At 63.7% G+C, this 51,414-nt stretch carries 47 protein-coding genes and 1 pseudogene (1 of these 48 only partly in view); 22 read left to right on the forward strand and 26 right to left on the reverse strand.

Annotated features, from left to right (window positions below; all coding sequences use genetic code 11):
- The 8 genes from AC07Y9_RS09960 to AC07Y9_RS09995 form a co-directional block, all read left to right on the forward strand.
- Positions 1 to 34, forward strand: partial view of a WD40/YVTN/BNR-like repeat-containing protein gene (locus AC07Y9_RS09960; RefSeq protein WP_102679354.1) — the end only. 1,016 nt of this gene lie to the left of the window's left edge; only the last 34 of its 1,050 coding nucleotides appear in the window; its start codon lies beyond the left edge, outside the window; it ends in the stop codon at positions 32 to 34.
- 47 nt (positions 35 to 81) lie between these two features.
- A complete protein-coding gene (locus AC07Y9_RS09965) occupies positions 82 to 2,457 on the forward strand; it encodes an efflux RND transporter permease subunit (protein WP_009043611.1) in 2,376 nt (791 codons plus the stop codon).
- Between the two features lie 271 nt (positions 2,458 to 2,728).
- Positions 2,729 to 3,022, forward strand: coding sequence for a DUF5629 family protein (locus AC07Y9_RS09970; protein ID WP_102679353.1), 294 nt, complete (start codon positions 2,729 to 2,731; stop codon positions 3,020 to 3,022).
- Entirely contained in the window at positions 3,009 to 4,181 is a 1,173-nt protein-coding gene (locus AC07Y9_RS09975; protein ID WP_102679352.1) for a lactonase family protein, read from the forward strand. The genes AC07Y9_RS09970 and AC07Y9_RS09975 overlap by 14 nt, the downstream gene beginning before the upstream one ends.
- A 167-nt stretch (positions 4,182 to 4,348) precedes the next feature.
- Positions 4,349 to 4,528: a hypothetical protein gene (locus AC07Y9_RS09980; RefSeq protein WP_007923220.1), complete on the forward strand. Its 180-nt coding sequence runs from the start codon at positions 4,349 to 4,351 to the stop codon at positions 4,526 to 4,528.
- A 212-nt stretch (positions 4,529 to 4,740) separates the two neighbouring features.
- The gene (locus AC07Y9_RS09985) at positions 4,741 to 4,866 is read left to right on the forward strand and encodes a hypothetical protein (RefSeq protein WP_007923222.1); all 126 of its coding nucleotides are present in this window, start codon (positions 4,741 to 4,743) and stop codon (positions 4,864 to 4,866) included.
- A 115-nt stretch (positions 4,867 to 4,981) separates the two neighbouring features.
- Positions 4,982 to 5,188, forward strand: coding sequence for a hypothetical protein (locus AC07Y9_RS09990; protein WP_007923224.1), 207 nt, complete (start codon positions 4,982 to 4,984; stop codon positions 5,186 to 5,188).
- Entirely contained in the window at positions 5,185 to 5,442 is a 258-nt protein-coding gene (locus tag AC07Y9_RS09995; protein ID WP_009043616.1) for a hypothetical protein, read from the forward strand. The genes AC07Y9_RS09990 and AC07Y9_RS09995 overlap by 4 nt, the downstream gene beginning before the upstream one ends.
- 147 nt (positions 5,443 to 5,589) lie before the next feature.
- Here AC07Y9_RS09995 and AC07Y9_RS10000 read toward each other — a convergent pair whose 3' ends face one another.
- From AC07Y9_RS10000 to AC07Y9_RS10010, 3 genes are read right to left on the reverse strand one after another with little or no spacing between them, the layout of a single operon-like run.
- Entirely contained in the window at positions 5,590 to 6,189 is a 600-nt protein-coding gene (locus tag AC07Y9_RS10000) for a glutathione S-transferase (RefSeq protein WP_102679351.1), read from the reverse strand.
- The gene (locus AC07Y9_RS10005; RefSeq protein WP_102679350.1) at positions 6,186 to 9,827 is read right to left on the reverse strand and encodes an AAA family ATPase; all 3,642 of its coding nucleotides are present in this window, start codon (positions 9,825 to 9,827) and stop codon (positions 6,186 to 6,188) included. The genes AC07Y9_RS10000 and AC07Y9_RS10005 overlap by 4 nt, the downstream gene beginning before the upstream one ends.
- Positions 9,824 to 11,068, reverse strand: a complete 1,245-nt coding sequence (locus tag AC07Y9_RS10010; protein ID WP_102679349.1) for an exonuclease SbcCD subunit D C-terminal domain-containing protein — start codon at positions 11,066 to 11,068, stop codon at positions 9,824 to 9,826. Before AC07Y9_RS10010 ends, AC07Y9_RS10005 begins: the two co-directional genes overlap by 4 nt.
- Before the next feature lie 246 nt (positions 11,069 to 11,314).
- On the opposite strand from AC07Y9_RS10010, the gene AC07Y9_RS10015 reads away from it, so the two are divergent.
- Positions 11,315 to 11,764 (forward strand): MerR family transcriptional regulator, encoded by a 450-nt coding sequence (locus tag AC07Y9_RS10015; RefSeq protein WP_102679421.1) that lies wholly within the window; start codon positions 11,315 to 11,317, stop codon positions 11,762 to 11,764.
- Positions 11,765 to 11,812: 48 nt separating this feature from the next.
- Here AC07Y9_RS10015 and AC07Y9_RS10020 read toward each other — a convergent pair.
- Positions 11,813 to 12,078, reverse strand: a pseudogene (locus AC07Y9_RS10020) (acetoacetate decarboxylase (ADC)); the annotation flags it as partial.
- 51 nt (positions 12,079 to 12,129) lie between these two features.
- The gene (locus AC07Y9_RS10025; RefSeq protein WP_101339426.1) at positions 12,130 to 12,933 is read right to left on the reverse strand and encodes a type 1 glutamine amidotransferase domain-containing protein; all 804 of its coding nucleotides are present in this window, start codon (positions 12,931 to 12,933) and stop codon (positions 12,130 to 12,132) included.
- Positions 12,934 to 13,123: 190 nt separating this feature from the next.
- On the opposite strand from AC07Y9_RS10025, the gene AC07Y9_RS10030 reads away from it, so the two are divergent.
- Together AC07Y9_RS10030 and AC07Y9_RS10035 are read left to right on the forward strand one after the other, a co-directional pair.
- A complete protein-coding gene (locus AC07Y9_RS10030) occupies positions 13,124 to 14,203 on the forward strand; it encodes a saccharopine dehydrogenase family protein (RefSeq protein WP_102679348.1) in 1,080 nt (359 codons plus the stop codon).
- A 101-nt stretch (positions 14,204 to 14,304) separates the two neighbouring features.
- On the forward strand, positions 14,305 to 15,537 hold the full coding sequence (locus AC07Y9_RS10035; protein ID WP_102679347.1) for an NADH:flavin oxidoreductase/NADH oxidase family protein: 1,233 nt from the start codon (positions 14,305 to 14,307) through the stop codon (positions 15,535 to 15,537).
- A gap of 210 nt (positions 15,538 to 15,747) precedes the next feature.
- Here the strand turns inward: AC07Y9_RS10035 and AC07Y9_RS10040 are convergent, their stop codons facing one another.
- From AC07Y9_RS10040 to AC07Y9_RS10105, 14 genes are all read right to left on the reverse strand, one after another.
- Entirely contained in the window at positions 15,748 to 16,230 is a 483-nt protein-coding gene (locus AC07Y9_RS10040; RefSeq protein WP_102679346.1) for a GNAT family N-acetyltransferase, read from the reverse strand.
- Positions 16,231 to 16,344: 114 nt separating this feature from the next.
- On the reverse strand, positions 16,345 to 16,560 hold the full coding sequence (locus tag AC07Y9_RS10045) for a hypothetical protein (RefSeq protein ID WP_102679345.1): 216 nt from the start codon (positions 16,558 to 16,560) through the stop codon (positions 16,345 to 16,347).
- A gap of 368 nt (positions 16,561 to 16,928) precedes the next feature.
- Positions 16,929 to 18,602 (reverse strand): hypothetical protein, encoded by a 1,674-nt coding sequence (locus AC07Y9_RS10050; protein WP_146021755.1) that lies wholly within the window; start codon positions 18,600 to 18,602, stop codon positions 16,929 to 16,931.
- Between the two features lie 437 nt (positions 18,603 to 19,039).
- Positions 19,040 to 19,462: a hypothetical protein gene (locus tag AC07Y9_RS10055; RefSeq protein WP_102679343.1), complete on the reverse strand. Its 423-nt coding sequence runs from the start codon at positions 19,460 to 19,462 to the stop codon at positions 19,040 to 19,042.
- A gap of 122 nt (positions 19,463 to 19,584) precedes the next feature.
- Entirely contained in the window at positions 19,585 to 21,234 is a 1,650-nt protein-coding gene (locus AC07Y9_RS10060; protein ID WP_102679342.1) for a BatD family protein, read from the reverse strand.
- Positions 21,231 to 22,991: a vWA domain-containing protein gene (locus tag AC07Y9_RS10065; protein ID WP_102679341.1), complete on the reverse strand. Its 1,761-nt coding sequence runs from the start codon at positions 22,989 to 22,991 to the stop codon at positions 21,231 to 21,233. Before AC07Y9_RS10065 ends, AC07Y9_RS10060 begins: the two co-directional genes overlap by 4 nt.
- Positions 22,988 to 24,064, reverse strand: coding sequence for a vWA domain-containing protein (locus AC07Y9_RS10070; RefSeq protein WP_053260943.1), 1,077 nt, complete (start codon positions 24,062 to 24,064; stop codon positions 22,988 to 22,990). The genes AC07Y9_RS10065 and AC07Y9_RS10070 overlap by 4 nt, the downstream gene beginning before the upstream one ends.
- The gene (locus AC07Y9_RS10075) at positions 24,057 to 24,551 is read right to left on the reverse strand and encodes a DUF4381 domain-containing protein (RefSeq protein ID WP_007925765.1); all 495 of its coding nucleotides are present in this window, start codon (positions 24,549 to 24,551) and stop codon (positions 24,057 to 24,059) included. The genes AC07Y9_RS10070 and AC07Y9_RS10075 overlap by 8 nt, the downstream gene beginning before the upstream one ends.
- A complete protein-coding gene (locus AC07Y9_RS10080; RefSeq protein WP_007925772.1) occupies positions 24,548 to 25,492 on the reverse strand; it encodes a DUF58 domain-containing protein in 945 nt (314 codons plus the stop codon). The genes AC07Y9_RS10075 and AC07Y9_RS10080 overlap by 4 nt, the downstream gene beginning before the upstream one ends.
- Positions 25,493 to 25,497: 5 nt before the next feature.
- A complete protein-coding gene (locus AC07Y9_RS10085; RefSeq protein WP_007925774.1) occupies positions 25,498 to 26,457 on the reverse strand; it encodes an AAA family ATPase in 960 nt (319 codons plus the stop codon).
- Positions 26,458 to 26,680: 223 nt separating this feature from the next.
- A complete protein-coding gene (locus AC07Y9_RS10090; RefSeq protein ID WP_102679340.1) occupies positions 26,681 to 28,021 on the reverse strand; it encodes an MFS transporter in 1,341 nt (446 codons plus the stop codon).
- A gap of 63 nt (positions 28,022 to 28,084) precedes the next feature.
- The gene (lhgO, locus tag AC07Y9_RS10095) at positions 28,085 to 29,278 is read right to left on the reverse strand and encodes an L-2-hydroxyglutarate oxidase (RefSeq protein WP_102679339.1); all 1,194 of its coding nucleotides are present in this window, start codon (positions 29,276 to 29,278) and stop codon (positions 28,085 to 28,087) included.
- 114 nt (positions 29,279 to 29,392) lie between these two features.
- Positions 29,393 to 30,103 carry a FadR/GntR family transcriptional regulator gene (locus AC07Y9_RS10100; RefSeq protein ID WP_007925785.1) on the reverse strand — a complete coding sequence of 237 codons (711 nt, stop codon included), beginning with the start codon at positions 30,101 to 30,103 and terminating at the stop codon, positions 29,393 to 29,395.
- 133 nt (positions 30,104 to 30,236) lie between these two features.
- Positions 30,237 to 30,590 (reverse strand): hypothetical protein, encoded by a 354-nt coding sequence (locus AC07Y9_RS10105; protein WP_102679338.1) that lies wholly within the window; start codon positions 30,588 to 30,590, stop codon positions 30,237 to 30,239.
- A 496-nt stretch (positions 30,591 to 31,086) separates the two neighbouring features.
- On the opposite strand from AC07Y9_RS10105, the gene AC07Y9_RS10110 reads away from it, so the two are divergent.
- Entirely contained in the window at positions 31,087 to 35,955 is a 4,869-nt protein-coding gene (locus AC07Y9_RS10110) for an NAD-glutamate dehydrogenase (protein ID WP_102679337.1), read from the forward strand.
- Positions 35,956 to 36,162: 207 nt separating this feature from the next.
- Here AC07Y9_RS10110 and AC07Y9_RS10115 read toward each other — a convergent pair whose 3' ends face one another.
- The 3 genes from AC07Y9_RS10115 to pdxR form a co-directional block, all read right to left on the reverse strand.
- Positions 36,163 to 36,582 (reverse strand): cupin domain-containing protein, encoded by a 420-nt coding sequence (locus AC07Y9_RS10115; protein WP_102679336.1) that lies wholly within the window; start codon positions 36,580 to 36,582, stop codon positions 36,163 to 36,165.
- A 97-nt stretch (positions 36,583 to 36,679) separates the two neighbouring features.
- Positions 36,680 to 36,961 (reverse strand): antibiotic biosynthesis monooxygenase family protein, encoded by a 282-nt coding sequence (locus AC07Y9_RS10120; protein ID WP_102679335.1) that lies wholly within the window; start codon positions 36,959 to 36,961, stop codon positions 36,680 to 36,682.
- 183 nt (positions 36,962 to 37,144) lie between these two features.
- Positions 37,145 to 38,578: a MocR-like pyridoxine biosynthesis transcription factor PdxR gene (gene pdxR, locus AC07Y9_RS10125; RefSeq protein ID WP_102679334.1), complete on the reverse strand. Its 1,434-nt coding sequence runs from the start codon at positions 38,576 to 38,578 to the stop codon at positions 37,145 to 37,147.
- Between the two features lie 335 nt (positions 38,579 to 38,913).
- Between pdxR and AC07Y9_RS10130 the strand changes: the two genes are divergently transcribed.
- Positions 38,914 to 39,354, forward strand: coding sequence for a carboxymuconolactone decarboxylase family protein (locus tag AC07Y9_RS10130; RefSeq protein ID WP_102679333.1), 441 nt, complete (start codon positions 38,914 to 38,916; stop codon positions 39,352 to 39,354).
- A gap of 75 nt (positions 39,355 to 39,429) precedes the next feature.
- Here the strand turns inward: AC07Y9_RS10130 and AC07Y9_RS10135 are convergent, their stop codons facing one another.
- Complete coding sequence (locus AC07Y9_RS10135) at positions 39,430 to 39,777, reverse strand: hypothetical protein (protein WP_102679332.1); 348 nt, start codon at positions 39,775 to 39,777, stop codon at positions 39,430 to 39,432.
- Positions 39,778 to 40,057: 280 nt separating this feature from the next.
- Here AC07Y9_RS10135 and AC07Y9_RS10140 point away from each other — a divergent pair, with 280 nt between their 5' ends.
- The 3 genes from AC07Y9_RS10140 to AC07Y9_RS10150 are packed head-to-tail and all read left to right on the forward strand — an operon-like array spanning position 40,058 to position 42,204.
- Entirely contained in the window at positions 40,058 to 40,672 is a 615-nt protein-coding gene (locus AC07Y9_RS10140) for an STN domain-containing protein (protein ID WP_087091180.1), read from the forward strand.
- Positions 40,669 to 41,214 (forward strand): RNA polymerase sigma factor, encoded by a 546-nt coding sequence (locus AC07Y9_RS10145; protein WP_009043644.1) that lies wholly within the window; start codon positions 40,669 to 40,671, stop codon positions 41,212 to 41,214. Before AC07Y9_RS10140 ends, AC07Y9_RS10145 begins: the two co-directional genes overlap by 4 nt.
- Positions 41,215 to 41,253: 39 nt before the next feature.
- On the forward strand, positions 41,254 to 42,204 hold the full coding sequence (locus AC07Y9_RS10150) for a FecR family protein (protein WP_102679331.1): 951 nt from the start codon (positions 41,254 to 41,256) through the stop codon (positions 42,202 to 42,204).
- A gap of 340 nt (positions 42,205 to 42,544) precedes the next feature.
- Here the strand turns inward: AC07Y9_RS10150 and AC07Y9_RS10155 are convergent, their stop codons facing one another.
- A complete protein-coding gene (locus tag AC07Y9_RS10155) occupies positions 42,545 to 43,168 on the reverse strand; it encodes a PulJ/GspJ family protein (protein WP_102679330.1) in 624 nt (207 codons plus the stop codon).
- Complete coding sequence (gspH, locus tag AC07Y9_RS10160) at positions 43,165 to 43,626, reverse strand: type II secretion system minor pseudopilin GspH (protein ID WP_085531027.1); 462 nt, start codon at positions 43,624 to 43,626, stop codon at positions 43,165 to 43,167. The genes AC07Y9_RS10155 and gspH overlap by 4 nt, the downstream gene beginning before the upstream one ends.
- A gap of 107 nt (positions 43,627 to 43,733) precedes the next feature.
- Here gspH and AC07Y9_RS10165 point away from each other — a divergent pair, with 107 nt between their 5' ends.
- Complete coding sequence (locus AC07Y9_RS10165) at positions 43,734 to 44,165, forward strand: type II secretion system protein N (protein ID WP_007930664.1); 432 nt, start codon at positions 43,734 to 43,736, stop codon at positions 44,163 to 44,165.
- Between the two features lie 181 nt (positions 44,166 to 44,346).
- Here the strand turns inward: AC07Y9_RS10165 and gspI are convergent, their stop codons facing one another.
- Positions 44,347 to 44,775 (reverse strand): type II secretion system minor pseudopilin GspI, encoded by a 429-nt coding sequence (gene gspI, locus AC07Y9_RS10170; RefSeq protein WP_102679329.1) that lies wholly within the window; start codon positions 44,773 to 44,775, stop codon positions 44,347 to 44,349.
- A 148-nt stretch (positions 44,776 to 44,923) separates the two neighbouring features.
- On the opposite strand from gspI, the gene gspG reads away from it, so the two are divergent.
- From gspG to gspD, 5 genes are read left to right on the forward strand one after another with little or no spacing between them, the layout of a single operon-like run.
- A complete protein-coding gene (gene gspG, locus AC07Y9_RS10175; RefSeq protein ID WP_016704695.1) occupies positions 44,924 to 45,403 on the forward strand; it encodes a type II secretion system major pseudopilin GspG in 480 nt (159 codons plus the stop codon).
- Between the two features lie 8 nt (positions 45,404 to 45,411).
- On the forward strand, positions 45,412 to 46,395 hold the full coding sequence (gene gspK, locus AC07Y9_RS10180) for a type II secretion system minor pseudopilin GspK (RefSeq protein WP_102679328.1): 984 nt from the start codon (positions 45,412 to 45,414) through the stop codon (positions 46,393 to 46,395).
- Positions 46,392 to 47,585 carry a type II secretion system protein GspL gene (gene gspL, locus AC07Y9_RS10185; protein WP_102679327.1) on the forward strand — a complete coding sequence of 398 codons (1,194 nt, stop codon included), beginning with the start codon at positions 46,392 to 46,394 and terminating at the stop codon, positions 47,583 to 47,585. Before gspK ends, gspL begins: the two co-directional genes overlap by 4 nt.
- A complete protein-coding gene (locus AC07Y9_RS10190; protein ID WP_102679326.1) occupies positions 47,578 to 48,144 on the forward strand; it encodes a type II secretion system protein M in 567 nt (188 codons plus the stop codon). The genes gspL and AC07Y9_RS10190 overlap by 8 nt, the downstream gene beginning before the upstream one ends.
- Positions 48,141 to 50,531 (forward strand): type II secretion system secretin GspD, encoded by a 2,391-nt coding sequence (gene gspD, locus AC07Y9_RS10195; protein ID WP_102679325.1) that lies wholly within the window; start codon positions 48,141 to 48,143, stop codon positions 50,529 to 50,531. The genes AC07Y9_RS10190 and gspD overlap by 4 nt, the downstream gene beginning before the upstream one ends.
- Positions 50,532 to 51,414: the final 883 nt, after the last annotated feature.

A 51,414-nucleotide genomic window follows, 5' to 3' on the forward strand; every position in this document is an offset into this window, starting at 1 on the left:
GACCTCGGCGAATGGCGCCGATCTCGGAAAATAATCAGGGCAAGCAAGCCGGGCCAATAATAAGAAGGCGGGAACACTTCCATGAGCAGTCATCAAACCGACAAGGCGACGTTTCTCGAGCGTCTGATTTTCAACAACCGCCCGGCAGTGATCGTCATCTGCCTGCTGGTCAGCGTTTTCCTGTTCTGGCAGGCCACGCTGATCAAGCCGTCCACCAGCTTCGAAAAAATGATCCCGCTCGAGCATCCTTTCATCGAGAAAATGATGGAGCATCGCAACGACCTGGCGAACCTGGGCAACACCGTGCGTATCTCGGTGGAAGCCAAGGACGGCGACATCTTTACCAAGGAGTACATGGAGACGCTGCGGCAGATCCACGACGAGGTGTTCTACATCTCCGGCGTCGACCGCTCGGGCCTCAAGTCGCTGTGGAGCCCCAGCGTGCGCTGGACCGAAGTGACGGAGGAGGGCTTCGCCGGCGGCGAAGTGATCCCGCAGAGCTACAACGGCTCGGCCGACAGCCTCGACCTGCTGCGCAACAACGTGCTCAAGTCGGGCCAGGTCGGGCGCCTGGTGGCCAACGACTTCAAGTCGAGCATCGTCGACATCCCGCTGCTGGAGTCCTACCCGGACCCAGAGGACCAGGGCAAGTTGCTGGCCCTGGACTACCAGAAGTTCTCCCACGAGCTTGAGGAAAAGATCCGCGACAAGTTCGAGGCGCAGAACCCCAATGTGAAGATTCATATCGTCGGTTTCGCCAAGAAGGTCGGCGACCTGATCGACGGCCTGATCATGGTGGTGATGTTCTTCGGCGTCGCCTTCCTGATCACCCTGGTGCTGCTGTACTGGTTCACCTGGTGCATCCGCAGCACCATCGCCGTGCTCATCACCACCCTGGTGGCGGTGGTCTGGCAGCTGGGCCTGATGCACGCCGTGGGCTTTGGCCTCGACCCTTATTCGATGCTGGTGCCGTTCCTGATCTTCGCCATCGGTATTTCCCACGGCGTGCAGAAAATCAATGGTATCGCCCTGCAATCCAGCGGTGCCGACAACGCCCTGACCGCGGCCCGGCGCACCTTCCGCCAGCTGTTCCTGCCGGGGATGATCGCGATCCTCGCCGACGCCGTGGGCTTCATCACCCTGTTGATCATCGACATCGGGGTGATTCGCGAACTGGCCATCGGCGCGTCCATCGGCGTGGCGGTGATCGTGTTCACCAACCTGATCCTGCTGCCGGTGGCGATTTCCTATGTCGGCATCAGCAAGCGCGCGATCGAGCGCAGCAAGAAGGACGCCACCCGCGAGCATCCGTTCTGGCGCCTGCTGTCGAATTTCGCCAGCCCGAAAGTCGCCCCGGTATCGATCTTCCTGGCCCTGCTGGCCTTCGGTGGTGGCCTCTGGTACAGCCAGAACCTGAAGATCGGCGACCTCGACCAGGGCGCGCCGGAGCTGCGTCCGGACTCGCGCTACAACAAGGACAACAACTTCATTATCAACAACTACTCCACCAGTTCCGACGTGCTGGTGGTGATGGTCAAGACCGCCTCCGAAGGCTGCTCGCGCTACGAAGCCATGGCGCCGATCGACGAGCTGATGTGGAAGATGCAGAACACCGAGGGCGTGCAGTCGGCGATTTCCCTGGTGACCGTGTCCAAGCAAATGATCAAGGGCATGAACGAGGGCAACCTGAAATGGGAAACCCTGTCGCGCAACCCGGATGTGCTGAACAACTCCATCGCCCGGGCCGACGGCCTGTACAACAACAACTGCTCGCTGGCGCCGGTGCTGATATTCCTCAACGACCACAAGGCCGAGACCCTCGACCGCGCGGTGCATGCGGTGCAGGAGTTCGCCAAGGAGCACAACAAGGAGGGCCTGGAGTTCCTGCTGGCGGCGGGTAACGCCGGGATCGAGGCGGCCACCAACGAAGTGATCAAGCGCTCGGAACTGACCATCCTGGTGCTGGTGTACATCTGCGTGGCGGTGATGTGCATGATTACCTTCCGCTCGTGGGCGGCAACCCTGTGCATCGTCTTGCCGCTGGTGCTGACTTCGGTGCTGGGCAACGCGCTGATGGCGTTCATGGGCATCGGCGTGAAGGTCGCGACCTTGCCGGTGGTGGCGCTCGGGGTGGGGATCGGCGTGGACTACGGGATCTACATCTACAGCCGCCTGGAAAGCTTCCTGCGTGCCGGCCTGCCGTTGCAGGAGGCCTACTACCAGACCCTGAAATCCACCGGCAAGGCGGTGCTGTTCACCGGCCTGTGCCTGGCCATCGGCGTGGCTACCTGGATCTTCTCGGCCATCAAGTTCCAGGCCGACATGGGCCTGATGCTGACCTTCATGCTCCTGTGGAACATGTTCGGCGCGCTGTGGCTGCTGCCGGCGCTGGCGCGGTTCCTGATCAAGCCGGAGAAACTGGCGGGGCAGAAGGGTAACTCGCTGTTCGCCCACTAAGCTTCGAGGCATCAACCAAAACCGCGACCCAGGTCGCGGTTTTTTATTGCCCGCCAAGGCTCATCGGTCCCTGTAGCCGCTGCCGAGCCCGCGAGGCTACGATCGACTGGCACGGTCGCGGCGGTCTTCCGGGCCCAGGAGGGCCTTCGGCCCTGGCGCAGCCTGCGGCAGCGGCTACAGGGGGCAGTAGATGGCGAACTTTGCAATGCCACTACAGCCGCGCCGCGCCGGACCCGCTATCATGGCCGCTTTCCATTGCTGACTGACGACCATGACTGCCGCTACAGACACTTTGCTGACTGCCCTCCAAGCCTGCGACATGCTGGAAATCGACGGGCTGCATGCCTTCGACTTCACCCTTGACGACCAACAGCTGCTGATCGAATGCATGGACGGCCGCGCGGCCAAGCGCTGGAGTTTCAGCCTGGTCCAGGTCACCGCCGCGACCTTCGACGATACCCTGCAGAGCTGGACCATCGTCGGCGATTGCGGTGAGCACCGCCTGGTGTGCATGAGTGCTTTCAGTGCCCGTAACGATGAGGAGGATGAACATGAGGATGCGTAACTTCTGGCCACTGCTGATGGCTGGCAGTGTCGGCGCCATGGCCGTGCAGGCCGCGCCGGTCGAGACTCAGGAACTGCTGGTCGGTTCCTACACCCAGGGCCAGAGCGAAGGCATCTACCGCCTCAAGTTCGACGGCCGCACCGGCAAGATCGAGGCCAAGCCGCTGCAGGTGGTCAAGAGCGCCAACCCGTCCTGGCTGACCCTGTCCAAAGACCAGAAACAGCTGTTCGTGGTCAACGAGAACGGGCCAGGACAAGCCGACCCGATCGGCCGGGTCAGCAGCTTCGGCATCGAAGCCAAGGGCCACAAGCTGAGCCCGATCAACCAGGTGCAGAGCCTGGGCAACGAGCCGACGCATTCGAGCCTGAGCGGCGATGGCCGCTACCTGTTCGTCAGCAACTATTCGGTGGTCGAAGATCCGGGCGGCAGCCTCGCGGTAGTGCCGGTCAGCGCCGATGGCAAGCTGTCGCCGGTGGTCCAGCTCAGCAGCCACCCAGGCAGCCGGGTCAACCCCGAGCGCCAGGTGGCGGCCCACGTGCATTCGGTGGTGTCGTCGCCGGACGGCCAGTTCGTGTTCGCCAGCGACCTGGGCGCGGACAAGATCTTCGTCTACCGCTACGACCCCAAGGCCAACGCCGAGCGCCCCCTGACCGCGGCCGAGCCGGCGTTCGTCGAGCTGCCGCCGGGCAGCGGTCCACGGCACCTGCTGTTCAGCGCCGATGGCAAGCACGCCTACCTGACCCTGGAAATGAGCGCCCAGGTGGTGATGTTCGATTACCAGGACGGCAAGCTGAGCCAGAAGCAGATCCTCGACTTGACCAGCGGCGGCAAGGACAAGAAGGCAGCGGGCGCGCTGCATGCCTCGAAAGACGGCAAGTACCTGTACGTGAGCAACCGCGGCACGGCCAATCAGTTGCTGGTGTTCGCCATCGACGAAGCCACCGGCCAGCTCAAGGAGATCCAGCGCCGTTCGGTGGAGGGCGATCACCCTCGTGAGTTCAGCCTCGATCCGAGCAACAAGTACGTGCTGATCGGCAACCAGAAGAGCAACGAAATCGTGGTGATCGAGCGCGACGCCAAGACCGGTTTCCTCGGCAAGACCGTGCAGAAACTGCCGTTCGATTCACCCAGCGATATCAAGTTCCTGGTGCGTCAATAAGCCACAGGCCCCGGTTGACGGGGCCTGAGCCTTTCTATTAATGACGCTGATATCTGCTACTGCTGGAAAAGATTTCAACCCGCCAACCCTCGGGCGTAGTTTTGCTTCACGGCCCGGCGCATCAAGGCTTCCGGGCAAACAAGCCGACTGCATACGAGGGTTACCCAATGAACTTCAATCTCTTCTCCGTGATCGCCGCTTCCGCCATCTCCGCTACCGTGGCCCTGCCAGCCAGCGCCAACGTGGAAATCAGCGAGAAAAAATCCGCGACCAACACCTACACCCAGAAATACCTGCAACAGAGCGCCAACTTCTACGCCGCCCTGGATCACAAGATCCAACACTGAAATTCCCCGCAATGCCCAGGTATGCAGGAGCGAAGTCACTGGCTTCCCTGGATGGACTCGTTCATCCAGCGGACAGGCAGTGATGTCGCTCCTGCATCACCTGTATGCGACGTTTTCCCTCATGCCAGGCAAATTAGCTTGGTAATGTCATATCGCCATATGTTTAAATTTGACGCTAATTAATTGACTCCTCCTTTCCAAGGATCGACAGCATGGCGATGCGTCTGGCAGTGGTTCTTCTGTTCCTCTATTCCACCCCGATTCTCTCGGCTGCCCAGCCCGTCGAAGGCGAGCCGGAAACCTCCCGCGAGCGCATGTTGACCCTGCTTGAGGATTGATTGGCCGCGGACTCACGATCAATCCAACTGATGGTGACTATGCACCGAGGTTGTTTCTGCGACGGGCGCTTTTAACGGATTCTGTGGGCACGCAAACATGCCCACGGAGACCACCATGGCCCACTCGATCCTCACCTCTGCCAAGCGCGGCGCCTATGTCGCCATTGGCCTGTACCTGGCCATGGTCCTCCTGGTCAGCCTCTCGGCCCAGACCCCGTCGGCAGTGCAGCCGCCGATCCAAGTCGCTTACCCGGCCATCCAGTTCGAGCACCGCGCGCAAGCCGCCGAACACCCTGCGGATGCGGGAGTGGCGCTGCTATGAAAGGACGCAGGTTCTGGGTCATTGCCGTCCTGGCGTTCATGACCAATGGCGCGTCCTTGCTGGGGATAGGGCAGGGCTCGGCGGGCTCGCTGGCCCGGGCCATCGAATGCAATCACAACATCGCCCACAACATCGAAACCGCCAAGGCCCTGGGCCTGCTGGCCGGCAACCCGCCAGCCAAACCCAAGGCCGCGTTCTTCGGTCCGTTCAGCGTCGATTGCTCGGCGTTGCAGATGTGCAGTGTGCTGGCCTGAATGCAACTCTCGAAACAACACAATCTTCTGTAGGAGCGAAGCTTGCTCGCGATAGCCGCGCAGCGGCGATGTATCCGTCATATCGCGTTATCGTTGTGGTTTTTTTCGCGAGCAAGCTTCGCTCCTACAAAAGAAGGGAGGGCAAGTTCAGGCCTTGGCCATGACCTCGACAAACAGCTTCGACTCCAGGAACCGCTGCAACCAGCGCTGCAAATGCCGGTAAGGCGTCTGCGCGAACCATTCGCGATCGACATGGGCGAACTGCCGCACGAACGGCGCCAGGGCCATGTCCGCCAGGCTCGGGTGATCCGCCAGCAGGTAATCGTGCTGGCTCAACAGTTCATCCAACTGCCGTAGAAATACTTCTCCCTGGCCGCGGTAATGCTCCATCGGCTGCTCGGGATAACGCTCGGCGTATTTGTAGCGATTGAGGTGCAGCTTGAACACCTGGTCGTTTTCCGCGATCAGCGCGTCGATCCGGTGCTGTGCCGGCCCATCGTCCTTCAGTAACCAATCCTGCGGATCGTGCTGGGCCAGGGCCCAGCGCATGATGTCCAGGCTTTCGTCGATCACCCGCCCGTCAACGCTGAGCACCGGCACCGTGCCCTTGGGCGACAGCGCCAGCATCGCCGCCGGCTTGGCCTTGAGGTTGACCTCGACTATCTCCAGCGGCACCCCGCTGTAGCGCAGCGCGAGGCGCGCCCGCATGGCGTAGGGGCAGCGGCGGAACGAATACAACGTATTCATTTCACCTCCAGGGTACTCAGGCCGTTGCCTTGGCGCCGTACCTGGATCTGCACCGGAATCCGCTCGTGCATTTCCTGCACGTGGGAAATCACCGCCACCTTGCGCCCCTGGGCCTGCAAGCCGTCGAGGGCGTCCATCGCCAGTTGCAGGGATTCCGGATCGAGGCTGCCGAAGCCTTCGTCGATAAACAGCGATTCGATCTTCAGCGTGCTGGAAGCCATGGACGCCAGGCCCAGGGCCAGCGCCAGGGACACCAGGAAGGTCTCGCCGCCGGACAGCGAATGCACCGAGCGCAGTTCATCGCCCATTTCCGTGTCCATCACCAGCAGGCCGAGCATGCTGCCGCCGCGCTTGAGGCGATAGCGCCGCACCAGTTGGCGCAGTTGCGCGTTGGCGTGATGCACCAGCAGATCGAGGTTGTAGGCCTGGGCGATCTTGCGGAAGGTGTCGCCGCTGGCCGAACCGATCAAGGCATTGAGCCGCGCCCAGCGCTGCCATTCGCTGTAGGCCTGGGCGATCTGCTCGCCCAGCGCCTGGTTGGCGTCTTGCCGACGCTGGTCCTCGGTCTGCTGGGCGCGCAGTTCGGCGCTCAGCTGTTCGCTTGCGGCCAGCTGGTTGTGCAGCTCGCCCAGGGCGCCGGCCAGTTGTTCGGCGTCGAGCTGGCCGTCGTGCTGGGCCTGATGGCTGTGCAGGCGCTGCTCGCGTTCGGTGACCAGGACCTTGGCTTGTTCCACCGCCTTTTCGCGCTCTTGCAGCTGCTGGCGCAGCGCGGCGACCTGCTGGTCGTCGAGGCTGAGCAATTGCTCCAGCGCGCCGTCGTCCAGCTCCGGGTGCTGCTGGCGCCAGTCGGCGATCTTGCTGCCCAGTTCCTGCTGCTCGGCCTCCAGGGCCAGTAGGCGTTCCTCCTTGCCTTGCAGTTCCGCGCCCAGCTGCACCAGCAGGCGGTGGACCTCCTGCAACTGCTGGTTGGCCAGCACCTCGGCGGCGCGCGCCTGTTCCACGGCCTGTTCCAGATGCTGCTGCCACTGCTCGGCACTGGCGTGTTCGCCCAGCAGTTGCACGAGCTTGTTGCGGGCCGCCTGCTGCTGTTCGGCCAGGGTATTGAATTGCTCCTGGGCGGCTTGCAGTTGCTGCACGCGGGTCTGCTGGCGGTCCTGTTCCTTGTCCAGGGTCAGCTGGCGCTGTTGCTGCTCTTGCGCTTCTTCCTTCTGCTGGTCGAGCTGTTCCAGGCGCTGCATGACCTGCTGGTCGATCTGCATGAACGTTGCGGCCGGGTCGTTGCGCAGGGCTTCGAGGGTATCGGCCGGCAGCAGGGTGGCGAAGGCCGACAGCTCTTCCTCCAGGCGCTGGCGGTCCGCGCCCAACTGCTGTTGCTGTTGGGTCAGGTGGTGCGTGGCCTCGTGGCTGGCTTCGATCGCTGCCTGCAGTTGCTGTTGCAGGCGCCCGGCGTCCTTTTGCAGTTTCAGCAGGGCGCCTTGGCGCTGTTCGTCCTGCTGGATGCTCTGGTTCAACTGGCTCAGTTGCTGGTTCAGCCAGGCATCGCGCTTGCCGGCATCCTGGTCGAGCAGCGCCGCCGACAACGGATGGGCTTCGATACTTGGCGCCAGGGCCTGCTGCTGGCTTGCCAGGTGCTCCTGTTGCTGGAGGAATTCCTTCTGCTGGGCGATCAGGCCGCCGACCTGGCTGCGCAGCTCGGCGAGTTTTTCCTTGAGTTCATCCACCGCCTTGCGCGCGTTGGCTTCTTCGCTTTCGTCGTGGCGCCCCAGGCTCTGCAGCAGTGCCTCGGGCTGATGGTAGGGATGCTCGTGGCTGCCGCAGACCGGGCAGGGCTGATCGTCCTGCAACTGTTCGCGCAGCTCTTCGACACTGGTACTGCGTGCCAGGCGCTGGCGTTCCAGCAGTTGCTGGGTCACCGTCAGGGTCTGTTCGGCGACTGTCAGTTCGGCCTTGCTCTGCAGGCCGATCCGGTTCAGCTCTTCGCGCTGGCGCGCCGCGGCCTGCTGCTTGTCCGCCAGTTCCGCGCCGCGTTTGTCCAGTTCCTGTTGACTGGCCCACAGCCGCGCCAGTTCTTCGAAGGCGCGCTGTTGCTTGCGGTTGTCCTGCAGCAGGTCGCTGAGGATCTGCAACTGTTCGGCCACCGCGTGGGGCTCGGCGCCGGCTTCGCTGTACAGCACTTGCAGTTCATCGCGTTGCGCGGCCAGTTGCTGCGCGGCGCTGGCGGCCCGTTGTTGCAGGCCGGGCAGTTCTTCCTGGCCCTTGTTCAGCCGGTTGCCGGCCAGCATCAACTGTTGCAGGCGATCGCGGTAGGCGTTCCAGGCATCGCTCAGCGGCGCCAGGTGGGTGCTGTGTTCCAGCTGCTCGGCAATCCGCTGCAAGCGTTCGCCCACCAGGCGCTGCTGTTCGAGCATGGCCTGGATCGCCTGCTGGCCTTGTTCGCTGGCCTGTTGCAGCTTGTCCTTGAGTTCGCCGGCTTCACCGCAGGTCTTGCCCAGGTGGGCGAGGGTGCTTTGCTCGGCAAAGGCCTCGCGCAGCAGCGGCGCGCTGGTGTTTTGCTGTTCCTGGGCGCCGAGCAACGCGGCCTGGACGCTGGCCAGTTGCTGCTCCAGTTCGCTTTGGCGTTGTTGCTCCGCGCCTTGTTGCTGACGCTGTTGCTGGATCTGTTCGCGCAGCGGCATCAGTTGCTGGTTCAGTTCCACCTGCCGGGCGAACTGATGGCGTTGCGGCGCCAACTGCTCCAGGCGGGTCAGCCGGGTCCGCTCGCTGGCCAGGCCTTCCCAGGCCATTTGCGCCTGTTGCAGTTGCTCGGCGGCGCTCTGCTGCTGGTCTTGCAGCTGCTGCAATTCCTTGAGCCAGCCGTGTTGCAGCTCCAGCTGCTTGAGCTGCGCCTGCTGGGCCTTGAGCTGCTGCTGGGCGGCATCGAAGCGCTGGTCCAGTTCGGCGCGGGCCTCGGGCTCCAGCGGGGTGATGCCGCTGGCCTGGGCCTTGAGGGTCTTGTGCTGTTCCTCGGCGTCCTTGCTCTTGCTGTAGGCGCGCCGCCCGAGCTGGCTGTAGATCGAGGTGTTGGTGAGCTTTTCCAGCAGCTCGCTGCGTTCCTTGTCGTCGGCCTTGAGAAAGGCGCTGAACTCGCTCTGGGCCAGCATCACCGCACGGGTGAACTGCTCGAAGTTGAGCCCCAGCTTGGCTTCGATCAGTTGTTCATAGTCGCGCTTCTGGCTGGCCAGCAGTTGATTGCTGTCCAGGTCGTGCAGGCTCTGCTTGCTGGCCTGCAGCTTGCCGTTGGCCTTGTCCCGGGCACGGTTGGTTTCCCAGTGGGCGCGGTAGCGATGGCCGTCGATGCCGACGAAGTCGACCTCGGCGTAGCCGCTGCCGGTGCCACGGCGCAACAGGGTGCGCGGGTCGCTGGTGAGCATTTCGCTGTCGACCTCCGGCACCTTGGTTTCGCGGCCGATATTGTTCAGCCGCGGCACCGCGCCGAACAGCGCCAGGCACAGGGCGTCGAGCAGGGTGCTCTTGCCGGCGCCGGTGGGCCCGGTAATGGCGAACAGCCCGGCGCTGGCCAGGGGCTCGGCGGTGAAGTCGATTTCAAAGGGGCCGGCCAGGGAGGCCAGGTTCTTCAGGCGGATGGCAAGAATCTTCATGGCTGCTCCTCCTCGTGCTGCACTTCCTGGAGCAGTTGCGCGAAGTCCTTGAGGGTCTGTTCGTCCACCTCGCTGCCGTAGCTGTCCAGCCAGGCGCGGCTGAACAGGTCTTGCGGGCTGAGCTGGTCCAGCTCCACCAGTTGCGCGGCGCCGTCGTCGCCCTCGCGGCCGCCATGGCCGGCGTATTCGGCGGCAATCCGCACCAGGCGCACGGCCTTGCCCTGCAGGGCGCTTTCCACTTGCTGGCGCAGGTCCGGCTGCGGCTCGTCCAGGCGCACCCGCACTTCCAGCCAGGGCTGGCGCTGTTCTTCGGCCAGCAGGTCGATGTCCGGCAGTTCCGCCAGTTGCAGCAGGATCTCCGCCAGCGGCGCCGGGCCCAGGCGTTGCAGGTTGACCGCCCGCGGGATCAACCGCGGCTCGACGCTGACCAGGATCTCGCCGTCGAGCTGGATATCGAGGATCTGGTGCTGGTAGCTGATCTCGGAGAACGACAGCGGGATCGGCGAACCGCTGTAGCGGATACGCTCCTCGCCATTGACCTTCTGCGGCTTGTGCAGATGCCCCAGGGCCACGTAGCTGATGCTCGGGCCGAACAGGCTGGCGGGCAGGGCCTCGGCGTTGCCGATGATCAGGCTGCGCTCGGAGTCCTCCGACACCGAGCCACCGGCCATGTGCGCGTGGCTGATGGCGATCAGCGCCTGGCCCGGCTGGCGCTTGGCATTGGCCGCGGCGATCAGCCATTCATGCACCTGGCCGATGCCTCGCAGGTAATCGTCGCCCAGGTGCGGCCCCGTGACTTCCGCCGGCCGCAGGAACGGCAGCGCCAGGCACCAGCCGGCAATCGCACCGCTGGCATCGGGCAACGGCAGCAACAGACGCTCGCTGTCCAACTGCCCATCATCCAGCCACAGCACCCGGCCCAAAGCGTGGGTGCGCAGACGCCGCATCAAAGGCGCCGGCAACTCGATGCGCGAACCCGAGTCATGGTTGCCGGCAATCATCACAATGGTCAGGCCGGGCTGCTGTTCATGGGCGCTGACAATAAAGTCGTACAGCCGCTCCTGGGCTTTGACCGGTGGATTGACCGTGTCGAAAATATCGCCAGCAATCAGCAGCACATCAGGGCTGTGCAGCGCCAGCTGACGCAACAGCCATTCAAGAAAGCAGGCATGCTCGAAATCGCGCTCCTGGCCATGGAGGTTCTGCCCCAGGTGCCAGTCGGAGGTGTGAAACAGACGCAAGGCAAACTCCGCAAACAATCAGGTGAGCCGCAGGGAAGAGGAGAGCGGCGTGAGGGGGGAGAGTTTACTGCAAATCGGCTGGGGGGCCTGGTTGGATGGCGAATAGTGGTGCCGTTTAGCGGCAGCCAAAAGTTGACGCTCGGCAAGATAGCTCTTGAGTCATGGGGCGACGCTTGCGCTGCTTGGCCGCCAATTTACTTTAGGTTTAAAGTCAACTTTAAGGTCAATGGTTTTTCGGGTGGGAATATGAGAATTGGCGAACTGGCGAAAATCAGCGGATTGGCGCCTTCACGCATCCGCTTCTACGAAGCGAGCGGCCTGATCAAATCCGTCGAGCGCAAAGCCAACGGGTATCGGGACTACGCACCTGACACCGAGTGGGTCCTGGAGATCATCACCGGGGCACAGGCGGCAGGTTTTTCGCTGGAGGAGATCCGCCAGTTACTGCCGATGAATGCCAACGGATGGCGGCATGAAGAGTTGCTCAGTGGGCTCAAGCGCAAGGTCGAGGAAATCGAAATCCTCCAGCAACGGCTGGCCCAGAATAAAGCCCAACTACTGCTTGTGATCGAGGGTGTCGAGAGTAAGCCCGAGGGCGTGGGCTGTGTGGAGAACACGCAGTTGTTATTGCATCGTCTGCGCGAAGAGGGGGTGGCGCCCGCTTCAGGCCGCCGTAATGGTGCGTCTTCCAAGTAACACGCAACCTGTCAGGCTGATAAGGGGTAAAAAGCCATGCCCCTTTGATCAGTGCATGCCAACCAGGGTAACCAGTGGTTTTGGCGCGTAGAGCGCGCTTTGGAACGCTGGCACATATTCGTACTTCAGCATTTTCCCAAATTGAGCTTCTTCGCGGTGAAGGACACGTCCACCTGGCCGGTCTGGCTGTCGGTAATGTCATAGACCACCGAGGTAACCTCTTCTTTTCGGTCAATGCCCGTCAGCCATTTCGGCAGGTTATAACCGACAACGCCGCGAACCCTGGCAAGCTCGGCACTGAACTTTAAGGTCAAGTGCCGTGAGCTGGCTTTTTCGTTGGCTTTCAGCGTGCCGTTTGCAATGGCTCAGCGAGTTTTATTGCCCGCCGAGAGCAAGGCCATCACGGCTTCAGCCACGGCCCTGGGCGACTGAGGGTTCTGCCCCGTCACCAGGCGTCCATCGGTGATGGCAAATGGGGTGAATGGCAACCAGGCCTTGCGGTAACGCGCACCCTGGCCGACCAGCCTGTCCTCGAGGAAGAAGGGAACCTGGTTCTTCATGCCCGAAAGCAGCTCTTCGCGATTTGAGAAACCGGTGATGTTTCTGTTCTTGATAAGTGCCTGGCCTTGCTCATCCTTGAGATCCACCAATCCCGCCACGCCATGGCAGACGGCTGAGACGATGCCGCCCTGGTTGTAGATCTTTTCGGCAACACGACGCAGGTCCGGGTTTTCGGGGAAGTCCCACATGACGCCGTGGCCCCCCGTGAAATAGATGACGCTGAACCGGGAGGGATCGATGTCGGCGATCGGTATCGTGTTGTTCAGGCGAGCGCGAAACGCCGGTGACTGCAAATGCTCACGGGCGGCCTTGTCCATATAGAGCCAACCGAGGCTGCGCTCGTCCAGCGGAACCGCTCCGCCCTTGGGGCTGGCAAAAACTGTCGTATAACCGGCGGCCTCGACAACATCCGTGAAATGCGTCAGCTCGGTCAACCACAGCCCCGTGGTGTCGGTGCGTGAGGGATAGCTGGCGTGGTTGGTCATGATCACCAGTATCTGGCGATCCTTCGGCATTGCAGTGGAAGGGTTGGTTTCAGCATTTGCAAAAGTCATGAATACACCGCCTATCAATACCAACGCACAAGAAACAAGGGTCTTCAACATCATCCGGGCTCCGACAGTCATGCAGTGCCAGTCATGCTCACCTTAAACCATGCTTTAAGGTCAACCCCCACATTTGCAAAAAGCTTCCGTTTGCGCTGGCGCGCTTCTGCTTGACTCTAAACCTGACTTCAACGTTAGCGTCTGGCGCCGATTGGGCAAGAACGCACTTAACCATCCAGTCAGGAGCCACAGCATGAGCCAGCAAGACCACCCCGTGACGCAGATGAAATGGATGATCTATGGCGCCTACGGGTATACCGGCGAGCTGATCGTCCGCGAAGCCGTCAAGCGTGGGCTCAGGCCGGTGCTGGCGGGGCGTAGCCGCGGCAGGATCGAACCCTTGGCCCGGGAGCTGGGGCTTGAGGCACGTATTTTCGGGCTGGATGACGAGGTGCGACTGCTGGCCCAGATCAAGGGCCATGGCTTGGTTCTGCATTGCGCGGGGCCGTTTTCGGCGACCGCCGCACCAATGATGGACGCTTGCCTGCGGGCCCATTCGCATTACCTGGACATCACCGGCGAGATCGCCGTGTTCGAGCATGCCCAGTCCCTGCATGAGCGTGCGCAAGCGGCGGGCGTGGTGATTTGCCCCGGCGTCGGCTTCGACGTGATCCCCACCGACTGCGTCGCCGCCGCACTCAAGGCCGCGCTGCCGGATGCAACGCACCTGGCCTTGGGGTTCGATTCGCGCTCCAGCTTGTCGCCGGGCACCGCCAAGACTTCGATCGAAGGCCTGGCCCAGGGCGGCAAGGTACGTCGCGAGGGGAAAATCGTGTCTGTACCCTTGGCCTATCGGGTGCGTCGTATCGACTTTGGCGCTGGAGAGAAGCTTGCCATGACCATTCCCTGGGGGGACGTTTCCACGGCCTATCACACCACCGGCATTGCCAATATCGAGGTGTTCGTGCCGGGCTCCGCCGGCATGATTCGCAGCGCCAGGTTCGCCAACTTCATTCGCCCGCTGCTGGGCTTGTCGTTCGTGCAGAAGCGGCTCAAGGCACACATCGGCAAGACCGTGATCGGCCCGGATGACGAAAAGCGCGCCGATCAGGGCACCTATGTCTGGGGCGAAGCCCGTAACGCTCGCGGCGATTGCAAGGTGGCGCGCGTGCACACCACCAATGTCTATAGTCTGACGGTCTACGGTGCGCTGACCGTGGTCGACTACCTGTTACAGGCGCGCCCGGCTGGCGGTGCCTACACGCCTGCGAGGTTGCTGGGCGCCGATCTGGTGACGCGCTTGCCAGGATCGGGCGCCTTGAACATCGAATAGGCGGTGTCCGATGAAACTGTCGGATGAAGTTGAAAAAGAGGTATTGACCTTCAAGTTCACTTCAAACTTAGGCTGGCCCCACGTCAAATGAGGGACTGCCCATGAATGTGTTCGACACCCTGATGCTCCCCAATGGTTCGACCATCAAGAACCGCGTCGCCAAAGCCGCCATGGAAGAGAACATGGCGGACGCCGACCAGGCGCCCTCCGAAGAACTGATGCGCCTGTATCAGGCGTGGGCCGATGGTGGCGCCGGGCTGATAATCACAGGCAACGTGATGGTCGATGGCCGCGCCATGACCGGGCCGGGCGGCGTGGTGCTGCAGGATGACCAGCAACTGGACAAGTTCAGGCGCTGGGCACGGATCGGTCGATCCGGCGGTGCGCAGTTCTGGCTGCAGATCAATCATCCCGGCCGCCAGATGCGGGCAAGCCTTGGGCAGAAGACCTGGGCACCGTCAGCCATACCGCTGAACCTGGGCAAAATGTCCAAGCACTTCGCCACGCCCCACGCGATGACCCCCAGCGTGATCGAAGAGGTTATCCAGCGCTTCGCACGGGCTGCGCGCCTCGGTGAAGAGGCCGGTTTCACCGGCGTGGAAATCCACGCGGCCCATGGCTATCTGTTGAGCCAGTTCCTGTCGCCGCTGAGCAATCAGAGAACGGACGAGTGGGGCGGCTCCCTGGAAAACCGGGCACGCCTGCTGCTTGAGATTGTCACGGCGGTACGGGCCGTGGTTTCCCCAGGCTTTGCGGTGGCGGTCAAACTCAACTCGGCCGATTTCCAACGTGGCGGATTCACCGCCGATGACGCGAAAAAGGTGGTTGAGCTGCTCAACGACCTGGGTGTGGATCTGGTCGAGTTATCCGGTGGCAGCTACGAAGTGCCGGCCATGCAAGGCGAGGCGCGCGATGGTCGCACCCTGGCGCGTGAGGCCTATTTCGTCGAGTTTGCCCGTGACATCCAGACCGTCTCCAGGATGCCGGTGATGGTCACCGGTGGCGTACGCCGGCGTCCCATTGCCGAAATGGTCGTCAAGAGTGGCGTGGACATGGTCGGTATCGGAACGGCCTTGGCCATCGATCCCTACCTGCCGCGTGATTGGCTTTTGGGTAAAGACAATGCTCCGCAATTGCCACCGATCACCTGGAAAAACAAGACCATCGCGTCCTTGGCCAACATGGCGGTCGTCAAGTTCCAACTGCGCAAACTCAGCCAGGACAAAAAGCCCTATCCAGGCGTGTCACCGTTACGCGCGCTGCTCTTGCAACAGCTCGCCAATGCCTGTCGCACTCGCCAATATCGGCGGTGGATAGAACAGCGTTCGGCGTGATTCGATGCCCATTTCAACCGCAAAGGCTCAAGGGTGAAATCCACTTTGGCGAGTGACTGACAGCGTCTGCTTTGGGATGTGGATTAAACCGGTCCTCAGCATCATCGACAGGATGCTGAGGTTGCCAACAGCAGCCGCTGGCCTCATATCCTTGCTAGGCCTATCAAGAAGGCTCGGGATGTCTACTTTTTTACCATGAGGGCATGCCCTCTAAACGGACATCCCCATCTCCAGCGCCCGGGGCTCGAACCCCAACTCCGTGTACATACGGGTTGCACGTGCATTGAACGTCCACACCGACAGCCTTATATCTTTGGCGTTGTGCTCGATTGCCCAGTCTTGAACAAGTTTTACCAGGGCTCGACCAATACCTTTCCCCCAAAATTGCTCGTCTACGCACACCGATCCAATACGAACGAAATCCAGCGGTTGCATCAGCGGACCGGAGCTTGTCGACAGGCTGGCAGAAATAAAGCCAGCGGCCTGGCGGCCGATATTCGCAATGAAAACAACCTGGGTCGGTTTCTCGAAAAAACTCATCCAGTGCGGGAGGTCACGCGAAAAGTCCTGGGTGGCAGCGGTGTAAATATCGGGACGGGCAGCGTGATGAATCGCGTTGAGTAATTGTCCCAACTCACAGATGGTCAGTGCATCCTCTATGGTCGCCGTTCGGTACGTGATGGCTGTATCCATGATGGGCAATTCTCCTTGAGTGTTAAGCCATTACTGCTAAGGGTTGAAATCAGTACACAACGAATGACTTCGGCGCTGTCACTGCATAGCGCTGACGCGGCACGAACCTTACAGTCAACTGATTCGAAAAAGACGGGATATCGCAACTAAAGCTTTCTCACCGTCGGCCTCATAGAGGCTATATAAGGCTGTTTGATCGGTAAGATGATGCAGGCGGAAATGGTTGTAGAAAGCTTGGCCTAGGCGTTGTTCTTTAAAGATTCCTAGATCCCACAAGTCTAGAAACTCGTCATAGATGGCGCTCTCGATTTCCAGCGATCTGCTATCCATGTGAACCTCGATTGATAATGATCGCTGGCGAGATCCTATAAAGCTCATGATGGTTGTGCAATGCCCCCTCAGTTGAACGTCCGCCTTTGGATAGCCAATTGCGAAGGGCTGTAATCGACCCACAGCGGACTGTCGGCTCGTTAGTAATCGGACCAGAGGAGTGCTTAAAACGAAAAATGCATCGGTAATTTCTCACAAAATTAAGAGCCCCCTTCTTCCGGAGTGCTTTCAGCAAGTTCGATTTAATGTGACGCTAAATTAGAAGCTGTAATGCTGCAAGAGAAAACATGAGCCCTTACAGCATTACAAATTTTCAGGTGAGACTTCCATTATCTTGAGCTAGTATAGCTCCGGAATACTTGCCCAATCTAACTTTGATAGTTACTATCTCTAGACTTCACCCACCCAGCCCCCTCAATCTCATCAGGACTCACACCAAACAAATTGGTAAAGACCTCCTTGACCTTTTCTTTAACCTCCGAAGGCTCATGCTTCTCCGAGAGCCAAGAGAAGTCGTATTTAAATTCACCACTCTGTATTATCCACTGCCTAATTAGGTCGTACTGCATGAGGTTGCCGTAGAACATGTTAAATGTATTATGGATATTTTCTTCCGACTTCCCCTCCTGCCGCCTTGGGTAAATGCCGAAGTCATCTTGCTTGTCACTATAGAGCGAGAGATTCTTTAGCCAAGCATGAATATAGTGCTCGGCATAGCGCCCTACTTTGTGACGACCTGTCCAGCAAAAAAATTCAGGCTGCTCAAGCTTAAAGGTGTTAAATTTTATAAATTCTGAAAATATCACCCTAACAGGCAAGTTCATTTCCGAAAACGAAAATTTACTATGCTCCCTCATCAGCGCTTGTAACGTCGGCTCCTTTTTTACCCATTCGGAAACAGCTCTCGCCACGTCTAACGGATGATGGTATCCACAAGCGTTCGCTAGCAAAGCGCTAGCGCTAGTATATTCCTCTTTAGAGTACTCCTTAATATAGTCCTTAAGCTCTGGATGCTCATTTTTTATGGCTTGACATAGATATGCGAAGCGCACCGCCGGCTGAGCCTGATATGAAAAATTCTCATAGTCTGTAATTTCAAATGGAAACCCTTCTCCAGGATTTAATGCTAAGTCGCAGACTAATAAGAATAAAGCTACTAATGGATCGTCAATACAGTCGGGAAAATTTGAATTAGTACTCTGGATAAAGTATTTGAAGGCTGCACCGTATACACTGTCAAGATAGCCTCGTGCGCCATAATCCGCAAAAGACTTGCTAGGATTAGAAAAATGCAAAAACTGGAGCTGTATAAATCTCGCCTGTCCTTCTAGTACATCTACCCCCGTAATTGGAGGGAGGTATACATCTGACCGCCAATGGTAGTTACCGGATTTTGACAGCTTTAAGTGCTCTATAGGCTCCCTCCAGAGATCCGTATCTGGCAAGCATTTAACCTCATTGAAGGTTGTGGTCAAAACATCCAAGCAGCATGAATAGGCTATATAAAACGTATGCCCTACAGACTCAAAATGATTTTCCTTTACTATTTCTAAAAGGATTCTTGGATTCATGATAATCGCACGATAGTAATCCAAATCTAACGTATTATTTACTGTAATGTTTGCCCTGGCGATAACCTCTTCTTCAGCAGTGCGACCTTGCAACATCTGATCATCGCTCCACTCTTTGAGTGACTTACCAAACTCCCCACACTTGACTATATCTCGAAGATGCCCGACGTTAACGTGCGTCTGTGCGGGGAAGCACATGCTAGAAATCAAACCAGAAGTCGACCCTATATGCTGCCACCAATGAACCGTTTCATGAATATATGTTGAATAAGCCTGAATCTCATCCCAAGTGATATCCTCAGCTTTTTTTGTCGTAGCATTATCAACTAGCGCATGATTTATTGGACTAAGTCTTAACACGAATTGACCAATATTATACAAACCATGCGCGTTTAGGCACGCAGCGAGAGAGTCTGGAGTTTTGATTTCCGATTTGTATGAGTAGAGAAGAGCGCTTTTGATTTCGTCCATGTGATGCTCATATATTTAGCACGTAAGGTTAGCCGTTGAGTAATAATGGCCACAGGTTGATAGGTGAATCATCCTAAATCTATTAACTTTAGCCCAATAGAGGCTTTTTGCAATCACTGAAAGAGGTTCGCGCTCGGTTTGTAGGGTGACGACTGCCAGTCACGCCTTGTATCGACGCGTGCGGTTTGAACCGACTGGGCTCGGAAGGGAGGGTTATCTCCCGCGTGCTCAGTATCTACGAGTTGCAACATACGCAAAAGATCACAGCTGAGGCGCGGAGATGAATAAAACGGCGCGAAAGCTTGCTGTCACAACCTTAACTGCATGCAGCCTTGATACTCTGGAAGCATTGGAAAATATGGTGTCCCTGAGCAGGTTCGAGCTGCCAGGTTCCCCCTAAGAGGGTGGAGGTCCGCTTCTGGCCGAAAGCAGACACGTCAATGAAGTGTCGATTTCCCATCATCAGGCTCACCCAATACCGGGTAAACCCGCGCCAGCAATCTCAGGTACATCTTTTCAACAAGGCTCCCGCACCACAGCCAGGCGGCAGCCAATCCGCGCTGTTCATACTGTTCGAACAGTTCAAAGCGCTCCATGCGCCGCCCAGTAGTGCACAGCGCTGGGGAGTCGGGCAGGACCAGTCGGCACAGGCAAGCATCGATCTCCCGATAGGTCTGGCTCGACTGAATCAGCCACCCCAACTCAGTTTGCTCGGCATTGCAGAACAACAACTGGCAATTCGCGTTCAGCTCTCGGTCAAGAATCGAGTTCAGCCGCTCTCGCAGGAGGTCGGCTGGCTGGAGTGCGCTGCCCTTCAAATGGGTGACAAGCAGAAATCGGGCGCTGGAGGTGATGATCAAAATTCGTGGCCTGCCTCGACGGGGGAGAGCGGGGATTAGCTCACTCTCGGCCCGTGCTGGGGAAGGGGAAAATTCTGAAATGGAGGTGGGAATCGGCTCAGGCGACTACAGGGTTTCCTGGGTTATTTCGGATACAGCGGCGGCAGGCTGCTGGTGTCGGCCAGCGGGGTCTGGACGTGTTCGGCGATCGGGATGGCGCGGATGGCGCGCCACAGTTCTTCGCCTTGCCAGTAGTGGCCAGTTTCGCTGTAGAGCGCGCCGTTGAGGCCGTCCAGGGCGTCGGACAGGGGCACGAAGCGGGCGGCCATGTCGGCCAGGGTTTCCGGTTGCTGGCGGGCCCAGGCGTCCAGGGCCTGACGGGTGGCTTGCGGGTCGTTGGCCAGGCAGGCGCGCTTGAGGTCGTCGAGCAGGGTGCGCGGGTTGGGGCCGGCCTGCACCGCGCGCAGGATTGCCGGTTGCCAGCGCGCGCGCCACCAGAGGCCGAAGCCGAGCAAGGTGGTGCAGGCGAGCAGCAGGGTGCTGAGTTTCCAGGCCCACAGCGTGGTGCTGTCACCACCGGCGCCAGATGGTGTCGCGCCAGCCGGGGTGTCCACCACCAGGCTTGGGTTGTTCGCCACCTGCAGGGTGCGCGCCGGCAGGCTGCTGCGTTCCAGGTGGTCCTCATGGGTGTTCCACCAGACCACCTCCAGCGCTGGCAGGTCGATGCTGCCGCTGCGGTTCGGCACCAGGGCCTGGCTGTCTTCGCGGCTGCCGATCAGCCCGCGGTCGCTGACCTGATTGCTCAGTTGCGGCTGGTCCGGGTAGCTGCGCAGGCCGTTGGCTTCGGTCACCGGCAAGGGTGGCAGCTGCGAGCTGGACAGGCCCTCGGCCTTGAGGGTCAGGCTGCGGGTCAATGAGTCGCCGACCTGGCTATGGTCCGGCTCGGGGTTCCAGCTTTCCCCCAGGCTCAGGCTGCGGGCCGGCAGCCAGGGCGCGTCGGCCGGGTATTCGGCCGGCTTGGCCTTGACCGTCAGCGGCATCTGCGCCGAGCTCACGTGCATCAGCTTGCCCGGCTTCAGGCCCTGGGGCACCGGGTCCTGGGTGCCCGCGGCGTCGGCCAGGGTGGCGCTGAAGGTCAGCTCCGGAATGTCCAGCACGCCGCTGTGCTGGGGGAAGATCGCGTAGCGAATCTCGATCACGCCGTGGCGCACGCCGTTGATGACTTTTTCATAGGTACGCGACTCGCCGAGCTGTTCGACCCGCGCGTCGTCGATCTGCAACGGCGTCAGGCTGCTGTCGTCGTACAGCGACACCGAGTGATAGATGTGCAGGGTCAGCACTGCCTGGGCCTGCACGTAGACGCTGTCCTGGTCGAGGCTGGCGTCGATGAACACCGGTTCCAGCGGCGCGCTGTCGCTGCGGCTTGCGCTTTGCAGCACCTGCAGGGTGATCGGCTGGCTCTGTACTTCGCCCAGTTGCAGGGCCGGGATCACCACGGTGCCGGTGGTCCTGGGCAGCAGGGTGATGATCCAGCGGGTGATGGCGCGGTTGTCGCCGTTGAGGCTGGTCAACTGGTTGACCTGGCGCGTGCCCTGGACCTCGAACTGCGCTTGCAGCGGGGTCAGGTCGGGCTTGCCGAACAGCGTGACATTGTTGGATTCCAGGGTCAGCTCGACGGTTTCCCCAGAGTTCACGCGACTGCGGTCGACACTGGCGACCAGCCCCTCGGCCCGGGCCGCAAAGGCGCCGAGTGTCAGCACAAGCGTGAGTAAGAGGGCGGTGAAGCGGGTCATCGAATTTTTCCCTGATCCTGATGTTGTTGCTGTTCGTACCAGAACTTGCGGCGCAGCAGTTCGCCCGGATCGTCCGGAATCTGCCGCAGCCATTGTTCCAATGCCTGACGGTGTTCGCCGTCGAAATTGTCCTGGGCATCGCGCAGCGGCGGCGTGGTGGTTTGTTCGTCGCCCAGTTCGCTGCCGGGAACCGCATCGTTGCCCGGGGTGGCGACCTCGTCGTCCGTCGACTCGTCGGCGCTGGTGGGGTGGCTGTTCTCCGGCGGCTGCTGGCCCGGGGTGACCGGTGCCTGGGTCGCCGCGCCGGCTTGCGGCGGCTGGCGGGTTTCGTCGTTGTCCTGGCTTTCGCCCTTGGCCGGTTCTTCCGGCGGCGCGGGCTCGGTTTCCTGCAGCAGGCGCTCGACCAGGGCCTTGTTCTTTTGCGCGGCGGCAAGCTCCGGTTGCAGCTCCAGGGCCTGCTCGTAGGCATCCAGCGCGGCTTCCAGCTCGCCGCTCCTGGCCAGGGCGTTGCCACGATTGTAGTGGGCGCGGGCGTCGTTGCCTTCGGCAAAGCGCTGAGCGGCAGCGGCGTAGTTGCCGGCCTCGTACAGTGCCACCCCTTGCCACTGCGGGTCCTCGAAATGCTGCGCCGCCTCGCCGGGCCGCTTCTGTTCCAGCAGGCGCTGGCCCTGCTGGTCGGGGCGCAGCCACAGGTCGTTGAACTCGAAGGCGTAGCTGGGCTGCGGCACGGCGAACAGCAGCAGCGGCAGGCAGAACAGCCAGCCGCGGCGTCCGGCGCAGGCGGCCAGCAGCAACAGCGGCAGGAGCAGCCAGTAACCCTGGTCGGCCCAGGTGTCCAGGCGCAGGGTCTGGCCGTCGCTGCGCAGGTTCTGCGGACCGCTGAGCAGGCCCAGGCCGCGCAGGTCGTTATCGTCCAGGCGTGCCGGGCGATAACGGCCGCCCATTTCGCCGATGAAGCGCTTCAGGCTCGGACCGTCGAGGCGCGACATGAGGATCGCCCCCTGTTCGTCCTTGAGAAAGCTGCCGTCTTCCTGGGCCACCGGCGAGCCCTGGCGGCTGCCGATCCCGAGCATCAACAGCTGCGGCGCCTGGCCACCGAGGGCCTGGCGGATGCCTTGGCGCTCCTGCTCGCTCAGGGACGAGCCGATCAGCAGGATCCGGCCCTGGCCCAGTGCGCCCTGGTCCAGCAGCTTCAAGGCTTTTTGCAGGGCCAGGTCGGCGCGATGGCCGGGCTGGGGCATGATCGAGGGCTTGAGGGCTTCCAGCAGGTTGCGGCTGGTGGCCAGGTCGTCCGACAGCGGCACCAGGGTGTGGGCGCTGCCGGCGTAGACCACGATTGCCGTCTGCGCATCGCTGCGTACCTGCAACAGGTCCAGCAGCTTGCGCCGGGCCTGTTCCAGGCGATTGGGCGGGACGTCGCCGGCGAGCATTTCCGGGGTCAGCTCCAGCAGCACCACCAGCGGGTCGGCCGGTTTCTGGCTGGTCTGTTCGACCCGCTGCCAGCCGGGGCCGAGCAGGGCCAGCACGGCGAGGATCCAGGCCAGGCCGAGGGCGATCCACGGCAGTTTGCTTTCGCGGCCGTTGCCGCCGCTGAGCAGGGCGGCGTGAAAGGCTGGCGGCAGGATCATCTGCCAACGGCCAGCGCGCTTCTGCCGGTGCCACAACTGCCACAGCAGCCAACCGAGCAGCGGCAACAGCAGCAGCCACCAGGGACGGAACCAGTGGGGCCAGAGTTCGGCCCAGAACGGCGCGCTCATCGACGCCTCCGCAGGCGCAGGCGTTTGAGCCGTTCGCGCCAGTCTGGCAAAGGTTGCAGAAAGCGCTCGCGGGTGAAGAAGCGTTGCAGCGGATGGTCCGGCCAGCGCTCGCGCACCACCAGCAGCATGCTCAACAGCAGCGCCGCGGCCAGCGGCCAGCTGTACAGCGCCTGCGCCGAACGGGCCTGGGTCGGCTGCTGGGTCACCGGTTCCAGTTGATCGAGGGTGTCCTTGATCGCTTGCAGCTCCTGGCTGTCGCGGGCGCGGAAATAGCGCCCGCCAGTGGCTTCGGCGATGGCCTTGAGGGCCGGTTCGTCGAGGTCCAGGCTCGGGTTGAGGCCGAGGAAACCCAGGGTGCCGCTTTGCTCCGGGTCGGCGCCGATGCCGATCGGGTAGATCTTCACGCCTTCTTCGGCGGCCAGGCGGGCGGCGGTCAGCGGGTCGATTTCACCGCCGTTGTTGGCGCCGTCGGTGACCAGGATCAGCACCCGGCTCTGCGCCGGACGCTGGCGCAGGCGCTTGAGCGCCAGGCCGATGGCGTCGCCGATGGCGGTGTTCTTGCCGGCGATGCCGATCTTCGCTTCGTCCAGCCACACGCGCACGGTGTGCCGGTCGAAGGTCAGCGGCGCTTGCAGGTAGGCCTTGCTGCCGAACAGGATCAGGCCGACGCGGTCGCCTTCGCGGCTTTCCAGGAAGTCGCCGAGCAGGTGCTGGACCAGGTTCAGGCGGCTGACGTCTTCGTCCTGCCATTGCATGTCGGGGAAGTCCATGGAGCCGGACACATCCACCGCCACCAGCAGGTCGCGACCGCTGGCGGCCACCGGCAGCGGTTCGCCCAGCCATTGCGGGCGGGCGGCGGCCACCAGCAGCAACAGCCACAACAGAATGAACGGAGCCTGCTGGCGCCAGGTCGGCAGGTTGGCTCGGGCGCGGCGCTTGGCCAGGCCTTCCAGGTCGCTGAGGAAGCTGACTTTTAGTGCCGGTTCGCCGCTGTCGGCCACCGGCAGCAGCACCCGCAGCAGCCAAGGCAGCGGCAGCAGGGCGAAGATCCACGGCCAGGCGAACTCAAACATGTTTGCGAATCCAGATTTCCACCGCCTGGGTCAGGCCGGCGATGGCCTTGTCGTCAAGCTTGCACTCGGGCTTGTAGGCGCCTTCCACCAGGACCATCCAGCGCGTGAGGCCGGCCGCCGGGCAGCGGTTGTCGAGGAACGCCAGCCACTTGCGGCCGTTGAGGGTGTGGCTCTGGCTGTAGGGGTAATGGTTGCGGCACAGGCGCTTGAGCAAGCCATTGAGCTGTTGCAGCCAGGCGCCGGCGGGCGCGCCGTCGTAGGGCTTGGGCAGCAGCGCCAGTTCGGCGAGGGCGGCCAGGCGCAGCGGGTCCAGCGGTTGTTCGGCGCGGGGCAGGGCACGTTGGCGCGGCCAGAAGCGCTTGAGTCGCCACAGGCCAAAGCCGAGCAGCGGCAGCAACACCAGCAACAGCCACCAGCCCGGTGCCGGCGGCCACAGGCCGATGGCGGGCGGGGCGATCAAGGGTTGCAGTTGCTCGAGGCTGCTCATCGGGTTTTCCCCGGGCGTTGCGGGTTCAGGTACTCGCGCAGTTGCTCGACCATTTCGCTCTGGGTGCTCAGGGGCATCAGCAGTACCCGCAGCTTCTGTGCCAGCAGTTCCCAGCGGGCGATGCGCGCTTCGCTCTGCGCCCGGTAGGCCTGGCGCAGTTCGTAGTTGAGGGTGTCCAGCTCCAGCTGCGCACCACGCTCGGCGAAACGCAGCAGGCCGGCGGCGGGCAGGGCGTGGTCCAGCGGGTCGGACAGCGGCATCAGCAGCAAATCGCAGTGGCGCGACAGCAGGCTCAGTTGCTGTTCGGCGGCGTCGCTCAGGGCGCGCTCGTCGCAGATCACGATCACCAGGCTGCCCGGGCGCAGCACTTCGCGGCCTCGGCGCAGGGCGGTGCCGAGGGCATCGCGCTCGGGTTCGGTTTCGCTGTGCAGCGACTGGTTGACCCGCACCAGGCGGTTGAGCAGTTGCAGCAAGCTCTGTTTGCTGCGCCGCGGCTTGATCTCGTAGTGCTCGTCGTCGCCGAACACCAGGCCGCCGACCCGGTCGTTGTGGCCCAGGGCGGCCCAGCCGATCAGGCTCGCGGCCTGGGCGGCGAGCACCGACTTGAACATCAGCCCGGAACCGAAGAACAGCCGCCGGCTCTGCTCGACCATGATGAAGATCGGCCGTTCGCGTTCTTCGTGGAACAGCTTGGTGTGGGGTTCCTGGGTGCGCGCGGTGACGCGCCAGTCGATGCTGCGCACGTCGTCGCCGGCCTGGTAGACCCGCACCTGGTCGAAGTCGACGCCACGGCCGCGCAGCTTGGAGTGGTGCAGGCCGACCAGCGGGCTGCGCTGGCTCGGCGTGGAAAACAGCTGCACTTCGCGCACGCGATGGCGCATCTCGATCAGCTCGGCGAGGCTGACGCGGATGCCCGGGGCATCGACAGGGCTGGCGTTCATCGGGGTCAAGCGACGGCTACGACGTCGAGAATCCGCTGGACCACCCGGTCCTGGTCGATGCCGGCGGCTTCTGCTTCGAAAGACAGAATGATGCGGTGGCGCAACACGTCGAACAGCACCGCCTGGATGTCCTCGGGGCTGACGAAGTCGCGCCCGGCCAGCCAGGCGTGGGCCCGGGCGCAGCGGTCGAGGGCGATGGAGCCGCGCGGGCTGGCGCCATAGGCGATCCATTCGGCCATCTCCGGGTCGAACTTGGCCGGGGTGCGGGTGGCCATCACTAACTGCACCAGGTATTCCTCCACGGCGTCGGCCATGTACAGGCCGAGGATTTCCTTGCGCGCGGCGAAGATCGCCTGCTGGCTGATGCGACGCTCGGGCTTGGTTTCGCCGTTCAGTGCTTCGCCACGGGCCTGTTGCAGGATGCGCCGCTCGACGGCAGCGTCGGGGAAGCCGATCTTGACGTGCATCAGGAAACGGTCGAGCTGGGCTTCGGGCAGCGGGTAGGTGCCTTCCTGCTCGATGGGGTTCTGCGTGGCCATCACCAGGAACAGCGGCGACAGCTCATAAGTGCTGCGGCCGACGCTGACCTGGCGCTCGCCCATGGCTTCGAGCAAGGCCGACTGGACCTTGGCCGGGGCGCGGTTGATTTCGTCGGCCAGCACCAGGTTGTGGAAGATCGGCCCTTGCTGGAACACGAAGCTGCCGGTTTCCGGGCGATAGATTTCGGTGCCGGTGATGTCGGCCGGCAACAGGTCGGGGGTGAACTGGATGCGATGGAACTGCGCTTCGATGCCTTCGGCCAACTCTTTGATGGCCTTGGTCTTGGCCAGGCCCGGGGCGCCCTCGACCAGCATGTGGCCGTCGGCGAGCAGGGCGATGAGCAAGCGCTCGATGAGTTTTTCCTGGCCGAGAATCTGCGTTGAAAGAAAGGTTCGCAGCGCGAGTAGCGCTTCACGATGTTCCATCGATGACTGTTCCTGCAGAGGGTGACCGAGGGCGTTCGAATAACGCCAGGGCTGGGGGCGTTACTTTAATCCATCCGGGCCCCCGGCGACTAACGGCACCTGGCAAATTTCTGTAAATAACCGGTAATCGTCCGCAACGCTGGGACCCATTGTGAGGATCGACGCAAGGGGATGGCGGCGGGTGCCTGACGCGCCGCCCTCACGGCGCGTCAGTGGCGGGTGCTCAGTTCTTGAAGCTGGAGTGCTTGCGGCCCTGGTCGCACAGGGCGAAGACCACCACCATCACCGCCGAGACCGCCAGGATCAGCGCCACCCCGTCGGTCGAGTGAGTGGCCGAGTTGGCCACCAGGGCCAGCCCGCCCAGGGGCGCCAGGCCGCCGGCGATGGCGGTGCCGATTTCACGGCCGGTACCGAAGCCGGAAGAGCGGGTCTGGGTCGGGAACTGGCGGCTGAGGAACGAGCCCTGGGGCGCGAACATCATTGGCGCCAATACCCCGGTGCCGATGGCGATGGCCAGGTAGATCATCAGTGGCTCGCCGGTGTTGAGCAGGCTCAGGAACGGATAGGCGAACAGCACCGAGCACAGGCCGCCGAGCATCAGCACCTTCTTGCTGCTCCACTTGTCGCAGAGCCAGCCGAAGCAGGGCACTGTGACTATCGCCACCAGGCTGGCGATGGTCACCGACAGCGAAGTGACATGGGCCTCGACGCCTTTGTACTGGGTCAGGTAGGCCAGGGAGAAGGTCTTGAAGATGTAGCTCAGGGCGTTGTAGCCGATGGCCACGAACAGCACCACGGCCAGGCCCTTGAGGTCGTTCTTGAACAGCAGCTTGAGGGGCGAGGCCTGGGCCTTGGCACTGTGCTTTTCCTGCGCCTTGTCCAGCTTCTCGAACTGCGGGGTTTCCGGAATGCTGCGCCGTACCCACAGGCCGACGCCGACCAGGGCGATGCTGCAAACGAACGGAATGCGCCAGCCGCCGGAGAGCAGGAAGTCGTTGCCGTTCATGGTCAGCAGGTAGACGGTCAGCGACGACAGCAGCAGGCCCAGGTTCAGGCCCAGCGCCGGCCAGGCCCCCTGGCTACCACGCTTGCCTTCGCTGGCGTGCTCATAGGAGGTCACCGCCGCGCCGGACAGCTCGGCGCCGGCGCCCAAGCCCTGGATGATCCGCACCAGCACCAGGATGATCGGCGCCCAGATGCCGATCGAGGCATAGCTGGGAATCAGGCCGATCAGCGTGGTGCACACACCCATCATGCAGAAGGTGATGACCAGCACCTGCTTGCGCCCGAACCGGTCGCCCAAATAGCCGAACAGCACGCCGCCGAAGGGCCGGGCGATAAAGCCGATGGCAAAGGTGGAGAACGCCAGCAGCGAGGCGACTTTCGGGTTGCTGGGGTCGAAGAAGATTTTCGAGAAGACGATGGCCGCCATGGTGGCGTACAGATAGAAGTCGTACCACTCCAGCATCGAGCCGAAGATGGTCGCCGCCGCGACCTTGCGCAGGCGTTTTTGTTTTTGTTGCGGCGTTTCGCATGCGGCCGGGGCCGCCTCATGGACTGACATCTGAGGATTCCTTGTTGTTTGTAGTTATTTTCAAGCGGGCGCCAGGCACCCGTGCAGCGGGGATCAACGGGCTTTGAGGATTCTCTCGGCAATCATCTGGCCGATGGGGATGGCCGAGGTCGCGGCCGGCGAGGGGGCATTGCAGACGTGGACCATGCGCGGGGTTTCGGCGAACAGGAAGTCGTGCACCAGGGTGCCGTCGCGCATCACCGCCTGGGCGCGAATCCCGGCCTCATATGGCAGCAGGTCGGCGACTTCCAGGGACGGGCAGTATTTGCGGCACTGCTCCAGGTAGCCGCGCTTGAACAGCGAGTTCTTCATTTCCGTGGTGCCGGAACCGAGGTTGTTCCAGATGGTTTTCCAGAAACCGGGGAAGGTTGCGTACTCGGCCACGTCGCGCCAGTTGATGGAGAACTTGCGATAGTTTTCCCGGCCCAGGCCGAGCACGGCGTTGGGCCCGACGGTGACGCTGCCGTCGATCATGCGGGTCAGGTGCACGCCGAGAAACGGCAGCTCCGGATCGGGGATCGGGTAGATCAGGTGATTGACGATGGCGTTCTTCGCCGCCGGCAGGCGGAAGTACTCGCCGCGGAACGGGATGATCTGGTGGTCGATCCTGACCCCGGCCAGGGCCGCCAGGCGATCCGATTGCAGGCCGGCGCAGGCCACCAGCTGGCGGGCGCTCCAGACCTTGTCGTCGCTGCTGATGGTGACCTTGTCGGCGGTTTCTGCGATGGCGCGCACGGTCGTTTGCAGCTGCACTTCGCCGCCGGCCTGCTGGATGACCCGGGCCATGGCTTCGCACACCTGCTTGTAGTCGACGATGCCGGTGGCATCGAGGAACAGGCCGCCGAGGCCGACGATGTTCGGTTCGCGCCGCTGCAGTTCTTGCGCATCCAGCCGTTCGACCTTCAGGCCGTTCTGCTGCGAGCGCTCGTACAAGGCATGCATGCGCTCGACTTCCAACGGCGTGGAGGCCACCAGCAGCTTGCCGCAGACCTCGAACCTGATCCCGTGCTCGGTACAGAAATCCTTGGTCGCCTGGGCGCCGCGCTTGCACAGGTCGGCCTTGAGGCTGCCTGGGGCGTAGTAGATGCCGGCGTGGATCACGCCGCTGTTGTGGCCGGTCTGGTGCCGGGCCAGGAGGTTTTCCTTTTCCAGGATCAGCAGCGAAGCGCCGGGCTGGCGTTCGAGCAGCGCCATGGCGGTGGCGAGGCCAACGATGCCGCCGCCGATGATGCAGTAGTCGTAGATCATGCAGATGTCACCTTGGTTATTCTTGTTCGGGTCTGATCATCAGGTTGTCAGACAAAGCTAAGCAAACAAAAGACGCCGCGCGGCAGCGTCCGCCAGACAGTGGGTTTCAGGGGTTTAATCGATACTCGGCAGGTCGATTTTCAAGCGTTTGGCCGCGGCTCGCAGGTGCGCTTCGGCGCAGGCGGCGGCCTGCTGCCGGTCACCAGCGGCGATGGCTTCGTACAGCGCCTGGTGTTCGCGGCCGGCATCGGCGGAACCGCCGACCGAATGGGCCGCCGAGTTTTCCCAGGCGGTGCGCCGCGCTTCGGCCAACTGGCCACGAAGAAAATCATGGAAGGCGACGAAGTAGTGGTTCTTGCTGGCGTCGGCGATGGCCCGGTGGAACTCCACGTCGGCCAGGGCGGCCGCGGCCAGATCGCTGCGCTGGTCGTGCATCTCTTGCAGGGCGCTGCGCATGCGTTGCAGGTCGGCGTCGTCGCGGCGCTGGGCGGCAATGGAGGCGGCCTGGGTCTCGATCCACAGGCGCATTTCGAACATCTGCACCAGGTCGGGCTTGCGGCCCTTCTGGCTGGGAAAACGGAACACGCTGCCGTTGGGGTTCTGCGAAATGAACGAGCCCAGCCCGCGGCGGCTGACCAGGATGCCGTCGGCCTTGAGTTGCGCCACGGCCTCGCGCACCACCGAGCGGCTGACGTTCAGTTGCTCGGTCAATTGCTGTTCGGTCGGCAGGCGCGATTCGGCGGTCAGGCGGCCGGCGTCGATCTCCTTGCGGATCGCGTTGACCACTCGTTCGACCAGGGTGTCGGGGCGCTGGAGCTGAAGCATGGAGGAGGGGGGCTCGTAAGTCAGGTTGTCAGACAATGCCGGGGCGCCGGTTTCTTGTCAAGAAACCAGTCGGTGGCTCGTAGCTACAAGCTCCAAGCTCCAAGCTCCAAGCTTGTAGCTTAAAGCTTGTAGCTCAAAACTCTCTGATATAGGTGCCGGTGCCCTTGAGGATGTTCTGCAGGGTTTGCTCGACTTCCGCCAGGTCCGCCGCCGCGGTGTTGTGCAGGATCTCCAGGTGATCGCTGCCATTGAGCGCGTCGGCGTCGGTCGCGGCGATTTCGATCAGCAGGCGGGTCGGGCCCAGGGTGACTTTCACCCCGTCCAGGGTCGAGGGCTCGCCGTCCAGGGTGATCTCCAGTTCGTCCTCGTCCGGGTAGCGGGTCATCAGGAACATCTCGCCCTGGTTGCTGTGGCAGCAGAGCATGGCCATGTTGTCTTCTTCGTCGTCGCACGGGTTGGCGATCAGGTGGGCGGTGGTCATTTGCATGGGGCGAGTCCTGGGGCTGGCTCCGGTGGGGAGCGGGGCGAACAAAGTGCAATTCTGCCAGCCCGGGGGAATTTCTGCTGCTTTGTGTGTCAGAGAGTGGGTTCCCGGCGCGGACCGTTTCTGGCACGACAGTCCCGTAAAGCCTCGGCGCGACCGCCGTTTTGTCCGGCGGCTGCTAGTGTTGTTCAAGGCCTGGCCCGCCAGTTGCCTGCCAATGACCGAATATGTCGCAGCACCGCAAGCAGCGCGCTTGCCGCACTCGTTAAGCTGCGCAACGGATGAGCACCTGTAAAGGCATTGCCCGGCGCACCGTGGCAGTCGTTTTTGCAGATGCCCATCCGGGAACGGTGAATGTGACCTGAGCGTCTCGTACAGCTTCACCACCCTGTCATCCTGCGACCTCTGCCCGAGATCCAGGAGCAGGATGACCGACACCCCCGCAAGGGGATTGCATGCGACGCTTTACTCAATAACAAGCCCAAGCGGAGTACCACAGATGGCGTTCTTCACCGCAGCCAGCAAGGCCGACTTCCAGCACCAACTGCAAGCGGCACTGGCGCAGCACATCAGTGAACAGGCACTGCCACAAGTGGCGCTGTTCGCTGAACAATTCTTCGGCATCATTTCTCTGGACGAACTCACCCAGCGTCGCTTGTCCGACCTGGCGGGCTGCACCCTTTCTGCCTGGCGCCTGCTTGAGCGCTTCGACCACGCGCAACCGCAAGTGCGCGTCTACAACCCCGATTACGAACGTCATGGCTGGCAGTCGACCCACACCGCGGTCGAAGTGCTGCACCATGACCTGCCGTTCCTGGTGGACTCGGTCCGCACCGAGCTGAACCGTCGCGGCTACAGCATCCACACCCTGCAGACCACCGTGCTGAGCGTGCGTCGCGGGAGCAAGAACGAGCTGCTGGAAATCCTGCCCAAGGGCACCCAGGGCGAAGGCATCCTGCAAGAATCGCTGATGTACCTGGAGATCGACCGCTGCGCCAACACCGCCGAGCTCAATGTCCTGAGCAAGGAACTGGAGCAGGTGCTTGGCGAGGTGCGCGTCGCCGTGGCCGATTTCGAGCCGATGAAAGCCAAGGTCCAGGAACTGATCGATGGCATCGGCAACAGCCAGTTCGAGATCGACGCCGATGAAAAGGGCGAGATCAAGAGCTTCCTGGAATGGCTGGTGGGCAACCACTTCACCTTCCTCGGCTACGAAGAGTTCGTGGTGCGCGAGGACCACCACGGTGGCCATATCGAGTACGACCAGGACTCCTTCCTCGGCCTGACCAAGCTGCTGCGCGCCGGCCTCACCGTCGACGACCTGCGCATCGAAGACTACGCCGTGAACTACCTGCGCGAACCGACGCCGCTGTCGTTCGCCAAGGCCGCCCACCCAAGCCGTGTACACCGTCCGGCCTACCCGGACTACGTGTCGATCCGCCAGATCGATGCCGATGGCAATGTGCTCAAGGAATGCCGCTTCATGGGCCTGTACACCTCGTCGGTGTACGGCGAAAGCGTGCGGGTGATTCCTTATATCCGCCGCAAGGTGGAAATCATCGAACAGCGCTCCGGCTTCCAGGCCAAGGCGCACCTGGGCAAGGAACTGGCCCAGGTCCTCGAAGTGCTGCCGCGCGACGACCTGTTCCAGACCCCGGTCGACGAGCTGTTCAACACCGTGATGTCGATCGTGCAGATCCAGGAACGCAACAAGATCCGCGTGTTCCTGCGCAAGGACCCGTACGGTCGTTTCTGCTACTGCCTGGCCTATGTGCCGCGCGACATCTATTCCACCGAAGTGCGGCAGAAGATCCAGCAGGTGCTGATGGATCGCCTGAAGGCCACCGACTGCGAGTTCTGGACCTTCTTCTCCGAGTCCGTGCTGGCGCGCGTGCAACTGATCCTGCGGGTCGACCCGAAGAACCGCATCGACATCGACCCGCTGCTGCTGGAAAAAGAAGTGGTGCAGGCCTGCCGCAGCTGGCAGGACGACTACGCCGCGCTGACCGTCGAAAGCTTCGGCGAAGCCCACGGCACCAATGTCCTGGCCGACTTCCCGAAAGGCTTCCCGGCCGGCTACCGCGAGCGCTTCGCCGCGCATTCGGCGGTGGTCGACATGCAGCACCTGCTGAGCCTGACCGAGGCCAACCCGCTGGTGATGAGCTTCTACCAGCCGCTGACCCAGTCCACCAGCCAGCCGCTGCTGCACTGCAAGCTGTATCACGCCGATACCCCGCTGGCGCTGTCCGACGTGCTGCCGATCCTGGAAAACCTCGGCCTGCGCGTGCTCGGCGAGTTCCCGTATCGCCTGCGCCACGCCAGCGGCCGTGAGTTCTGGATCCACGACTTCGCCTTCACCGCGGCCGAAGGCCTGAACCTGGATATCCAGCAGCTCAACGACACCCTGCAGGACGCCTTCGTCCACATCGTGCGTGGCGATGCCGAGAACGACGCGTTCAACCGCCTGGTGCTGACCGCCGGCCTGCCATGGCGCGACGTCGCGCTGCTGCGCGCCTACGCCCGTTACCTGAAGCAGATCCGCCTGGGCTTCGACCTGGGCTACATCGCCAGCACCCTGAACAACCACACCGATATCGCCCGCGAGCTGACCCGGTTGTTCAAGACCCGCTTCTACCTGGCGCGCAAGCTCGGCAGCGACGACCTGGAAGACAAGCAGCAGCGCCTGGAGCACGCGATCCTCAGCGCCCTGGACGATGTCCAGGTGCTCAACGAAGACCGCATCCTGCGTCGCTACCTGGACCTGATCAAGGCCACCCTGCGGACCAACTTCTACCAGACCGATGCCAACGGCCATAACAAGTCTTACTTCAGCTTCAAGTTCAACCCGCACTTGATTCCCGAGCTGCCCAAGCCGGTGCCGAAGTTCGAAATCTTCGTCTACTCGCCGCGCGTCGAAGGCGTGCACCTGCGCTTCGGCAACGTTGCCCGTGGCGGCCTGCGCTGGTCCGACCGCGAAGAAGACTTCCGTACCGAAGTCCTCGGCCTGGTAAAAGCCCAGCAAGTGAAGAACTCGGTGATCGTACCGGTGGGCGCCAAGGGCGGCTTCCTGCCGCGTCGCCTGCCAGTAGGCGGCAGCCGGGACGAGATCGCGGCCGAAGGCATCGCCTGCTACCGCATCTTCATCTCCGGCCTGCTGGACATCACCGACAACCTGAAGGACGGCGCCCTGGTGCCGCCGGCCAACGTGGTGCGTCACGACGACGATGACCCGTACCTGGTGGTGGCGGCGGACAAGGGCACCGCGACCTTCTCCGACATCGCCAACGGCATCGCCATCGACTACGGCTTCTGGCTGGGCGATGCGTTCGCTTCCGGCGGTTCCGCCGGTTACGACCACAAGAAAATGGGCATCACCGCCAAGGGCGCGTGGGTCGGCGTACAGCGCCACTTCCGCGAGCGCGGCATCAATGTCCAGCAAGACAGCATCACTGTGGTGGGCGTCGGCGACATGGCCGGCGACGTGTTCGGCAACGGCTTGCTGATGTCCGACAAGCTGCAGCTGGTCGCGGCCTTCAACCATATGCACATCTTCATCGACCCGAATCCGGACCCGGCCACCAGCTTCGCCGAGCGCCAGCGCATGTTCGACCTGCCGCGTTCGGCCTGGAGCGACTACGACACCAGCATCATGTCCGAAGGCGGCGGCATCTTCTCGCGCAGCGCGAAGAGCATCGCCATTTCGCCACAGATGAAAGAACGCTTCGACATCCAGGCCGACAAGCTGACCCCGACCGAGCTGCTCAACGCCTTGCTCAAGGCGCCGGTGGACCTGTTGTGGAACGGTGGTATCGGTACCTACGTCAAGGCCAGCACCGAAAGCCACGCCGATGTCGGCGACAAGGCCAACGATGCGCTGCGGGTCAACGGCAACGAGCTGCGCTGCAAGGTGGTGGGCGAGGGCGGCAACCTCGGCATGACCCAGCTGGGTCGTGTGGAGTTCGGCCTCAATGGCGGTGGTTCCAACACCGACTTCATCGACAACGCCGGTGGCGTGGACTGCTCCGACCACGAAGTGAACATCAAGATCCTGCTCAACGAAGTGGTGCAGGCCGGCGACATGACCGACAAGCAGCGTAACCAGCTGCTGGCGAGCATGACCGACGAAGTCGGTGGCCTGGTGTTGGGCAACAACTACAAGCAGACCCAGGCCCTGTCCCTGGCGGCCCGTCGCGCCTTCGCCCGGATCGCCGAGTACAAACGCCTGATGAGCGACCTGGAAGGCCGTGGCAAGCTGGACCGCGCCATCGAGTTCCTGCCGTCGGAAGAGCAGCTCAACGAGCGCGTCAGCGCCGGCCACGGGTTGACCCGTCCGGAACTGTCGGTGCTGATCTCCTACAGCAAGATCGACCTCAAGGAACAGTTGCTGGGTTCCCTGGTACCGGACGACGACTACCTGACCCGCGACATGGAAACCGCGTTCCCGCCGACCCTGGTCAGCAAGTTCGCCGAAGCCATGCGCCGCCACCGCCTGAAGCGCGAGATCGTCAGCACCCAGATCGCCAACGACCTGGTCAACCACATGGGCATCACCTTCGTGCAGCGCCTGAAGGAGTCCACTGGCATGAGCCCGGCCAACGTGGCCGGTGCCTATGTGATCGTGCGTGACATCTTCCATCTCCCGCACTGGTTCCGCCAGATCGAAGCCCTGGACCACCAGGTCTCGGCTCAGGTGCAACTGGAGCTGATGGACGAGCTGATGCGCCTTGGCCGTCGCGCCACCCGCTGGTTCCTGCGCAGCCGTCGCAACGAGCAGGATGCCGCCCGTGACGTCGCGCACTTCGGTCCGCACCTGGCGGCGCTGGGCCTCAAGCTCGACGAACTGCTGGAAGGCCCGACTCGCGAAGGCTGGCAGACCCGCTACACCGCTTACGTCGAAGCCGGCGTGCCTGAGCTGTTGGCGCGCATGGTGGCAGGTACCACCCACCTGTACACCCTGTTGCCGATCATCGAGGCCGCGGATGTCACCGGGCACGACGCCGCCGATGTGGCCAAGGCCTACTTCGCCGTGGGCAGCGCCCTGGACCTGCCGTGGTACCTGCAGCAGATCAGCGATCTGCCGGTGGCCAACAACTGGCAGGCCCAGGCACGCGAAGCCTTCCGCGACGACGTGGACTGGCAGCAGCGGGCGATCACCATCTCGGTCCTGCAAATGGCCGACGCGCCGCAAGACATGGAAGTCCGCGTGGCCCTGTGGCTTGAGCAGAACCAGAGCATGGTCGAGCGCTGGCGCGCGATGCTGGTGGAAATCCGTGCCGCCAGCGGCACCGACTACGCCATGTACGCGGTGGCCAACCGCGAGTTGCTGGACCTGGCCATGAGCGGTCAATCGGGCCTTGTAGTGGCCTGATCGAGCGGTAAATGAAAAAGCCCCGTATCGCGAGATACGGGGCTTTTTCATGGCCTCAAGAAATGCTGTAGCCGCTTCTGTAGGAGCGAAGCTTGCTCGCGATCCGCGCAGCGGCCAGGCGCCTTTTTATCGGCTTGGCCTTGTGCTGTTTGTACTGACGTTATCGCGGGCAAGCCTCGCTCCTACGGAGTATCTGCTGCCAGGCGCTTACTGCTTCAGCGGCGTCAGCACTTCGTCCTTGGCGTCCTTGAGCATGAACACCAGCAGCCTGGCGGGTTTGCTGGCGCTGGCGTTGGCCGACACCGGGTGCTGCGAGCCCGCCGGTTCGTACCAGGATTGGCCTGCCTTGTAGGTGACGGCCGGTTCGTCGTTGACCCGCGAGGTGATCTCGCCTTCGAGCACATAGGCCAGGGCCGCGCCCTTGTGCATGTGCGGCACCGTGGCCTGGCCCGGTGCGTAGTCGACGGTGAGCATCAGCGCGGTCTTGCCCGGCAGGTTGTTCAGGGCATGTTCCTGCAGGATCCTGGTTTTTTCCTGGCCGTACTCCGGGTCATGGGCGGCAACGCCCAGGGAGTTGAGCAGGGCCAGGCCGGCGAGGGCGCAGGTCAGGGCAGCGAGGGGTTTCATGGTCGGATTCTCCGGTGCGAAAGGGGCCGGCTCAAGGTAAGCCCGCTGGCGCGACCGGCCTATAACCAATCCCGGCAAAGAACGGCAGACCAATGCCTCAGTGTTCGAAGTCGAGGGCGCAGGCCAGGCTGCTGGCCAGCAGGTCGATGAAGCCCTGGGCCGCCGGCAGATGGAAATGCGCCTGCATCTCGGCCGCCGAGCGCCACTGGCCGCTTACGGTCCAGCGGTGCGTGTCCGCTGTGTTGCACTGGGCGCTGTACGCCAGGCAACCGGGAGCCTCGCGCAGGGCGGCGAGAAGCGTGGTCAACTGCTGGCCAAGCTCCTCCGAACGACCCTGGGCGGCCCTGATTTGCACGATATTGATGGCTGGACTGGACATCTAGAACCCTCCGCGAGTCCTGTAGCCGCTGCCGCAGGCTGCGATCGGCTTGGGCGGCACTCCGACGTAGCAGGTGCAGGATCTCAAGATCGCAGTTGCAGTCACGGCGTTTGCTGGAGGCTCAGAATAGGGCCGCAAGATTGCAACAAAAATAACCAATCCCCGGGAAAAGCCCGGGACCAATCAGGCGATCTGTTGCAGGATGTCGCGCACCTTGTCCAGGGCCGGGTCGATGTCCAGGGTCTCGATGGCGCCAAAGCCGATGAACAGCCCGTCCCTGGCCGGCTCCTGATAATAGAAGCCGTGCAGCGGGTAGAGCCCGACCTCGACCTTCTTCGCCAGTTCCAGCAACAGCGGGATGTTCACCGGCACCTTGCACAGCGCCGCCATGTGGAAGCCGGCGGTGGACGGCACCGCCTGCAGCCAGGGCGAGAGGTCGCCGTTCAGGCGCTGCAGAATGCGCTCGCGGCGCCCGGCGTACACCGTGTGGCAGCGGCGGATGTGCTTGAGCAGGTAACCCTCGGCGATGAACTTGGCCAGCGCCCATTGCGGCAGGGTCGAGGTGTGGCAGTCGGTGAGGCGCTTGGCCTTGATCACCGCGCCGAGGATCGCCGGTGGCAGCACCGCGTAGCCCAGGCGCAGCTGCGGCAGCATGGTCTTCGAGAAGGTCCCGACATAGGCCACCACGCCGCGCTTATCCAGGCTTTGCAGGGAATCGGTGGGGCGCCCCTGGTAGCGGAAATCGCTGTCGTAATCGTCCTCGATGACGATCGCCCCCAGCTCCCGCGCCCGCTCCAGCAAGGCCTCGCGGCGGGCCGGGCTCATGGGCATGCCCAGGGGGAACTGATGGGACGGGGTGACGTAGATCAGCCGTACGCCATCGGGAATCCGCTCGACCTGGAGGCCCTGGTCGTCCACCGGCACGCCGATCACCGTCGCGCCCTGGGCACTGAACAGCAGGCGCGCCGGGGTGTAGCCGGGGTCTTCCATGGCCACCAGGCTGCCGGGTTCGAGCACCACCCGGGCGATCAGGTCCAGGGCTTGTTGCGCGCCGTTGCAGACCACGATGTCGGCGTCGCTGCAGACCACGCCGCGCGAGAACGAGACATGCCCGGCAATCGCATTGCGCAGCGCCGGCAGGCCTTCCGGCTGGCTGTAGAAACCGCCGCTCTGGGCGATTCGCCGCAGGGCGTCCTGGGTGCAGCGCCGCCACTCTTCCTGGGGGAACTGATTGCGGCTGGTGGCGCCGCCGATGAACTCGTAGCGCGAGGTGCCTTCCAGGGTCGGATGGCGCAGGGGCGAGGGCAGCTCGTGCCATTTTTCCAGGCTCTGCGCGCAGGCCAGGTCGGCGGCGCTCTGCTTGGGTTCGGCCTTCACCGGCCGGGCATTGACGAAGGTGCCGCGGCCGATCCGGCCGATCAGGAAGTTCTCGTAGGTCAGCAGGCTGTAGGTGTCCGACACCGTCTTGCGCGAGATTCCCAGTTGCTCGGCCAGCAGCCTGCTCGGCGGCAATTGCGCGCCCGCCGCCAGCCGCCCGCACTCGATGGCGTCGCGCAGTTGCCGATACAGCTGGTCGGCCAGGTCCTTGCGCCCGTTGATGACGACATGCAGTTCCATCGATGACATTCCAAAACGATCGGTGTCCGCCAGATTACCCGCAAGCCCGGGGTTCGTGTAGCGCCCCGGGATCGGCCTGCGGCCTTGGCGCGGACTGCGTCCGCGATCGCAGCCTGCGGCAGCGGCTACACCGCCCGGTCCGAAGGCAGCGTCGAACCCTGTAGCCGCTGCCGCAGGCTCGGGCCGCGTTCGGACGATAAGCCCGAAGGGCTTCGGCGGGATCAAGTCCGACACAGGTCCGGTGGACTGCCGATAAACCCCCGGATTGGCTATAGGGGCGGGCCGACGCGGACCTTAGGCTAGGGAACACAAACACACGCTCAGGGTGACTCCCGATGGAACCCCGCCTGGACTACTACAGCGCCTCGCCGGAGGCCCTCAAGGGCTTGTTGATGCTCGAGGCACAAAGCTTCGACCTGTCCATCGAGAAACCCCTGCTGGAGCTGGTCAAGATCCGCGTCTCGCAACTCAACCACTGCGCGTTCTGCTCCGACATGCACGCGGTGCAGGCGCGCCAGAACGGCGAGAGCGAGCGGCGCCTGTACGCCCTCGGCGTGTGGCGCGATTCGGCGTTGTTCAGCCCGCGGGAACGCTCGGCGCTGGCCTGGAGCGAGTCGGTGACCCTGTTGTCCGAGTCCGCGGTGCCGGATGCGTTGTTCCAGGCCGTGCGTGGCGAATTCAGCGAGCGTGAGCTGGTCGACCTGACGGTCGCGGTGGCGGCGATCAACTGCTGGAACCGCCTGGCCGTGGCGTTCCGCCAACAGCCCAGCGTCTAGCCCGGATTCCTTTTCCATCCACGCCAGCCAATGTTCGGCAAACGGCTGCTCGCGACAGGGCCCGAACACACAACCTCAAGGCCGTTGCGGCTTCACCGAGGTGCCGAAGGTATTGCCCATCCGCGTGCTGGTGGCCGCCGGGGTGGCCAGGCCCATCTGGTTCGGCGGGCGTTTGTGGATCGGCACCTGCAGGGCTTCCTGGTTCTTCTGCCCGGCCTTGGCGCCATCGGGGTTGTTGCCCATCTGCTGGCTCAGGCAACCGTAGTCCGGGGCCTTGTAGCCACCCACGCTGACGTCGATACAACCCTCTGTGGGTGTTTTGCCGGAAGCGGCGGCGGGCGCTTCGACGGGCGTGGCGGCGTGGCCGGCCAGCGGCAGGGCGCCGAGCATCAGGCTGGCGACAAGGGTGCGAAGCTGTTTCATCGGGGGCCTCCTGGCGGGCCCGGGAGGGGCCGTTGCGGTCCTTGAGTGTAAAGCAAGGCGGGTGGCGCAAAGGTGATGGTTTTTTTGCGGGCACCGTCACATCAGGTTCATAAACTGGCCTCAGGATGACGGTTTTCAGGGACAGGTAGCCGTGCAGCGACGCCGAGCAAAGGTCGGGTATCGGTCTTTCTTTCACGCGGTGTTCGCGCGCTGGGGGCTTGCGCTGCTGTTGGCGCTGGCCGCCTCGGGCGGGTTGCGGGCGGCGCAACCCGCGCCGCCGATGGTGGATTCGCACCGGCTGCTGGACCTGGACATCGCTGCGCAAGACCTGGCCGAAGCGCTTGAGCTTTTCAGCCGCTCGACCGGGATGGCGGTGCTGGTGGACCGCGAGCTGACCCGAGGGCGTCGCTCGGTACGGGTCCAGGGGCGCTACAGCGCCCGGGACGCCCTGAGTCGCCTGCTGACAGGAAGTGGTTTGATGGCCCGTTACGCCCGCTCCGATGCCTTTACCTTGCAAGTCGCCCAGCTCAGCGATGCACCTGCCCCCAAGGGGGCGGGCGGCAGTGCCGGGGCCTGGGCCAGCGACAGTTTCGCCAGTGCGCTGCAACGCGCGGTGGAGGCCGGCCTGTGCCGTTCGGAACTGACCCGGCCGGGGCGCTATCGCGCGGTGCTGCAACTGTGGATCGACCGCGGCGGGCATATCGAGCACAGCCGCCTGGTCACCACCACCGGCGATCTGCGGCGCGACGAGGCACTGGTGCAGAGCCTCAGCGAAACCTGGGTCGAACGACCCGCGCCAAGTTCGCTGCGCCAGCCAGTGACCTTGCTTCTGATACCCGACAGCGCAGGAAAACGCATGGATTGCAGACAACGCCAGGGAGCCTCCGGGGCATGAAGAATACCGGGCACAGTGCGATGGTCAGGTTGTTCCTGACCTCCTACGACGACTTCAAGGTGCGTCTGCGCCGGCGCCTGGGCTCGGAGGACCTGGCCAACGATGTGCTGCACGAAACCTACCTGCGGGTCGACCGCATGGAAGAGCCGCCGAACCTCGCCCAGCCCAATGCCTACCTCTATCGCATGGCCCTGAACATCGCCGCCGACCGCCGCGAGGCCGATGCCCGGCTGCTCACCGGCAGCGAGGTCGAGGAACTGCTGCAGGTCAGCGACGAGGCCCTGGACCCGTCGCGGGTGGTGGGCGGGCAGAAGGAAATCCAGTCGCTGCTCAAGGCGCTCTACGAACTGCCGGCGCGCCGCCGCAAGATCTTTATCGCCGCGCGCCTGGAGGAGGCGCCGCACCTGGAAATCTCCCAGCGCTTCGGCATTTCGACACGGATGGTCGAGAAGGAAATCAAGGCTGCCCTGGGCCACTGCGCCTCGCGCCTTGAAAGAAAAGTGATTCAGCGGTTCGGTCCCGGCGCCGGAAAACCGTCCTAGTCACTAAAGGCCCCGATTAATCCGTGAGTACCCGCACGCTTGAACATCTTTAGCATCTCCACTTCTCGGGCGACACCGGACCACCGGCTGCGCAACGAGGCCCAGGACTGGCTGCTCCTGCTGACCTCGGGGCGGGCCACCGCGGCCGACGCCCGGGCCTTGCAGCAGTGGTGCGCGCAGAGCCCGCAGCATGCCGAGGCCTTCGAGCAGGCCAAGTTGCTGTGGCACAGCCTGAAGCCGGCCGCCGAACACTGCCAGCAACAGGCCCAGCCGCGGCGCTTCGGCCGTCGGGCCTTTCTCGGTGGGGCGCTGGCGGCCTCGGTGGCCCTGGTGGCGGTGCGGGTCTCGGTGCCCGGCGGTTTTGCCGGGCTGGGCGCCGACTACCGCACCGAGGTCGGCGAGCAGCGCCGGGTCGAACTGGAGGACGGGCTGAGCCTGGAACTCAACACCCAGACTCGCATCAGCCGGCGCGAACTGGCCGACGGCGGGCAGGGCATCGAACTGCTCGAAGGCGAGGTCGAGGTGTTGAGCCAGAGCGCGCTGCCGGTGCGAGTCCAGGCTGGCAACGGCTGGCTGAGCGCTTCACAGGCGCGTTTCAATGTGCGCAATACCAACCACAGTGTCTGCGTGACCTGCATCGATGGCGCGCTGCAGGTCGAGGTCGCGGGCCGGCTGATCCGCCTGGACAGCGGTCGCCAGCTGACCTACGACAGCCGTCAGGTCGGCGAGCCGACGACGGTGGACCCGACGGCGGTGATCGCCTGGCGCGAGCAGGTGCTGGTGTTCGACAACGCCACCCTCAACACGGTGATCGACGAGATCAACCGCTACCGTCCGGGCATGCTGGTGCTGCTCAACGCCGAGCTGGGCAAGCGCAAGGTACAGGCGCGCTTCAACCTCAACCAGTTGGCCGGCGTGGCCCTGTTGATCCGCGACGCCTACGGCGCCAAATGCACCGAATTGCCGGGCGGCGTGGTGTTGTTGAGCTGAGACCTGGCACCTGGATCTGTAGGAGCGAAGCTTGCTCGCGATAGCGTCCGAGCAGACAGCCCGCGTGGCCTGGATCGCGGGCAAGCCTCGCTCCTACAGAATCGCCGTCGACCCAAATCCCCCATGGCCGTTGCGTTAACGTGCGTTGCCGTTGTAGCCGCTGCCGAGCGCAGCGAGGCTGCGATCGACCGCGCAGCGCTCGTAAACCGGGCAATCCAGTTTTCCTGGCAAACCGCGTGCTCAGGTTTGGCGAGGACTTCGTCGGAATGCCGCCCACCTCGTTCGCAGCCTCGCAGGCTCGGCAGCGGCTACAGGTGCGGTGTCCAACCCGGCGTTGTCCTTACTCCAACGGCCCCAGCACCTGGCGGTAACGCTCTTCGCCCTGGGGCGTCTGCCGCACCAGGCGGATCTCCAGGCCTGGCGGGTTTTCCTTGCGGTTGCCGCTGAGCTGGCGCCAGCCCTTGTCCCGATCCCAGACCCGCAGTTGCAAGTCGCTGACATGCTCCAGCACCGCCACGCCGTTTTTCGGCGCGGGCAGCGGATAACGATCGCGGGCCGGCGCCGCCGCGCGGTACAGGGTGTCGCCCTTGAGCCACCAGCGCACCCGTTGCAGGCCCTCGCCGGGCGTCGCCGAACTGCGGATCACATCCAGGCGGAAGGTGCCGCTGTCGGCGCTGCGCACGGTCAGGGCCGCCGGCACATCGACGGCTTCGGCATCGGCCCCGGCCGGCACCGGTTCCATCAGTTCGACACTGGCCCGCAGCGCCACGTCCCGTTCCAGCTGGTACAGGGTGCGCAGCAGTTCCTCGGTCTGCGCGCTGCTGGCCTGCAAATGGCTGTCGGCCCGGCTGACGCTGTCCAGCCCGCGCCAGGCGATCACGCTGACCACCGCCATCAGCAGGATCGCCACCATCACCTCGATCAGGGTAAAGCCGCCTTGGCGCTGGTTGGTCCGCGCCCTCATGGCTGTGCCACCACCCGGACCTGGCCTGTGGCGGTGCGTTGCACCGTCAGGCTGTGCCGGCCGTCGGACAGTTGCACCTGCAGCGGCGCGTCTATCCATTCGGCGTTGAGCACCAGCCGCGGGCCGGGCTCGATGCGCACTTTGATCGTCGGGCTTTCCCAGGGCCGCGGGCGCAGTTGCGGGTCGTCCTTGAACTGATCGAGGCCGCGGCCGTCGTCGCTGGGCCGGCTGAAGGCGAAACCCTTGGCATCCGCCCGCCAACTGATGGGCCGGCCATCCACGCGCGCCTCGGCCTGGGCCACCTGGAGCAACTGCGCCAGGCGCTCGGCATCCTTGCGCAGGCCCTGCAGCGGGTCGGGGCGGATGCTCAGGCTGATGGCGGCGCTGGCGATCCCGATGATCACCAGCACCACCATCAGCTCGATCAGGGTGAAGCCCTGTTGTCGGGATGGGGTCATGGGGCGCGCTCCTGTGCGTCGGTTTTCATCCTGCCCGGCGAATGTGAAATAAAAACGTGACCATTGCGCGCTAGGCTGCGAAGACGGACAAACAGGAGGTCCTTGCCATGGCATTCGTCCATCGATTTTCCCCGCCGCAGCTGGTGCAGTCCGTGGCCCTGCTGGCGATCGTGGCCGGGGTGGCGACCTGGTCGTCGCTGCTGCTGACCCCCGCCGAGTCACGCACCCCGCAGGCGCCGCCGCAAGCCCTGGCCGCCCAGGCCCAGAGCCCGGCGCAGCAGTGGTTTTCCAACCAGCCGCTGGCGCTGGACATCAAGGTCACCGGGTTGATGGCCAGCCCCCGCGGCGCGGTGGCGATCCTCAGCCTCAACGACGCGCCGCCGCGCAGCTTCCTGGTGGGCGAGCGCCTGGCCCAGGGCGTGCAACTGGTGGCCATCGAGGGCGACGGGGTGGTGATCGAGCGCGGCGGCGAGCGCTCGCGGCTGGATGTCAGCAAGTTGCCGGAAAGCCCGGCGTTGCCGGTGCTGACCCGGCAGTGATGGTTCTGTACGACAAGCGGCTGCATGCTGGAGCCTTCGGCGCTACGCAGGCCATGCCTAGCGGAGTCCCCTGTAGGAGCGAGCTTGCTCGCGATGGACCCGAGAACGCCGCGTTCATCCACTCAACACGCATTATCGTTAACGTCCATCGCGAGCAAGCTCGCTCCTACAGGGTTATTCCTTAGCGATTGGGGTTTTTCGGTGTCCGCGCGACCAGGGTATCCAGGCGCGCCAGGGGCGGGGCCTCGCGGCTGCGGTCGAGGACCAGCACGCTGACCCGGGACAGCCGTGGGTCGGGGCTGGGGGCGATGTTCTGTTCGCAGCGCAGCTTGAGCCGGCCCTGATCGCATTCGATGTTCTTGGTCCCGGACGGCAGGCGGCCTTCCAGGCGCAGCTCCGCCAGGCGCGACTGGGCCGCCAGCAAGGCGATGGACTTATCCCGCAACAAACCATTGCTCTGGGTCATCAAGCCGGCCACGCGGATCGCCGCCGACATGGCCACGGCGATGATCGCCAGCGCCACCAGCACCTCGATCAGGGTGAAACCCCGCTGTTCAGCGGCTGGCGGTCCGGCGGGTCGTTTGAGTAGTGGCTGGCGTGGCCCCGGCATGGACGTCTCGTGGCGCAAATGGAGGCTTGCAGGCTACATGGCAAATTTGACCGATTGGCTACGGACGCTCCCGAGCAACGTCAATATCACTGACATATTTTCTTGTAACACTGCCCGACGAATCGAAATCAAGCCAAGGAACGTCGAGATGGATGTCGTGCGCTTCACGTCACACCCCCAGCCTCATCTTCAGCCCCGCCTCCAGCCCCGCCGCCCACGCGGACAGGGCGGTTTCACCCTGATCGAGATCATGGTGGTGGTGGTCATTCTCGGGATCCTCGCCGCGATGGTGGTGCCCAAGGTACTCGACCGTCCGGACCAGGCCCGGGCCACCGCGGCCAAGCAGGACATCGGCGGGCTGATGCAGGCCCTCAAGCTCTATCGCCTCGACCACGGCACCTATCCGAGCATGAACCAGGGCCTGAAAGTGCTGGTGGAGCGCCCGGCGGATGCCAAGAACAGCAACTGGCGCTCCTACCTGGAACGCCTGCCCAACGACCCCTGGGGCCGTCCTTACCATTACCTGAACCCGGGAGCCAACGGTGAAGTGGATGTGTTCTCCCTGGGGGCCGACGGCCAGCCAGACGGTGACGGCGTGAATGCCGATATCGGCTCCTGGCAGTTGTAAGCGCCGCCATGACAGCCCGTTCGCCGACAGCGGCGAAACAGCGTGGCATGGCCATTATCAGCGCCTTGTTGATCGCCGCCGTGGTGGCGGTGATCGCCGGCGGCATGCTGACCCGCCAGACCCTGTTCACCCGCGGGCTGGAAAGCGAGCAGCTACGGGTCCAGGGCAGTTGGCAGTTGCAGGGCGGCATGGAGGTCAGCCGCCAGCGCCTGTGGGAAGACCGCCAGCGCGACGTGCTGACCCGCCTCGACCAGAACTGGGCGCGGCCGATCCAGCTCGCGGCCCTGGGGCCGGGCGCCGGGCCGTTCGAGGGGCGGCTGGAGGACGAGCAGAGCAAGTTCAACCTGCGCAACCTGCTCGCCAATGACCGGCTCGACCCGTTGCAGATAGAGAATTTCCAGCGCCTGTGCGAGCTGCTCGGGGTCAGCGCGACCCTGGGCCAGCGCATCAGCCAGCGGGTGATCGCTTCCTACCCACGGCAGTTGAGCCCGGAAGGCACAGCGGCGCCGGCCAATAACGGTTTCCAGAGCGGTCGCGACACTTCGCCCGAGGCCGCGCGCAAACCGCTGCTGGCCAAGCAACCGATGCTGCGCAGTCTCGACGACTTGCTGGGGGTGAACGGCGTCGACGAAAAGCTGCTGGCGCGCCTGCAACCCTTTGTCACCATCCTGCCGGCCAATACCTGGGTCAACGGCAACACCGCCAGCGCCGAAGTGCTCGCCGCGACCGTGCCCGGGCTGGCGCTGCCACGGGCCAAGGCGCTGATCGCCGAGCGCGACAGTGGCCAGTGGTTCATCAACCAGGGTGACTTCATCAATCGCCTGCGCATGCCGCAGGTACCGGCGGACGCGGTGCGGGTCGGCATCACCAGCGAATGGTTCCGCCTGCAAGGCCAGGCCCGTGGCGAGCGGCGCCGGGTCAAGCTGCTGGCCTTGCTGCACCGCAGCGAAGACAACATGCCCCGAGTGATCTGGTCGCGGGTGGGCGTATGAGCCGCTTGCGCGTCAGCCTGCCGCCCTTGCATACGCTGACGGCCGAGAGCCGGGTGAGCTTTGCCCGGCTCCAGGCTAAGGAAGGCCAGGTCAAGGAAGCCGGCGAAGCCAGCCTGATGCAACTGGGGCAGATGCCCAAGGCGCCGGCGGTGGAGTGTTTCCTGCACCCGGAGGACAGCCTGCTGGCGAGTATCGAGCTGCCGGCCCTGACGCCGGCCAAGGTCAGCGCGGCGGTGGCCTGTGCCGCCCAGGCGCTGATTCTCGGCCACAGCGACAGCCTGTACGTGGCCCACAGCCCGCGCGACAGCGACGGCCAGGTGCACATCAGCTGGTTGCCGCGCGAGGCGCTGGCGCGGCTCGGCCAGGTGCTGGAGCAGGCCGGCCTGAAACTGCGCGGCCTGTACCCGGCGCCCTATGCCTTGCCGGTGCCGACGGCGGGCCAGTTGACCGCCTGCCTGCAAGACCAGCACCTGTTGCTGCGCCATAGCCCGCGGCAGGGCAGTGTGCAACCGCTACCCGAAGACGCCTTGCAGGCGTTGCTGGCCAACGGTGTTGGGCTGCAATGGATAGGCGAGGCGGCCCCGCCAGCGGCCCTGGAGCAACTGCCGGACAGCTGCCGCTGGACCGGCCAGGCACCCGACTGGGGCCTGCACGGCGGGGTGCAGGACAACAGCGCTCGCCAGCAGGGCTGGGGCCGTGCCGCGGCGCTGTGCGCGGTGGCGCTGGTGGTCTGGACCCTGGGCCTGAACCTCTACGCCGCGCGCCAGGCGGCCCAGGGCCAGCAGCTCAAGGCGCAGATGAGCCAACGGGTGCAGCAGGTGTTCCCGGAATTGCCGGTGATCCTCAACCCCCTGCAACAGGCGCGTCAGCAACTGGCGGCGCGGCAGAGCGGGGCCAGCGGCGACGCTCCGCACAGCTTCAACAGCCTGGTGCTGCAGGCCAGCAATGCCATGCCTTTCGTGATCGGCGGGGTCGAGCGTTTGAACTATCAGAACGGCGAATTGCAACTGAGCCTGCTCAGCGACACCCGTGTCCCCGCGCCCGACAGCGGCTGGCAGGGCCTGCTGACCCAGGCCGGGCTCGAAGCCAGCCCCGGCGACCAGGGCTGGACCCTGCGCGCCGCCACAGGCATGGCGACCGGCGCGGTGCCGATGGAAGCCGACGACAGCGAGGAAGACGAGGATGAATAAGCTGAACCTCAGCCGTTACCGGCAACGCTGGCAGCGTCAGGCCGCCCAGGCGCAACTGTACTGGAACGGCCTGGCCCTGCGCGAGAAACGCCTGCTGGCCGGAGCGGCGGCGCTGCTGGGTGGCTTGCTGGTGTGGCTGGTGCTGATCGAGCCGGCCCTGAACAAGATCGATTACTGGCAGGCCGAGATCCCCAAGCTGCGCTCCCAGTCCGAAGCCCTGGAGCTGGTGCTGCACCAGGCCGGCGGGCCCCGTGGCGGCGAGCCGGGGCAGAGCCTGGAGCAGTCCTTGCGCCAGACCCTGGATGCCGCCGGCCTGCAGGGGCTGTACCAGTTGCAGCTGGCGGGCGAGGGCGAGCCCCAGGCCTGGCACTTGAGTTTTCAAGAGGCCCCGGCGGATGCCGTGGTCGGTTGGCTGCTGGGCAATCCCCGGCAGTTTTCCCTGGAAGTGGTGGAGGCCCGCCTGCAACGCGCGGGGCCGGCCGACATCGATGGCACGGCAGGCAAACTGTCCGGAACCGTTCGCATGGATCAGGCGCTTGGCGCTAAGGAAGCTTCATGAAGTGGTCAGGTTCTTTTTACGCCCGCCAATCGCGCAAGGCACTGCCCTTGCTCCTGCTGGGGCCGCTGGCCCTGGCGCTGGCGGCGTGCAGTAACAGCAAGGAGCCACAGCCACCGTTGCTGGTGGACAGCGAACTGGGGCGGCCCCTGGGCGAGACCAATCGCAGTGGCGGCGATGTGGTGGCCGAGCGGGAGCGGGCCCAGGCGCAACAGACCCAGCGTCCCAAATTCCAGCATCCGATCAGCCGTGCGGGACGCGCCCCCGGTGCTCCCGCCGCCAGCAGCACGGTGGTGCGCAATCCCCTGGGCGACCAGCCGGTGCGCCTGAATTTCGTCGATGTCGATATCCAGGCCGTGGTCCGGGCGCTGGCGCGTTCCACCGGCCAGCAGTTCCTGGTGGACCCGCGGGTCAAGGGCAACCTGACCCTGGTCAGCGAAGGCGAAGTGCCGGCCCACCAGGCCTACGACATGCTGCTGGCGGCCCTGCGCATGCAGGGTTTCAGCGTGGTGGATGTCGGCGGCGTGGCCCAGGTGGTGCCGGAAGCCGACGCCAAGCTGCTCGGCGGGCCGATCTACAACGCCGGCAAGCCGTCGGCCAACGGCATGCTGACCCGCACCTTCCGCCTGCAATACGAAAACGCGGTGAACCTGATCCCGGTGCTGCGCCCGATCGTGTCGCCGAACAACCCGATCAACGCCTACCCGGGCAACAACAGCATCGTCATCACCGACTACGCCGAGAACCTCACCCGGGTGGCGCAGATCATCGAAGGCATCGACATTCCCAGCGCCCTGGACACCGACGTGGTGCCGGTGCAGAACGGCATCGCCGTGGACATCGCCGGCATGGTCTCCGAGCTGCTGGAAACCCAGGGCGCCGACCCGACCCAGAAGGTCAGCGTGGTCGGCGACCCGCGTTCCAACTCGATCATCATCCGCACCGGCAGCCCCGAGCGCACCGAGCTTGCGCGCAACCTGATCTACAAGCTGGACAACGCCCAGAGCAACCCGAGCAACCTGCACGTGGTGTACCTGCGCAACGCCCAGGCCGGCAAGCTGGCCCAGGCCCTGCGCGGCCTGCTCACCGGCGAGAGCGACAGCGGCACCGGCGACAACGCGCGGGCCATGCTCGGCAGCATGGGCGGCATGAGCCAGGGCGGCAGTTCCAGCAGCGGCCAGAGCGGCAGCACCAGCTCCACCAGTGGCAGCTCCAGCCTCGGCGGCGGCAGCTCCGGCAGCGGTTATGCCCAGGGCGGCAGTTCCAGCAGCAGCCAGGGCGGCACCCAGGCGTCCGAGCAGAACACCGCCTTCAGCGCCGGCGGCGTGACCATCCAGGCCGATGCCACCACCAACACCTTGCTGATTTCCGCGCCGGAACCGCTGTACCGCAACCTGCGCGAAGTCATCGACATGCTCGACCAGCGTCGCGCCCAGGTGGTGATCGAAAGCCTGATCGTCGAAGTCAACGAAGACGACGCCGCCGAATTCGGCGTGCAGTGGCAGACCGGCAATCTCGGTGGCAGCGGCGTCATCGGCGGCGCCAACCTCGGCGGCAGCGGCCTCAACCTCAACGGCAAGACCAGCATCGATGTGCTGCCCCAGGGCCTCAACGTCGGCCTGGTCAACGGCACCGTGGACATCCCCGGGATCGGCAAGATCCTCGACCTCAAGGTGCTGGCCCGGGCCCTGAAGAGCAAGGGCGGGAACAACGTGCTGTCGACCCCGAACCTGCTGACCCTGGACAACGAAGCGGCGAGCATCTTCGTCGGCCAGACCATTCCCTTCGTCACCGGCAGCTACGTCACCGGCGGTGGCGGCAACAGCAACAACCCGTTCCAGACCGTGCAGCGCGAAGAAGTCGGCCTGAAGCTGAATGTGCGGCCACAGATTTCCGAGGGCGGCACGGTCAAGCTCGACATCTATCAGGAGGTCAGCAGCGTCGACCAGCGCGCCTCGGTGCAGGCCGGCACCGTGACCAACAAGCGCGCGATCGACACCAGCATCCTGCTCGACGACGGCCAGATCATGGTCCTCGGCGGCCTGCTGCAGGACGGCTACAGCCAGAGCAACAACGCGGTGCCGTGGCTGTCGACTATCCCCGGGATCGGCGCGCTGTTTCGCAACGAAAGCCGCTCGACCAACAAGACCAACCTGATGGTGTTCCTGCGGCCCTACATCATTCGCGATAGCGCCGCGGGGCGCAGCATCACCCTCAACCGCTACGACTTCATGCGCCGCGCCCAGGGCGGCCTGCAGCCGGACCGCAGCTGGGCCATGCCGGACATGCAGGCGCCGCAATTGCCGACGGCGGAGCAGGGGGTGCCGGGGGTTGTGCCGGTGTCGGTGCCAGCGCCGAGGGTGAGGATCAAAGCGGTGCCGGTGCAATGAGTTCGCCTGTTGCGTTTATGCGCTCGGCGTCTGGTGCGCTGGGTGATGGGGGGAATATCCGTTGCTGCGGTAACGGCTACCTAGGGTTCCGCCTTTACGGCGGGGGCGGGGTACATATCCGTTACTGCGGTAATGGCGACTTAGGGTTCCGCTTTTACAGTGGGGTTGGTGTACATATCCGGTACTGCGGTTATGACTGCTGGCGGTTCCGCCCTTACGGCGGGTCACTTTTGGCAAACGCCCCAAAAGTAACCAAAAAGTCTCGCCCCTCCATTCGGTGCCTCGCTAGGGCTCGGCATGCCCTCACTCCGGCATTGCTCCGGGGGCCCGCCGCCACAGGCCATCCATGGCCTGGGGCGGCTAGCGCGGCATCCCTGCCGCGCTACCCCCTGCGCAACGCCTGCGTTCGGCCTCTGGGAAAGGGGCGGGTGGATCAAGGGCAAGATCAAAAGCCACAGCTAAAGCCAAAGCCAAGCGCGTTGTACGCGCTTCTTGTAGCCGCTGCCGCAGGCTGCGATCGGCTGCGCAGCAGACGCAAAACCACCCACCTCGATCCGCCTGATACACCGCGCCGCCTGGCCTGGCGTGCGCTACGCGCCCGATCGCAGCCTGCGGCAGCGGCTACAGGGATCGAGGCATTCCTACGGAGTTACCTCCTGCGCAACGCCTGTGTTTGGCCTTTGGGAAAGGGGCGAGTGGATCAAGGGCAAGATCAAAAGCCACAGCTAAAGCCAAAGCCAGGCGCGTTGTACGCGCTTCTTGTAGCCGCTGCCGCAGGCTGCGATCGGCTGCGCAGCAGACGCAAAACCATCCACCTCGATCCGCCTGATGCACCGCGCCGCCTGGCTTGGCGTGCGCTGCGCGCCCGATCGCAGCCTGCGGC

The sequence above is a fragment of the Pseudomonas sp. GW456-L12 genome, assembly GCF_059424045.1.

Excerpts from the sequence above, each read along its gene's own strand:
- AC07Y9_RS10155 (WP_102679330.1), bottom strand. The coding sequence starts at position 43,168 with ATGAGGGCGCGGACCAACCAGCGCCAAGGCGGCTTTACCCTGATCGAG.
- gspL (WP_102679327.1), top strand. The coding sequence starts at position 46,392 with ATGAGCCGCTTGCGCGTCAGCCTGCCGCCCTTGCATACGCTGACGGCC.
- AC07Y9_RS10065 (WP_102679341.1), bottom strand. The coding sequence starts at position 22,991 with ATGAGCGCGCCGTTCTGGGCCGAACTCTGGCCCCACTGGTTCCGTCCC.
- AC07Y9_RS09965 (WP_009043611.1), top strand. The coding sequence starts at position 82 with ATGAGCAGTCATCAAACCGACAAGGCGACGTTTCTCGAGCGTCTGATT.
- AC07Y9_RS09980 (WP_007923220.1), top strand. The coding sequence starts at position 4,349 with ATGAACTTCAATCTCTTCTCCGTGATCGCCGCTTCCGCCATCTCCGCT.
- AC07Y9_RS09990 (WP_007923224.1), top strand. The coding sequence starts at position 4,982 with ATGGCCCACTCGATCCTCACCTCTGCCAAGCGCGGCGCCTATGTCGCC.
- AC07Y9_RS10105 (WP_102679338.1), bottom strand. The coding sequence starts at position 30,590 with ATGCAAATGACCACCGCCCACCTGATCGCCAACCCGTGCGACGACGAA.
- AC07Y9_RS10040 (WP_102679346.1), bottom strand. The coding sequence starts at position 16,230 with ATGGATACAGCCATCACGTACCGAACGGCGACCATAGAGGATGCACTG.
- AC07Y9_RS10070 (WP_053260943.1), bottom strand. The coding sequence starts at position 24,064 with ATGTTTGAGTTCGCCTGGCCGTGGATCTTCGCCCTGCTGCCGCTGCCT.
- AC07Y9_RS10030 (WP_102679348.1), top strand. The coding sequence starts at position 13,124 with ATGAGCCAGCAAGACCACCCCGTGACGCAGATGAAATGGATGATCTAT.
- AC07Y9_RS10100 (WP_007925785.1), bottom strand. The coding sequence starts at position 30,103 with ATGCTTCAGCTCCAGCGCCCCGACACCCTGGTCGAACGAGTGGTCAAC.
- AC07Y9_RS10145 (WP_009043644.1), top strand. The coding sequence starts at position 40,669 with ATGAAGAATACCGGGCACAGTGCGATGGTCAGGTTGTTCCTGACCTCC.
- gspH (WP_085531027.1), bottom strand. The coding sequence starts at position 43,626 with ATGACCCCATCCCGACAACAGGGCTTCACCCTGATCGAGCTGATGGTG.
- gspG (WP_016704695.1), top strand. The coding sequence starts at position 44,924 with ATGGATGTCGTGCGCTTCACGTCACACCCCCAGCCTCATCTTCAGCCC.
- AC07Y9_RS10000 (WP_102679351.1), bottom strand. The coding sequence starts at position 6,189 with ATGAATACGTTGTATTCGTTCCGCCGCTGCCCCTACGCCATGCGGGCG.
- AC07Y9_RS10025 (WP_101339426.1), bottom strand. The coding sequence starts at position 12,933 with ATGATGTTGAAGACCCTTGTTTCTTGTGCGTTGGTATTGATAGGCGGT.
- AC07Y9_RS10090 (WP_102679340.1), bottom strand. The coding sequence starts at position 28,021 with ATGTCAGTCCATGAGGCGGCCCCGGCCGCATGCGAAACGCCGCAACAA.
- gspD (WP_102679325.1), top strand. The coding sequence starts at position 48,141 with ATGAAGTGGTCAGGTTCTTTTTACGCCCGCCAATCGCGCAAGGCACTG.
- lhgO (WP_102679339.1), bottom strand. The coding sequence starts at position 29,278 with ATGATCTACGACTACTGCATCATCGGCGGCGGCATCGTTGGCCTCGCC.
- AC07Y9_RS10120 (WP_102679335.1), bottom strand. The coding sequence starts at position 36,961 with ATGTCCAGTCCAGCCATCAATATCGTGCAAATCAGGGCCGCCCAGGGT.
- AC07Y9_RS10190 (WP_102679326.1), top strand. The coding sequence starts at position 47,578 with ATGAATAAGCTGAACCTCAGCCGTTACCGGCAACGCTGGCAGCGTCAG.
- AC07Y9_RS10165 (WP_007930664.1), top strand. The coding sequence starts at position 43,734 with ATGGCATTCGTCCATCGATTTTCCCCGCCGCAGCTGGTGCAGTCCGTG.
- AC07Y9_RS10085 (WP_007925774.1), bottom strand. The coding sequence starts at position 26,457 with ATGGAACATCGTGAAGCGCTACTCGCGCTGCGAACCTTTCTTTCAACG.
- AC07Y9_RS09985 (WP_007923222.1), top strand. The coding sequence starts at position 4,741 with ATGGCGATGCGTCTGGCAGTGGTTCTTCTGTTCCTCTATTCCACCCCG.
- AC07Y9_RS10060 (WP_102679342.1), bottom strand. The coding sequence starts at position 21,234 with ATGACCCGCTTCACCGCCCTCTTACTCACGCTTGTGCTGACACTCGGC.
- AC07Y9_RS10005 (WP_102679350.1), bottom strand. The coding sequence starts at position 9,827 with ATGAAGATTCTTGCCATCCGCCTGAAGAACCTGGCCTCCCTGGCCGGC.
- AC07Y9_RS09970 (WP_102679353.1), top strand. The coding sequence starts at position 2,729 with ATGACTGCCGCTACAGACACTTTGCTGACTGCCCTCCAAGCCTGCGAC.
- AC07Y9_RS10050 (WP_146021755.1), bottom strand. The coding sequence starts at position 18,602 with ATGGACGAAATCAAAAGCGCTCTTCTCTACTCATACAAATCGGAAATC.
- AC07Y9_RS09975 (WP_102679352.1), top strand. The coding sequence starts at position 3,009 with ATGAGGATGCGTAACTTCTGGCCACTGCTGATGGCTGGCAGTGTCGGC.
- AC07Y9_RS10140 (WP_087091180.1), top strand. The coding sequence starts at position 40,058 with ATGGTGGATTCGCACCGGCTGCTGGACCTGGACATCGCTGCGCAAGAC.
- AC07Y9_RS10075 (WP_007925765.1), bottom strand. The coding sequence starts at position 24,551 with ATGAGCAGCCTCGAGCAACTGCAACCCTTGATCGCCCCGCCCGCCATC.
- AC07Y9_RS10045 (WP_102679345.1), bottom strand. The coding sequence starts at position 16,560 with ATGGATAGCAGATCGCTGGAAATCGAGAGCGCCATCTATGACGAGTTT.
- AC07Y9_RS10080 (WP_007925772.1), bottom strand. The coding sequence starts at position 25,492 with ATGAACGCCAGCCCTGTCGATGCCCCGGGCATCCGCGTCAGCCTCGCC.
- AC07Y9_RS10035 (WP_102679347.1), top strand. The coding sequence starts at position 14,305 with ATGAATGTGTTCGACACCCTGATGCTCCCCAATGGTTCGACCATCAAG.
- AC07Y9_RS10135 (WP_102679332.1), bottom strand. The coding sequence starts at position 39,777 with ATGAAACAGCTTCGCACCCTTGTCGCCAGCCTGATGCTCGGCGCCCTG.
- AC07Y9_RS09995 (WP_009043616.1), top strand. The coding sequence starts at position 5,185 with ATGAAAGGACGCAGGTTCTGGGTCATTGCCGTCCTGGCGTTCATGACC.
- AC07Y9_RS10110 (WP_102679337.1), top strand. The coding sequence starts at position 31,087 with ATGGCGTTCTTCACCGCAGCCAGCAAGGCCGACTTCCAGCACCAACTG.
- AC07Y9_RS10115 (WP_102679336.1), bottom strand. The coding sequence starts at position 36,582 with ATGAAACCCCTCGCTGCCCTGACCTGCGCCCTCGCCGGCCTGGCCCTG.
- gspI (WP_102679329.1), bottom strand. The coding sequence starts at position 44,775 with ATGCCGGGGCCACGCCAGCCACTACTCAAACGACCCGCCGGACCGCCA.
- AC07Y9_RS10015 (WP_102679421.1), top strand. The coding sequence starts at position 11,315 with ATGAGAATTGGCGAACTGGCGAAAATCAGCGGATTGGCGCCTTCACGC.
- gspK (WP_102679328.1), top strand. The coding sequence starts at position 45,412 with ATGACAGCCCGTTCGCCGACAGCGGCGAAACAGCGTGGCATGGCCATT.
- AC07Y9_RS10130 (WP_102679333.1), top strand. The coding sequence starts at position 38,914 with ATGGAACCCCGCCTGGACTACTACAGCGCCTCGCCGGAGGCCCTCAAG.
- pdxR (WP_102679334.1), bottom strand. The coding sequence starts at position 38,578 with ATGGAACTGCATGTCGTCATCAACGGGCGCAAGGACCTGGCCGACCAG.